We start from the raw sequence: 54,281 nt of genomic DNA on the forward strand, positions 1-54,281 counted from the left end.
GCGGAGAGATCGAGCACACGCAGGATGCGATCCCCCTGACGGAACTCATCGCCAAGTTCATGTTCGGAAGCACGGGAAGCAAGTGATGGCCGCTCAGACCCCGAAGGAGCCGCCGGTCTGGCGGCAGCCCGACGGCAAGCCGGTGTCATGCCTCGAAAAGATCAAAGTCCTGAACCAGAACATCCAGGAGATCGAATCGCTCTGCGCCGATGCGCTGGAGGACGGAGTTCTGATGGGATGCGACGCCACTCAGATAAAGCAGGCGCTTCACGAACTGATCGACGGGTTGACGACGCCCCACGCCAAGGGTTGACTATGCGTGGCTTGATGGTGCTCGCCGTATTGGCGGCCGGTATCGGCGCCGCGTCGGCGCAAACGCCGCCGCAACAGCAGCAACAGCCGCCACAGCGTCCCGGAAATGCCAATCTTCGTCCGGTGCCCGACGGGCCGGGTGTCCGGTCGGCCGAGCTGCAGGGGCTGGACAAGGTGACGGCCCGCACGCAGCGCTTCTACGCCCCGGTCGGAAAGTCGACCCGCTTCGGTACGCTGGAGATCACGGTGGGCGATTGCCTCGTGAACGTGCCGGATGCGCCGCCCGAATCGGTCGCCTATCTCACCATCATCGACCACAAGCCGGGGCAGGCGGAAGAAAAGCTTTTCGCCGGCTGGATGTTCGCCTCGACGCCCTCGCTGTCGGCGCTCGACCACGGCGTCTACGATCTGCGGGTGCTTTCCTGCACGATGGCGCAGGGATCGTCGCCGCCAAGTTCGCGCTGAAAGGTCGCCGGGCGGTCGATCGCCGGGGCCAGCAACGCCTTAAAATCGTCTCTCGCGATCTCGACTGCGCCGAAGCTGCGCAGATGCTCGGTCATGAACTGGCAGTCGAGCAGGGTGAATCCCCCTCTGATCAGGCGCGCCACCAGATGCACCAGGGCCACCTTCGACGCATCGCGCTCGCGGCTGAACATGCTTTCGCCAAAGAAGGCGGCACCGACGGAGACGCCGTACAAGCCGCCGACCAGCCTTCCCTCGAGGCGGCATTCGACGCTGTGGGCGTGGCCGCGCGCATGGAGCTCCGTATAGAGGCCGACGATCGGTTCGTTGATCCAGCTCTCGGGATGGCCGGGCCGCGGCTCGGCGCAGGCGCGCACCGTCTCGGCGAAAGCGGTGTCGGCGGTGACCTCGAAGCGGCCGCTGCGAACCGTGCGTGCCAGACGATGCGACAGGTGGAAGGCATCGAGCGGCAGTACCGCGCGCATGCGCGGATCGAGCCAGTAGAGTTTGGGATCGTCGCGGCTTTCCCCCATGGGAAAGACGCCGATGCGATAGGCCTGGAGCAGGAGGTCGGGGGTGATCTCCAGCATGCCCGGCCTATTTCTTGAGGCCGACCAGCTTCTCCAGCCAGTGGATGTCATAATCGCCGTCGATGAATTCCTGCTCGCCGATGATGCGGCGGTGCAGCGGGACCGTCGTGTCGATGCCGCCGATCACGAATTCCTCGAGCGAGCGGCGCAGGCGCATCAGGCATTCGTTGCGGCTGCTGCCGTTGACGATGAGCTTGGCCACCATCGAGTCGTAGAAGGGCGGGATCGAATAGCCGGCATAGAGGCCGGAATCGACACGCACGCCCAGGCCGCCGGGGGCGTGATAGTCGGTGACCAGGCCGGGGCAGGGCACGAAGGTCTCGGGGTTCTCCGCATTGATCCGGCACTCGATCGCGTGGCCCTGGATCACGATGTCCTTCTGGGTGAGCGTGAGGGGAGACCCCGCCGCAATGCGGATCTGCTCGCGCACCAGGTCGATGCCGGTCACCGCCTCGGTGATCGGATGCTCGACCTGCAGGCGCGTGTTCATCTCGATGAAATAGAATTCCCCATCCTGGAACAGGAACTCCATCGTGCCGGCGCCGCGATACTTGAGCTTGCGGACGGCGTCGGCCGCCAGTTCGCCGATCCTGTTGCGTTGCTCCGCATTCAGCGCGGGCGAGGGCGCTTCCTCGAGCACCTTCTGGTGGCGGCGCTGCAGTGAGCAGTCGCGCTCGCCGAGATGGATGCCGGCACCCAGCCCGTCGCCCAGAACCTGAATTTCGATGTGGCGCGGCCGGGGGAGATATTTCTCCAGATAGACCGCGTCGTTGCTGAACGCCGCCTTGGCCTCCGCGCGCGCCAGCGAGAAGGCCTCGGGCGCTGCCTCGGCGTCGACGACGACCTTCATGCCGCGCCCGCCACCGCCCGCCACCGCCTTGATGAGGACGGGCCAGCCGATCTTCGATCCCAGTTCCACGACCTCGTCGATCGATTCCACGGGACCGGGCGAGCCCGGCACCAGGGGCAGACCGAGTTCCTTGGCCGTCTGCTTGGCGACGATCTTGTCGCCCATCATGGAAATGTGCTGTGGCGTCGGTCCGATGAACGTGAAGCCATGCGCCTCGACCGCTTCCGCGAACCGGGCATTCTCGGAGAGGAAACCGTAGCCGGGGTGGATGGCATCGGCACCGGCGATCGTCGCGGCCGACAGGATGGCGGGGATGTTGAGGTAGCTGTCGCGAGCGGCTGGCGGACCGATGCACACCGATTCGTCGGCGAGCCGGACATGCATCGCGTCACTGTCGGCGGTCGAATGGACCGCGACGGTCTGGATGCCCATCTCGCGGCAGGCACGATGAATGCGGAGCGCGATCTCGCCGCGGTTGGCGATCAGGACCTTGTCGAACATCGGCGAGGCCGCCCTCACTCGACGATCATCAGCGGTTCGCCGAACTCCACCGGCACGGCATTCTCGATCAGGATCTGCGTGACCGTGCCGCCCTTGGGCGCCTTGATCGGATTGAAGGTCTTCATCGCCTCGATGATCAGCAGGGTTTGCCCGGCGGTGACCTTGTCGCCGACGGAGACGAAGTTGGGCTTGCCGGGCTCGGGCGCCAGGTACGCCGTGCCGACCATCGGCGACTTCACGACGCCCGGATGCTTGGAGAGGTCTCCGGCAGGGGCTGCAGCCGCGGGAGCGGAGGCGGTGGCAGGCGCCGCGGCCATCATGACCGGCGCCGCCTGGACGACGGCTGCGGCCGGACGGACGACACGGATGCGTCGCTCGCCGTCAGCCAGCTCGATCTCGCCGAGTTTGGTTTCCTCGAGGATCGCCGCCAGTTTGCGCACGAACTCGGTATCCAGCTCGAACTTTGCCATGGAGAATCGCTCCCGATGTTGGTCAGCGTGCCAGCAGGCGCGCCAGCGCCTGGAGGGCAAGGAGGTAGCCTTGAGTGCCGAGACCCGCGATCACGCCGACCGCGGCCGGGCTGATGTACGAATGATGGCGGAAGCGCTCACGCTTGTAGATGTTGGACAGATGAACCTCGACGGTCGGCAGCTCGGCCGCGTTCAACGCGTCGAGCAGGGCCACCGACGTATGGGTATAGGCGCCGGCATTGATGACGATCCCGGAATTGCCCTCGCGGGCAGCCTGGATGCGGTCGACCAGCACCCCTTCATGATTGCTCTGGGCGAATTCGACGCCGAGCCCGAGGCGCACGGCCTCGGCGCGGCACGCCGCCTCGACGTCCGCCAGCGTCTCATGGCCGTAGATTTCCGGCTGACGCTTGCCCAGCATGTTGAGATTCGGCCCGTTTAGAACCAGCACCGGTTTGGAGACCGGCGGGCGTTGGGCGGCCTTAGCGGCCAATCCTGCCTCCCAGAGTAATAAGAGGCCGGCGTTATACCATGGCGACTACACGCCACAAGGCGGGCTCAGGGGCGGTTTCTCAACAGCTTGGCGTGGGAGAAGAGGCGGTCACACAAGCCGTTGAGGGTCCGGCGCTCTTCGGCGGACAGGGCGGCATAGAGTTCGGCCTCGTACTCCAGGGCGAGGGGGACGATTTCAGCGTGCATCGTGCGCCCTTTGGCCGTGAGCCTGAGAGGTTCCCGCCGGCGGTCCTCCCGGTCGGTCGCGCGCTCGACCAGACCGCGCCTCATCAGGCCGGCGACGGCCCGGCTGACCGCCACCTTGTCCATGACGATGCGCGCTCCCACGTCGGTTGCAGTCAGGGGAGCAAACCGCCCCAGCGCCGCCATCACTCGCCACTGGGTGACGCTGAGGCCAAACGGCTCGGCATAGAGATCGTGCAACGATTCGCTCACGAGCTGGGCGAGGACTGAAAGCCGGTAAGGGAGAAAATTCTCCAGTTCGAGGGCTTGCGCTTCGGTCGACATGATAGTTACATTTGAAACTAATTAAGCCGGGAGGTCAAACATGGCGAGTGTCAGCGAAGCCAATATCCTGGAGATCGACGAAGTGAACCCGATGGGCACCGATGGGTTCGAATTCGTCGAGTACACGGCCCCCGATCCCGCGGCGCTCGGCGTCCTGTTCGAGAGCATGGGCTTCACCAAGGTGGCGAAGCACCGGTCCAAGGACGTCTCGCTCTATCGTCAGGGCGACGTGAACTTCATCGTCAACGCCGAGAAGGAGAGCTTCGCCCAAGGGTTCGCGCGGGTACACGGGCCGAGCGTCTGCGCCATCGCGCTGCGGGTGAAGAATGCCGGCGGCGCCTACAAGCGCGCCCTGTCGCTGGGCGCCTGGGGCGTCGAGGGCAAGGTTGGCCCGATGGAACTGAACATCCCGGCCATCAAGGGCATCGGCGATTCGCTGCTCTATCTCGTAGACCGCTATGGCGATCGCGGTTCGATCTACGACGTCGACTTCGAGTATCTGCCGGGCGTCGACCGCAATCCCAGGGGCGTCGGCCTGACCTATATCGACCACCTGACCCACAACGTGCATCGCGGCCGCATGGCCGAATGGGCCGACTTCTACGAGCGGCTCTTCAATTTCCGCGAGATACGCTACTTCGACATCGAGGGCAAGCTCACCGGCCTCAAGTCCAAGGCGATGACCAGCCCGTGCGGCAAGATCCGCATCCCGATCAACGAGAGCACCGACGACAAGTCGCAGATCCAGGAATACCTGTCGGCCTATCACGGTGAGGGCATCCAGCACATCGCGCTCGGCACCGGCGACATCTACGAGACGGTCGAAACGCTGAAGGGGCAGGGAGTGCCGTTCCAGACCGTGCCTGACACCTACTATGAGCAGGTCGACGAACGTCTGCCGGGCCATGGCGAGGATCTGGCTCGACTGGCGGCCGATCGCATCCTGATCGACGGCGCGCCGACCAAGGGCGGCGGTCTGCTGCTGCAGATCTTCACCCAGACGGTGATCGGCCCGATCTTCTTCGAGATCATCCAGCGCCGTGGCAACGAAGGCTTCGGTGAGGGCAACTTCCGGGCGCTGTTCGAATCGATCGAACTCGACCAGATCCGCCGCGGTGTGTTGAAGGCTTAGAAAAACGAAACGAACGAAATAACGAAACACGACGGAGGAAACCATGGCCAAGAACTGGATTCCGTTGCGCCAGGTCGAGGGCACTGCCTCGCGCCAGGCCCATGTGCGCCTGCCCGAGGGCACCTATGAGCGCGAGATCAGCAAGGAAGGGTTCTTCGGCCCCTCCGCGCAGTTCCACCACAAGCACAAGCCGACGGACTGGGTCGAATTCAACGGTCCGATCCGGCCGCGTGCGCTCGATCTCAACAAGCTGGCGACGGCCCGCACCAATCCGTGGGAAGCCGAGCTCGTCATGGAAAACAGCCACATGCAGATGCGCATCTGGCGCCTCGACGAGCCGATGCGGGAACTGGTGCGCAACAGCGACGGCGACCAGCTGCTGTTCGTCCACGAGGGCAACGGCGCGCTTTTCTGCGACTACGGGCATCTCGACTATGCCGAAGGCGACTATCTGGTCATCCCGCGCGGGACGATGTGGCGCCTGGAGCCGGCGAAGCCCACCGTCTCGCTGATGATCGAGGCGACCAACGATCACTTCGTCCTGCCGGAGAAGGGGCTGGTCGGCCGTCACGCCATCTTCGATCCGGCGATGCTCGACACGCCGCGCATCGACGAGGCCTTCCGCGCCCAGCAGGACGAGCGCACCTGGACGGTCTCGGTGAAGCGGCGCAATTCGCTGTCGACCGTGACCTACCCGTTCAATCCGCTCGATGCGGTGGGCTGGCATGGCGATCTCAGCGTGGTGCGCATCAACTGGCGCGACCTGCGCCCGCTGATGAGCCATCGCGCACACCTACCGCCGTCGGCGCACACGACCTGGGCGACCGGCCGGTTCGTGGTCTGCACCTTCGTGCCGCGGCCGTTCGAAAGCGATCCCGAGGCGCTGCGCCTGCCGTTCTTCCACAACAACGACGATTTCGAGGAAGTGATCTTTTATCACAAGGGCAGCTTCTTCAGCCGCGACAACATCCATCCCGGCATGATGACGGTCCATCCGAGCGGCTTCACACACGGGCCGCATCCCAAGGCGTTCAATGCCGCCACCAAGGGCGGCAGGACGGAGACCGACGAGGTCGCGGTGATGATCGACACGCGCGATGCTGTCGATGTGGCTGCAATGCCGGCCGGCGTCGAGTTCGAAGGGTACGTGAAGTCCTGGCGGCCGCCGGACATGAAGCAGGCTGCGGAATAGGGAAGACGCCACAATGAAACTGGGATCGCTCAAGGAAGGCGGCCGCGACGGCACGCTGATTGTGGTGAACCGCGCCCTGACACGCGGCGTTCGGGCCACGAGCGTGGCTCCGACGATGCAGAAGGCGCTCGACGACTGGGCCACCAACGGGCCGAAGCTGCGGGCTCTGGCCGAGCAGCTCGAAGACGACAAGGCGGTCGGTTCATTCGAGCTCGACACGACCGCGCTGGCGGCGCCGCTGCCGCGTGCCTACCAGTGGGCCGACGGCTCGGCTTACGTCGTGCATGTCGAACTGGTGCGCAAGGCGCGTGGCGTGGAGATGCCGCCGTCCTTCTGGACCGATCCGCTGATGTACCAGGGCGGCTCGGATTCCTTCATCGGTCCCAACGATGAGATCGAGATGGCCGACGAGGCCTGGGGCATCGATTTCGAGGGAGAGATCGGCGTGATGGTCGACGACGTGCCGATGGGCATCTCGCCGGAGGCAGCGGCTAAGCACATCAAGCTGGTGACGATCCTGAACGATGTCTCGCTGCGCAACGTCATCGTCGGCGAACTCGCTAAGGGCTTCGGCTTCTTCCACGGCAAGCCCGCGACTGCTTTCGCGCCAGTGGCGGTGACGCCGGACGAGCTGGGTGACGACTGGAACGGCGCGCGGCTCGACCGCCCCCTGATCTCGACGCTGAACGGCACGGAATTCGGCCATCCGAATGCCGCTACCGATCTCACCTTCGACTTCGGTCAGCTGATTGCGCATGCGGCACGCACACGTCATCTGGAGGCAGGTACGATCGTCGGTTCGGGTACGGTTGCGAACCGCGATCCGGCGGTCGGATGTTCTTGCATTGCCGAACGGCGCGTCCGCGAGACGATCGACGGCGGCAAGCCGGTGACGCCGTTCATGAGCTTCGGCGACCATATCCGCATCGAAATGTTCGATCGTGCGGGCAAGTCGATCTTCGGGGCGATTGATCAGAAAGTCGTGCGCTACACGCCGCCCGCCTGAGCCGTGCTACAGTGGCCGCGGAGGCGGTCATGAAGCTCATCGGCTATTTTCGTTCGTCGGCGGCGTATCGCGTGCGCATTGCCCTGAACTTCAAGGGCATCGCGGTCGAGCATGCATCGAGGCATCTGCGCAAGGGCGAGCAGTTTTCTGCGGACTACGCCGCGCTCAACCCGCAGAAGCTGGTCCCGTCGCTCGTCCTCGACGACGGGGCGGTGTTGACCCAGTCGCTGGCGATCATCGAGTATCTCGAGGAAGCCCATCCCGAACCGCCGCTGCTTCCCCGCGATCCGGTCGGCCGCGCCCATGTGCGGGCGCTGTCGCTGATCGTGAGTGCGGACATTCATCCGATCCAGAATTTGCGTGTCATGGCCTACCTGCGCCAGAAGTTCGGCCAGACGGAGGAGAGCGCCTTTACCTGGTCGCGGCACTGGATCGAGACCGGCTTCGACGCCTATGAGTCGATGCTGAGCCACAGCACGGAGAAGGGGACGTTCAGTCACGGCAACTCGCCGACGATGGCCGACATGTGCCTGGTGCCGCAGGTCTTCAACGCCACCCGGTTCAAGGTCGACATGAAACGCTACCCGGCGATCCAGCGCATCTATGATGCCTGCTTGAAGCTTCCCGCCTTCGACGCGGCCCAGCCCTCGAAGCAGCCGGACGCCGAACCGTGAGGAAATCCTTCGTCGCTCTCGCTGTCGTTCTTGGCCTGGTCGGCATCGGTGCCGCTTCCATCCCGTTTGCCGAGGAGTTCGCCGCCACGCGCCTCAAGGCCGGCCTCGCAGAGCAGGGGGTGCAGGTCGAAACCGTGCAGGTGGGTCTGCTCGACCGCAGCGTCAGTCTCGGCAACGTCGTGGGCGGACCGAACGGCGAGTTGAAGGTCGACACGTGGGAGGCTTCAGGCCTTGCCTGGCCATTGGACGAGCTGCTGAAAGGGCGCCTGCCGTTTCGCGGGCTCGACTGGGGCGACCCGCTGCATGTGGCGCGCCTGCATCTGCGCAATTTCCGCTTGGCCACGCCGGACGCGGCCAACACCTGGACGATCGGCGAGCTGACCGGCACCGACATCGACCTGCCGCGCTACGACGCGGCCTACGAAGGACCGTTCCGCAATCAGGTGATGGTGGCGCGTCTGCTGGGGGCCCTGACCGTCGGGCGCCTGGAACAGCGCGATTTCACCTACGTCTCACTCGAGCAGATGAGCCAGGGCGCGGCGAGCGTCTCGCTCTCGGGCTACCGTCAGGGCCTGATCGATGCGCTGGAAATGAAGGATTTCCAGGTGAAACCGGCGGACGCGCGGATGGCCGGTCTCACGGTTGGGGACGTCACGGCCCGTGGCGTCGACCTCCGCCGGCCGATCGCCGTCGCTTCGTCGATCGACTGGGAGCCGGGCACGCCGATCGGTCGCGTTCCGGTGGCCGAAGGCCGCCTGTCGGGTTTCGGTGGCGAGCTCATGACCCGCTACGGCCTGTCGCTGGGCAGCGTGTCCACCGAGACGGTGCGCGAGGGCGACTTCAACCGCTCCCGCTTTCGCGTCGAGGACTTCGTGCTCGCGCCCTCCCTGCGCAGCGTCGAGGCGCTGGGGATGCTTCTCGTGCTGCAGTCGATGAACCTCAAGGAAGTGAGGTTGGGCTTCGATTGCAGCACGCTCGAGGACCGGGTCCACCACGTGCTGAAGGTCGAGGACTGCAAGTTGAGCGGTCGGGAACTCGCCGAGATTTCACTCACCGCTCAGGTGATCGACACCGACGACGAGTTCTGGCGCGCGATCGACGAGGCGGATCTGTTCGGCGTGCTGGGCACGAAGGCCGCGCTTTCCTCGGCACGGCTCGTGATCACCGACAAGAGTCTCCTGCAGCGCAGCCTGCAGGCCAAGGCGCGGCTAAGCGGCCAGACCGCGGCGGCGGAGCGTGCGGCGCTCGCGGCCGAGATCCGGCGCTTCCAGCCGCCCGGTGTGCTGATCACCCAGGACATGTCGAAGGTGTTCGACGCGGTCGCCCGCTTCGTCGAGCAGGGCAGCACGCTCACGCTCGAGGCGATGCCGCAGCCCGCTCTGGGCCTAGAGAAGATCGACTATCTCCTCAAGCCGGGCGCCGATCTGGTGAACGCGCTCGGCCTGACCGCAACGGTGTCGCGCTAGCTCTTGCGGGCGTCGGCGATCAGCGCCTTCAGCGACTCGGCATCGACCGCGCCCGGCACGAACTGCTTGCCGATGACGAAGGCCGGCGTACCGCGCACGCCGAGTGCGGCAGCCAGCGCCATGTTGCGGTCGATGATCTGCTTCAGCTTGGGATCTTCCATGTCCTTCTCGAGCTGGGCGACGTCGATGCCGACGGAGGCCGCCGTCTCGAGGATCTTGGCCCGGTCGAGCTTGCCGTTGAATTCCATCAGCGCGTTGTGCAGGGCCTGATGCTTGCCCTGCTTCATCGAGGCGAGGGCGGCCAGCGCGGCGATGCGCGACGGCTCACCGAGGATGGGAAGGTCCTTGTAGACGATCTTCACCTTGCCGTCGGCGCCGGTCACCGACTTCACCGCCTGGTAGGCGCGCTTGCAGTAGGGACACTGGTAATCGTTGAACTCGACGATAGTGACATCTCCCGCGGGATTGCCGGCCACCGGGCTGTCGGCATCGCGAAAGAGCTCGGCCTCGTTCTGGCCGATCGCCTTCAGCGCCATGGCGTCGCGCTGCGTATCCTGCTTGCGCTCGAGTTCCTGCATCGCATCGACCAGGACTTCGGGATTGGCCATGAGATAGGCCCTGATGCTCTTCCCCAGATCGGCCGGTACGGAGGCCGCCGCGACAGGGGCCGGGGCGGCCGACGCCGTTGCGTTGGTGCTCGTGGGCACGCTGGTACGGGTCGCTGCGACGGCGCCGACGACGATCAGTCCGGCCACTGCGGCCATCAGAAGGGAACGCATGGGTATGTCTCCAGAGCCGGCTTTATTTGCGGGGCCGGCTGTTGATGTAGGCCTTCAAGTCCTGCGCGCGCTGCCACGCCGGCGTCCCGGCCGGAAGCTGGCGCGACGCCGCCTCCGCATGGGACTGGGCTTCGGCACGCTGGCCCCGCAGGGTCGCCATCTCGGCACGGGCGAGGGAGGTCATACCCTGATTGCCGAGCTTGGAGTAGCCTGTCGCCATCAGGCGCCAGAGCTCGAAGCTGCCGGCCTCCTGCTGCATGGCGAGGTCGAGATTGCGCATCGCCTCGCGATCGTTGTCGGGCGAGTTGACGTCGAGCAGGGCGCGGGCGAAGTCGATCTTCAGGATTGCCGCCGAGGGGGCGAGCTGTACGGCGCGGCGATAGGAAGGGATGGACTCCGCGGCACGACCGTTTTCATAGAGCATCTGTGCCCGTACTTCGTGGAAGTACGGATCGGTGGGGTATTCCTTCAACAGGCCGTCGATCGTCAACAGGGCCGAGCCCAGCGTGCCCTTTCGGTATAGCGCGATCGCCCGGGCATAGCGTGCCGGCACCGACCGGTCGGCCTCGGCGTAGCGCTGCAGAGCCATGTCCGGCGCCACGAAGCCATAGAGCTTCGCCACCATGCGCTGGTGGAGCATGAGGAATTGCGGCGTGTCGGACGTGTTGGCGTAGGGAGAGTTCGCGGCGGCCTGCTCGAAGGCCGCGATCCGCTCGGGAGTCAGCGGATGGGTCGTCAGATAGGGGTCGCGGCGGTTGATCGCGAGCTTCTCCTCGCGTTGCAGGTAGCGGAGAAATTCAATCGTGCCTTTGGGCGACTGGCCGGTGCGCTGCAGATAGGTGATCGCCGCCTGGTCCGCGGCACTCTCCTGGGTCTGGGTGTATTTGAGGAACGACATCAGCGAGCCCGGCGCCATCGGGCGGCCGGTTCCGCCGCCGTGGCCGCCACCGGTACCGCCTGCACCGGCGCCGGCTGCTGCTCCCCCCGCCATTGCACCGCCGGCCAGGATGGTTTCGAGGATCTGCAAGGTGGAGAGGTTGCGCAGTTCCTCCTGCATGCGGGCGAGATGCCCGCCGGCAATGTGGCCGCTTTCATGGGCCATCACACCGATCAGCTGGTTTGGCCGCTCGGTCCGCATGATCAGGCCGGTATTGATGAAGATGCGCTGGCCGCCGGCAACGAAGGCGTTGAGCGAGCCATCCTGGACGAGCATGATCTCGACGCCATTGGGGTCGAGACCGGCCGCCTTCCAGATCGGGATCGTGAAAGTTCGGATCGTGCTCTCGATCTCGGCGTCACGGATCAGATTGAGTCGTTGACCTTGCTGAGCCGTCGCGGCACGAAACGGTGCCAACGCGAAGAGCGTCAGACATAAGAGGGTGGTGATGCGTTTGAACAAGGTCGGCACGGGGCTCGGACAGGCTAGAAACGGTCGGCGGCCGCGTCAATTGTACAACGCAGCCCTTGTGAGCGTTCTCTTGCTGTCCGGTTGTGGCTTTAGTGAGACAGACCGCGCGCGGGATCGCGCTGAGAATGCCGAAAACCCCGCCGGTCTGACGCAGAACAAGCGCACCTTCTCGCCGACCACCAAGGGCAGCAGCTTTGCGGCGACCACGGCCGAGGAAAGCCGGGCGGCCGAGGTCGGACGCGAGATCCTCGAAGCCGGTGGAAATGCCACCGACGCCGCCGTCGCCATGTATTTTGCACTCTCCGTGACCCTGCCGTCGGCGGCGTCGCTGGGTGCGTCCGGTGCGTGCATCGTCCACAACGACAAGACGAAGAAGGCCGAAGCCTTCGTATTTCCCCCCATCGCGGCGCCCGGCGCGGTCAAGGGCACGCCCTTCTCGGTGCCGGCAGGCGTGCGCGCCGTTACCCTGATGCATGTCCGTCACGGCAACTTGCGTTGGGAACAGACCGTGTCGCCGGCCGAGCGCCTGGCTCGGTTCGGCTTCCCGGTATCGCGTGCGCTGGCGCGCGATCTGCAGGCCGGTGGGGCCCTGCTCGGGGCGGATGCCGAGGCCCGTCGGATCTTCGGCAACGCCTCGGAGGGGTCGCTGCTCACCCAGCCTGACCTCGCATCGGTGCTTGGCAGCATCCGCCAGCGTGGCGGAGCGGAGTTCTTCCAAGGCGCCTTGGCGCGCACCTTTTCAGAGCAGGTTTCTCAGGCCGGTGGCAGCCTTCCGGTTGATGCATTGCGCGCGGCCGTGCCGATCGCGTCGGAGCCGATGTCGGTCAGCCACTATCGCAGCCGCGTCTACGTCGCGCCGGCACCGGCGGCTGGCTCATTGGCCCTCGCCGGTTGGAATGGACAGCAGCCGGCCGGCGGTACGCCGGTGGATTCCGGCGGCTTTGCGGGCTTCGCCGCCGTCGACAGCAAGGGCGGTGCGGCGGCCTGCGCGGTCTCGATGGGCCAACTCTTCGGTGCGCGTGTCGTCGCTCCCGGCAGTGGCATCATGCTCGGCTCGCCCAATCCGGAGGCGGCTTCGGTCAGCCCGGTGATCATCGCCAATCCCGGCAATGGCGAGTTCACATTTGCGGGAGCGGGTGGTGGCGGACCGACCGCGGCCCAAGCCGTTGGCTATGTGGCGCGTGAGGTCATCGACAACGATCGCAACCTGGCGACGGTCCTCGCAAACCGGCGGGCACAGGGCGGCTTCGTGAATGCCATCGCCTGCCCCTCGGGTCTGCGCGGCAAGCCCGAGGCCTGCCGAACGGGTGCCGACCCGGCCGGTGCCGGCCTCTCGACGATCGCTCGATAGACGGCAACATGTCGGGCAAGCTTTCGCGGCGCTCGGGCGGCGTCGATCCCTTCATCGTCATGGACGTGATGGCCGCCGCCGCCGAGAAGGAAGCGGCGGGCGAGACGGTCATCCACCTCGAGGTCGGACAGCCGAGCACGCCCGCCCCGAAGGGGGCGCTCGCCGCAGCGCATGCCGCCCTCGACGCGGACAGGATTGGCTACGTCGCCGCGCTGGGCATGCCGGCGCTGCGCGAGCGCATCGCGCGGCACTATCGCGAGACCTATGGCGCCGAGGTCGCGCCGGAGCGGGTCATCGTCACGACGGGCTCCTCAGGGGGCTTTCCGCTGGCCTTCCTCGCGAGCTTCGATGCCGGCGACCGGGTGGCGCTCGCGGCGCCGGGTTATCCGGCCTACCGCAACATCCTGGCGGCGCTCAATCTCGAGGCAGTCGACCTGCCGACCTCCGCGGAAGACCGGTTCCAGCCGACGGTGGCTGCACTCGAGAAGGCGGGACCTCTCGACGGGCTGATCGTGGCCAGTCCCTCCAATCCCACTGGCACGATGGTGACGCGCGGGGAACTGAAGGCGCTGGCCGACTGGTGCAACGCCCACGGCGTGCGCCTGATCTCGGATGAAATCTACCACGACATCGTCTACGAGGGCGAAACCCACTCGGCTGTCGAGGTATCCGACACCGCGATCGTGGTGAACAGCTTCTCCAAATATTTCTCCATGACGGGATGGAGAGTGGGCTGGCTGGTCGTGCCGCCCGACATGGTGCGAACGATCGAGCGGCTCACGCAGAATTTCTTCATCTCGGTGCCGACGCTCAGCCAGCACGCGGCGCTTGCCGCCTTCGAGTGTCGCGAGGAACTCGATGGCCATGTGAAGCGCTATCGCACCAATCGCGACCTGCTGATGGCCGGCCTGCCAGCCGCCGGCCTCGACCGCCTCACACCGGCGCAGGGGGCTTTCTATATCTACGCCGACGTATCGCACCTCACCAACGACAGCCGAGACTTCTGCAGCCGTATGCTGCGTGAAGCCGGCGTCGCGACGACGCCGGGCGTAGACTTCGACCGCGCACGGGGGGCCGGCACCCTGCGCATCTCCTTCGCGGGCGCGACCACGGAGATGGAAGAGGCGGTCCGCCGGTTGAAACAATGGAGGCGAGTGTGAGGGCCTTCGCGGTCGCGGCTTTGTTTGCTGTCGCTCCGGTCGCGGCCTTCGCGCAGAGCGGCCCCAGCTTCGATTGTGCCAAGGCATCGAACGGAGCGGAGCGGGCGATCTGCAAGGACGCCGCCCTGGCAAAAACGGACCGCGAGCTGGCGGGCCTCTACGCGGCTCTGCTCGCGAAGCTGAGCGGACCGGCCAAGGAGAGCCTGGAGAAGAGCCAGGTCCGCTGGATCGTCGGGCGCAACCGTGCCTGCGTGCCGAACGACGATCCGGACGTTATCCAGCGCTGCCTCAAGGCACGCTATGCCGATCGCATCGCCGACCTCAAGGCGTCGGGCGCGGGGCCGTATCCCTTCATCGAGGACCAGTCCATCGAGCGGAGCGGGAAGGTGGGCAAGGTGACCTACACGATCGATCTTCGTTACCCGCGCTTCGCCGGCACGACCGCCGACTTCACGGCGATCAATCGCTCCTTTGCCGAGGCCGCCGCGAAGGCCGCGCGCGAAACGACGCCGACGGCCGATGCCGGCCTGGATCGCGAACAGGAATGGCAGGCCGAGCAGGGCTATGCGCTTTTCCGCCCCGATTCCAACGTCATCACCGTGGCCCTGACCTTCTGGGCCTTCACTGGCGGCGCCCATGGCTACGGCAGCACGAGTTGCACCTCGGTCGATCTGCGCAGCGGCAAGACCGTTTCACCCGCAGGCGTTTTCGCATCCGGCACGCCATGGCTCCAGGAAGTCGTCGCCATCGTGGGCGCCGATCTCAAGAAGCAGTTCGTCGAGAACCCCGGCTTCGAGGACGCATTGCAGCCCAACAAGCTTACCAAGACGGTCAACAGCAGCGACCGTTTCTGCTGGCAGGCCGATAAGCTTCAGATCTACTTCAACCAGTACGAGGTCGGCCCTTACTCGGCCGGGCCCTATACGGTCGACATTCCCTACAGCCGGCTGAAGCCGCTGCTGCGCGCGGGCGGGCCGATCGCCCGCTAGTGCAGCTTGCGCCGGTCTCGCGCCGGCGTTGGGGAAGCGGTGGGCGCCGTGCGCTCGGTCGCGAGCGGCGGCACGGGGCCGGAATGGTGGCTCGCCATGTGCCAGCCGTCGGCCAGGCGCACATAGAGGTTGCTCGCCATGAGCTGGCCGTTGGGAAGCACCTCGCGGCAGATGACGAGCGCGAGGCCCGGGCGGCCGACGACCCATTCCTCGGTGCAGCGCACGCGCGGCGCCTCGGGGTGCTTCATGATGGCTCGCCAGCTCGCCATGATCTCCGCACGCTCGTGAAGGGCCGCCTGGCCGGGGTGCAGGCAGATCACCGAGCCCATGGGCGCCCAGATCTGGTCCATGGCAGCCGCGTCGCGATCGTTGAAGGCTCTGTAGAAGGCACGATTGGCGGCCAGGACGGCGTCGCGTTCGTCATCGTCGAATTCCGCCAAGAGCGGCGGCAGGCGTGGTGGACGGCGGGGCATTCGACCCTCGAAACTCACGGGTTGCGCGGCACAGGATTAGCCGACAGAGATGAGGCATCCAACTGTCGAGATGATGATGTCCATTCCCAAGCTCGAATTCCCGCCGTTCCATTTGCCCGCCGAGGCCGAAGCCTTGCGGGGCGAGGTCCGCGCGTTCCTCAAGGAAACGCTGCCCAAGGTCAAATCCGAGGATCGCTTCGCGAGCTGGAACACGCCGTCTCCTGAGTTCAGCAAGGCGCTGGGCGCGAAGGGCTGGCTCGGCATTACCTGGCCGAAGCAGTATGGCGGCGCGGAACGTACCTTTCTCGACCGCCTGGTCGTGACCGAGGAGCTTCTCGGCAACAGCGCGCCGGCGGGTTCGCATTGGGTCGCCGATCGCCAGTCGGGACCGCTGCTGCTGAAGTTCGGCACGGAACAGCAGCGCCAGGCGATCCTACCGCGCATCGCGCGCGGCGAGTGCTATTTCAGCATCGGCATGAGCGAGCCCGATTCGGGCTCCGACCTCGCCTCGGTGCGCACGCGCGCCGAGCCGGTGCCGGGCGGCTTCCGCGTCAACGGCACCAAGGTCTGGACCTCCGGCGCCCATCGCAACCATTACTGCATCACGCTGGTGCGCACCTCCGGTCAGCATGGCGATCGTCACAAGGGGCTGAGCCAGCTTCTGGTCGATCTCAAGACCCCGGGCGTCACCATCCGGCCGATCATCAATCTTGCCGGACGCCATGACTGGAACGAGGTGACCTTCTCCGACGCCTTCATCCCCGAGGATTGCCTGATCGGCAACGAGGGCGACGGCTGGCTGCAGGTCACCAGCGAGCTGGCCTTCGAGCGCTCGGGTCCCGAACGCTTCATGCAGAACGTCTACGTGCTGCGCGAACTGGTACGGGTGCTCGGCCGCCAGCCGGCCAAGCGCGCGAACGCCATCCTGGGCCGACTGATCGCTCGGCTGTGGACCCTGCGCCAGATGTCCACCGCCGTCGCCGGCATGATGCAGGGGGGCAAGTCGCCCGCCATCGAGGCGTCGCTGGTGAAGGATCTGGGCACGATCTACCAGCAGGACCTGCCGGAGATCGCGCGCACGCTGGCGGAATCCGATGCTACGACCGAGGACGATCTCGCCGACTTCCTCGACGTCGCGCAATACGCTTCGATGATGGCGCCGAGCTACACGATCCAGGGCGGCACCACCCAGGTCCTGCGCGGCATCGTCGCCCGCGGCCTCGGTCTGCGCTGAAGGAGAAAGATCATGGACCGCGATACCCGTGACATGCTGCTGGAGACCGCCGGCCGCTTCTTCGCCGAGCGCGCCGGCAAGGACATCGTGAACGGCGTCGAGAAGGGCGTGTGGCCCGCCGACCTCTGGAAAGAAGTCGAGGAGATGGGGCTGCCGCTGATTGCCGTTCCCGAAGAACTGGACGGCGTGGGCGGCACCCTGGCTGACCTGATGGCAATGCTGCGCGTGGCCGGCGAGCATGCCGTTCCCGTGCCGGTCGCCGAAACCGCGCTGGCCAACCTGCTGGTCGCGGCCGCTGGCGGCAAGCCGGCCAGCGGCCCGTCGACGGTGGCGCTGGGCGAGCTGTCACTCCAGGGCAATCGCGTCTCCGGCAAGGTCGCGCGCGTGCCGTTCGCGGGCGTCGCCGAGCGCTTCGTCGCGATCGTGACGGCGGGCGGCAAGTCGACGCTCGTCGTCGTGCCGCGGGATGCGGTCGCGGTCGAGGAGGCGCCCAGCCATGCCGGCGAGCCCTACGGAACCGTGACCTTCGACGGCGCCACGCCGGAATTCTCCGGCGCCTCGCCGATCAGCGCCGAGCGTGCGCTCGAACTCGCGGCGCTGGCCCGGGCCATGCAGATGGCGGGCGCTGCCGACAAGGTGCTCGTGACGGCAACGGAATACTGCAAGCAGCGCGTCCAGTTCGGCCGCCCCATCTCCACCTTCCAGGCGATCCAGCACATGCTGGCCGAGCTCGCGAGCTGCGTCGCCGCGACCATCGCCTCGGCGGAAGCCGCGTCGCGCGACGCCGATGAGGGCGGGCTGGAGAAGGGGGGCAGCTTCTCGATCGCCGCCGCCAAGACTCAGTGCTCCGACTTCGCGCACCGCATCGCCGCCATCTCGCACCAGTCGATGGGCGCGATGGGCTTCACCCATGAACATATCCTGCACCACTACACGCGCAGGCTCTGGGTGTGGCGCCGAGACTTCGGCAGCGAGAGCTTCTGGGGTGAGAAGATCGGTGCGTCCTTCGCCAAGGCCGGCAAGGAAGAGCTGTGGCCGGCGCTCACGGAAAGCCGCTACGCCGCCTGAAAAGGCCGTCTTCATCGGGCTCATGGCCGAACGGCGCCCCACGAGGGCGCCGTTCGCATTAGGAATCTGGTCTGGCCGATACAACGACGGTACGGCCGCTATCGGTCCGTTCGAGGGCGATCGGCACGCCGTAGATTTCCGACAGCATCGCGGCCGTCAGCGTCTCGTCAGGAGGGCCATAGGCGGCGAGGCGGCCATCTGCGATGACCGCGACCCGGGTTGCCAGTTCGCGCGCCTGATCGGGGTCGTGCGTCGAGAAGATCACCCCGAAGCCGCGCTCGCGCAGCGCCTGCACGCGAGCCAGCACGAGGAAGCGGTTGCCGAGATCGAGGCTGGCGGTGGGCTCGTCCATCACCATCATCGGCGCGTCCTGCGCCAGGGCACGCGCGATCAGGCAGAGCTGGCGCTGGCCGCCGGAAATGCGATTGGCCTCGCGGTCTGCGAGATCCAGAATGCCGAGCTGGTCGAGAGCCGAGCGTGCGCGGTCGCGGTCGACGGCGCCTGGTGCCGCGAACGGGCCAAGATGGGCCGTGCGGCCCATCAGTACCAGGTCGAGGACGGTGTAGGCGAACTCCATCACCTGCGCCTGGGGCACATAGGCGACAGCGCGGGCGAGGGCAGCGCGCGACAGCTCGCCGACCGGTGTGCCGCCGATGGCGACGGTGCCCCGAAGTGCGGGAATGAGACCAAGCAGCGTTTTGAAAAGCGTCGTCTTGCCGGCGCCATTGGGACCCAGCAGGCAGAGGATTTCGCCGGGGGCGACCGAGAGATCGATTCTCGTGGCGACTTCCGTCTTGCCATAGCCGATGGCGAGTTCACGCGCCTCGATCATTGTCAGCTCCAGACATGGCGGCCACGGGCCAGCAGCCAGACGAAGATCGGTGCGCCGATCAATGCGGTGAGCAGGCCGAGCGGGATCTCTATGCGCGCCGCAGAGCGGGCCAGCGTATCGACCAGCACGAGGAAGGCGGCGCCCATGAGTACCGAGGCCGGCAGCACGCGATCGTAGCGCGGGCCGACCAGCGGGCGGACCATGTGCGGGATCATGAGGCCGATCCAGCCGACCACGCCCGACACCGAGACGGCCGCCGCCGTCACGAGCGTTGCCGCGGCGACGACGACACCGCGCACGAAGGCGACGTTGACGCCCAGCGCGCGGGCTTCGTCGTCGCCGAGCGACAGGACGCCGATGCGCCAGCGCAGCAATACGAGCGGGACGAGGCCTACGATCACCAAAGGCGCCATACCCCAGACATCGGAGACCTTGACCCCCGACAGGCTACCCAGCAGCCAGAAGGTGATGGCGGGGAGCTGGTTGTAGGGATCGGCCAGGATCTTCACCAGCGAGATGCCGGCGCCGGCCAGCGCGCCGACCACGATGCCCGACAGCACCAATACGAGCACCTCGTTCTGGCTGCGCAGGGCGCGCGCCAGCGCATAGACCATGACGACGGTGATCAGGCCGCTGACGAAGCCCAGCCCCTGGATGGCGATGACCGGCAGCGACAGCAGGATGCCGAGCACGGCGCCGAAACCTGCGCCGGCCGAGACGCCCAATATGTCGGGCGAGACGAGGGGATTGCGGAACAGCGTCTGGTAACTGGCGCCTGCCGCCGCCAGCGCTCCGCCGACGAGCGCAGCAGCGAGCACGCGCGGCAGGCGGATCTGGAACAGGATCGTGTCGATGGGGGCTGCAGCCGGCACGCCGGTGATCGGCGCGGCCAAGGCCTTCAGCACTTCGCCAGGGGGGATCTGGTAGGGGCCGATGATGCTGCCGGCCAGCATCGAAGCGAGCAGGCACAAGCCAAGGAGAGCGAGTATGAGGCCGGCGCGCATGACGCCATCAGTTTGCCTTGCCACCCAGCAGCCGCGCCAGTTGATCGTCGGTCACGTTCACGCCGTAGAAGAGCTCGTAGAACTTCTTCGTTTCGGCCTTGAGGTCGAGATTGGCCTCGGCGGGATAGAAGGTCGACAGCAGCCAGCGCAGGCCGATCAGGCGGTTGAGCGACGGTGGCGCATCGATCCAGCCCCAGGGCAGGCTGGGCGCGAGGTAGACGCGCTTGTTGGCGACGGCGCGCACCTGATCCCAGCCGGGCTTGCTGCCCACGTTGTCGAAGAAGCCACGGTCCAGCGTGACCACGATGTCGGGCTGCCAGGCGATGATCTGTTCCAGCGAAGCGTTGGCGATGTTGCTGCTGCCGCCAAGGCCCTCGGCCACGTTGGTGGCGCCGGCCCGCTCGATGATCTCGGTGTTGATCGAGCCGCGGCTGCCGGTCTCCAAGCCTTCGGAGCCACGCGCGAGATAGACGCGGGGCCGCTTGTCGGCTGGCACGCGTGTCAGCGCGTTGTCGACCTGGGCGAAGGCCGCCTCGGCATAGGCCGCCAGCGCGGCGCCGCGTTCGACACGGCCCAGCATCTCGGCGGCGAGCTTTAACGAGGGGCTGGTCGAGGCGAATCGGCCATCGATCAGGGCATACGGGATGCCGGTCTGTGCCTGCACGCGATTGGCCAGCGACACGAACGTGTCAGAGGTCGAGCCGAAATCGAGGATCATGTCGGGCTTCGCCGCGACCAGGCGCTCGAGACTCACCGTGTCGCCGCGTCCGGTCAGGCGGCCGATCTCGGGCAGGTCTCGCGCGGGAGCGGCCAGATATTGCTTCTCGGCGGGCGAAGGGGTGCGCACCCAGCCCACCATGGCATCGCGTGCCAGCGCATAGGTCAGTACCGAGGCGGGCGGTCCCGCCACGAAGACGCGTTCGATGCGCGCTGGCAGCGTGACCTTGCGGCCGGCCGAATCGACCAGCGTGCGCGTGGCCTGCGCGAAGCTGGGCCGAGCCAGCAGGACGGTGCCGAGTAGAGCAAGTGCGCTGCGGCGCTTCACTTGTCGCCAATCTGGAAGTCGCCGGGCTGCGCCGGCGCCAGCGGCTCGAACAGGGTGCGGTCGGGCTTCACGTCGAGCAGGGGCGTGCCGTCGAGGCAATCCATGCCACGCACGAACAGGACCGGCCCCTCGATCTTCACAAGGCGGACGATCGATGTGCCGATCGGATTGGGGCGTACCGGCGTGCGCAGGGAAAACACGCCGCGCGCCTCACTGTCGTTGCGCGGACTCTGGTGGACGAGATCGCGCCGGGATTCGTGCAGCCAGTACAGGACCTCCAGCCGCTCGAACTCGGCAATTCCGTGCAGTCCGTCCACCCAGCGGTCGTCGAACTCGAGATGGCACGTCGGACCGTCGAGCCTTCCCTGTCGCGGCGTCTCGAGCCGCGACGTCCACGGCCTGCGGATACGCCCGATGAAATAGAGCGAGGCGTCGAAACGGCCCGGCAGGTCGACCGCTCGCTCACCCCGGCGGATCTCGTTCAGCCGGACCATGGGGACTAGCTGTCGAGGCCGACCATGACGTCGGACGCCTTGACGATGGCATAGGCTTCCTGCCCGGCTTTGAGGCCCAACTCGTCGACCGCCTCGTTGGTGATGGCCGCCGTGACGATGATGCCCTTCACGTCGATCCGGACATGGGCGGTCGTCTGACCCTTGGTGACCTCGACGATGGTGCCCTTCAATCGGTTCCTGGCGCTGATCCGCATGAGTCCTCCCGGGAGTTGACGGCCGAAGCATAGGTCGTCAGTCACTTTATATCCATTCGGCCATAGCGCACCCATTCGATGCATATAAACTGCGAATCCGGTGGATAAACGATATGTTCAGTGAGATATATCGATCTGTCGCAAATGGAGGGTTTCATGCTGGGTACTCGTCGGGCGTTCACGTCGGCACTGGCCGTCGCTGCCTTTGTCCTTGCGGCGGGCGGGGGGGCTCACCAGGCCGCGGCACAGGGCAAGGACGTCATCATCCTCGCGGCCGCCAGCCTCAAGAACGCGCTGGACGAGGCGTCGGCCGCCTGGTCCAAGCAGACCGGCAAGACGACCAAGATCTCCTATGCCGCGAGTTCGGCGCTGGCCAAGCAGGTCGAGGGCGGCATTCCCGCCGACATCTTCATCTCGGCCGACGTGCCGTGGATGGACTATGTCGCCGAGCGCAAGCTCATCAAGCCGGCGAGCCGCTCGAACTTCCTCGGCAACCAGATCGTCCTGATCGCCGGCAAGGACTCGAAGATCGATCTCAAGATCGACAAGGGGTTCAACCTGCGCGGCGCGCTCGGCAATGACGGCCGCCTCGCGATGGGCAATGTCGATGCCGTGCCGGCCGGCAAGTACGGCAAAGCGGCGCTCGAATTTCTCGGGGTCTGGCCGTCGGTGTCCAGCCGCGTGGCCCAGGCCGAGAACGTCCGCATGGCATTGACCCTGGTTTCGCGCGGCGAGGCCCCGCTCGGCATCGTCTACAAGACCGATGCAGCCTCCGATCCGGCGGTGCGCATCGTGGGCGCCTTCCCGGCAGATTCGCACCCGGCCATCATCTATCCGATGGCTCTGCTGTCCTCGTCGACAAACCCCGATGCGCAGGCTTTCGTCGACTATCTGAAGACGCCGGCGGCCAAGCCGTTCTTCGAGAAGCAGGGCTTCACTGTATTGAAGTAGGTTCCGTCGCGTCGCTGCCGGCGAGGAGCAGGGACCTTCCCAGCTTCTCGGCGGCCGATGCGGGCATGGAGAAGCCGACCATCGCGGCACCGACTGCCACGGCGAGCAGCGTTTCGCCGCCGGGCAGACCGCCGACGCTCAACGAATCGGTGGGTATCAGAGAAAGCTTGGCGACATCGGCGGGCTCGTTGTGCGGCAGGGCGCGCCCCAGCAGAAGCAGGAGAGAGACCAGCCGCTGCAGATCCGCGGCCGGAATGGTCAGAGTGGAGCGCCGGCCGGTGTGACCGACCAGGGTGATCAGGACGGCGTTCTCTCGCGTCAGCAGTTCTCCGGTGACCTCGGCGGCTTCGCTGAAATCGATCCGCTGGTCGTCATCCGGCATCAATTGAACGGGACGTGCTGCTGGGTCCCGTCGATGCCGACCAGCGAAGTCGCGAGACCGCCGGCATCCTCGGGCGTCAGTGCGAAGGAGACCTTGAAGCCGTCGGGTGTTTTCAGCGTCAGGATGGTGCTGGAGCTGCCGGCCGCAGCCTCGAGCGCGAAGCCACCCATCGGGTAGACGATCTTCAGCGTATCGTCCTGGTAGCGGGCCTTCAGGGCCTTCTCGATCACCTGGGGCAAGGTCATGAGCAGCGACCGCAGGCAGTCGACCGGCAGGATCACAGAGGCCGGCTGGCCGTCGATGCTTTCGAGGCCGAGGCGGAACGAAACGCCTGTCGGGTCCACCTGACAGTCCGTCAAACCCTTGCTGACGATCTCCATGACCGGCACCTCTTTGCGGTGAAGCAACGCTATATCCAGTAAGATATAACGTGAGGCGGTGCAAGCGGCCCGGCGCAGCCTGCGGACTGAGTCCTAGTGGAGTTTGGCGTCGGGCGGGGTGAGCAGGCGGGCCAGCGAGCGGATTTCCGGCGATGAGGCGCCGTAGGCCCTCCGCTCCATCTCGCGGTAGAGGCGGACGATGTCGTTGCCGGTTTCCGTGACCGAGGTGCCGCCGCCGCCGCCGCCGCCGGTCTGGGCGGTCACCACGGGCTCACGGAACATCTGGTTCATCTCGTCGACCAGCAGCCAGGCGTGGCGATAGGACATGGCCAGCGCACGACCCGCGGCGGAGATCGATCCGGTCTCGTTGATCAGCTCGAGCAGACGGACCTTGCCGGGGCCGATCGAGCGTTCGCCGCCGAAATCGATCCGGAGGTGCAAGGAAGTCTTGTCGGCCGGCTTGGCCGGGGCTTTGGCTGGTCGGCGTCCCATCCGTGAATTATGCGGCGGGACCGACGGCAAGACCAGACGGCTCGCTCAATTGTGCGACGAGCTGGTCGGCGACCGCGGCGGCCTGGATGCGGATGTCAGGGATCGCCACGATCTCGGTGTAGCGCCCGCGCGTCGGTGGTCCCAGGACGAAGATGTGTTTCGAGGGGGTGCCTTCCTTCGAAATCAGCGCTTCGTCCTCGGCAATGTCGAGGCCCTGGTTGAGGGGATCGGGCCGCAGCAGACCGTCCTTCACCAGCTGCGCATGCAGGGGTACGCGGACGTCGACCTCGTTGCGTGGCCCTCGGCAGTCGACGACCCGGTCGAAGCTGCGCCGTTCCCGCTCGGTCGAGCCGCGACGGATGATGGTGACTTCGACCTCGTCGTCCGTCGTGCGGCCGATTTCGATCCGCCCCGAGACGATCGAGAGCTGCCCGCTCGCCCTGGCGGCATCTATCTGTTCGCCAATGTGCGGCGCGACGCGATGGCGGTGGATGTCCCACCACGGACGCAGATGGCGCAGGAAGCGCCGCCGCTGGTCCAGGTCGAGCCCGTGCCAGAGTTCGTTGTTGTGCGGCCGCAGGAGCTGCATGAGGCCCGGCCAGCCCAAGCCGGCCCGCAGCTTGGCGCGGAACCGGGCGGTGCGTTGCGACAGGCTGCCGGTGAAGAGGTCGTGCGTGTCGGCGTCGGGCGTGGGGATCGGCGCCGGCGGATGATGATGCGGCACCAGCCCGCGGCGGGAGAGCGCGACGATCGGGCCTTTATGCCCGTGTTCGAGGAGCGAGATCAGCACGTCGATCATGGTCAGGCTGGTGCCGATCAGCAGGATCGAGGCATCGGGCACGAGGCCCGCGATGGCGTCCTCGCGCCAGGGATTGCCGTGATAGGCGCCGGAATCCGCCGAGGGCGGCCGATGCCCGGTCGCCAGGACGGTCCTGCGGGCGAACAAAGGGGCGCCGCGGCCGGAAATGTCGAGCGAGACCCCGTCGGGTCTCTCGCGGACGGCGGTGACGTCGCCGGCGACGATCTGCAGCCGGCCCTGCGCGCGTTCCAGCGACTCGTTCAGCAGGTCCTGCAGGTAACGCCCATAGTCGGCGCGGGGGACGAAGTCGGTGGGGCCGAGGCCGCCACCGTTGCGGGCAAGCCACTTCACGAAATGATCGGGTTCGTCGTCCAGCGCCGTCATGTCGCTGGCGCGCACGTTGAGAAGGTGACCCCGACACCGGGTCGAATAGGCCACCCCGAGGCCGGGATGGTCGCTGCGCTCCACGAGGGCGACGCTGAGGGTGCTCTTGCGCACGAGCTGGGCGGCCAGCAGCACGCCGCTGGCGCCGCCGCCGACGATTGCGATGTCGACGAGAGAGGAAGACGGGGCGGAGTGCTGCATTGCCGATGTATGGCAGATGGTCAGCTGCGAATGCCAGCAACCGAGGTGCGACCCCTCGGCGCTGGCCTGACGGCCGGGCGAGGGCACTCGCGCCGGCCGCCTGCTTGACCTTGAAGCGTCAGGCGGCCTTGTAGCCGATGACCGCCTTGGTCTCGAGGAACTCCTCGAGGCCCCACTTGCCGTATTCGCGGCCGTTGCCCGACTGCTTGTAGCCGCCGAACGGGGCGGCGGTGTCGCCCATCGGATAGTTCACGTGGACGTTGCCGGCGCGCATCTGCGCGGCGACCTTGCGGGCGTGCTCGAGATCGCTGCCCTGCACGTAGGCCGCGAGGCCGTAGATCGTGTCGTTGGCCAGACGGATGACCTCTTCCTCGTCCTTGTAGGGGAGGATGCAGATGACCGGCCCGAAGATCTCCTCGCGCGCAATCGTCATGTCGTTGGTCACGCCCGCGAACACGGTCGGCCGCACATAGTAGCCGCGGTTCAGGTTCTCCGGACGGCCCGGGCCGCCGGTCACCAGTTCAGCGCCTTCCTCGATGCCCTTCTGGATCAGGCCCTGGATCTTGTTGAACTGGGACTCGTTCACGACAGGGCCAAGCCGGGTGGCGGGGTCCTGCGGATTGCCGACCACGAACTTCTCGGCCGCGGCCTTGGCGATCTGCTTCACCTCGTCGTGGCGATCCTGCGGCACGAACATGCGGCTGGGCGCTGTGCAGGACTGGCCCGAGTTCACCATCATGCTGTTGATGCCCTTGGTGACGGCCATCTGGAAGTCGACGTCGGGCAGCAGGATGTTGGCCGACTTGCCGCCGAGTTCCTGCGCTACGCGCTTGACCGTGACGGCAGCGGCCTGGGCCACGCGGATGCCGGCGCGGGTCGAGCCGGTGAACGACATCATGTCGATGTCGGGATGGCTCGACATCGCCTCGCCGACGACGGAGCCGGCGCCCTGGACCAGATTGTAGACGCCCTTCGGTGTGCCGGCGGCATGCATGATCTCGGTCCAGATGAGGGCATCGATCGGCGCCTCTTCCGACGGCTTCAGCACCATCGTGCAACCGGCGGCCAGCGCCGGCAGGACCTTGCAGGCGATCTGGTTGGTCGGCCAGTTCCACGGCGTGATGAGGCCGCACACGCCGACCGGCTCGCGCGCGATCAGCGTGGTGCCTTCGACCGATTCGAAGGGATAGGTCTCGAGCACCGAGATCATGCGCTCGAGATGCGCCGTGCCGCGGCCGGCCTGAATGGTGCGGGCGAATTCGAGCGGCGCACCCATCTCGCGCGAAATGGCGTCGCCCACGTCGTTCCGGCGCTTGTTGTACTCGGCCAGGATGGCGCGCAGCAGATCGAGGCGCTCCTTGCGGCTGGTGCGGGCAAAGCTGGGAAAGGCGGCCTTGGCGGCGGCGACGGCACGATCGACGTCGGCGGGGCTGCCGACGGAGATCTGGACGTAGGCCTCCTCGGTCGAGGGATCGATGACATCGAGCAGGGCAGGCTTGATCGCGTCGACCCACTCGCCGTCGATATAGAAGTGCTTCGCGTGCTGCATGGTTCGACCCTCTGGACTGTCGTTGGGAAAGTGCTCGCCGGCCGGCGGCTAGCGATATATAGAAATAAATATAACGAGAGGAAAGGACCGGTGGTCGAGATATTTCCGTTCCGCGAACGCGGCAGCAACGGAGTCCGGCGCGTATCCTACGTCACGGGGGACGTGACGCCGGATGGGCGGGAATTGCTGCTGAATGTCGAGACCGAACGGGACGGCCGCATCGAACTGGCGTTTCCGACGGTCGACCTCCAGCATCTCCTGACACTGCTGCTGATCCTGGGGGGCAAGGCTGCCGTGAACGGTCGATTCAAGGCCTTCAGCGAAACGTACGATGCTCGGGCTTTGCCTCTGCATGGCGTCTCGCTGGGGATGGAGTCGGACGAACGAGGGGTGCTGACGATCGAGGTCGGCGCCGCGGTCCTGTCCTTTTCGATGCCGCGCGCGAGCATGGTCGAGATCGGCCGTACGATTCTTGAAATGACGGGAACCCCGGCGGGCTAACAGGTGGCCCCGCGTTGCGGTACACGGCGGCACTCCCGGGCCAGGTAGCTGAACAGACCGTCCATCGCGTCATGATTGGGCCGGCAGACCAGCCGGGTCGCCGTCCGCGTCTGGGTGACGAGGCCGGCGAGAACCAGCATCTTCAGGTGATGAGAAAGGGTCGAGGCACGTATTCCCAGCAGGTCCTGAACGCTGCCGACCGTCATGCCTTCGTCGCCTGCCTGCGAGAGGATCTCGTAGATCCTGAGCCGGGCCGGATTGGCGAGGGCCTGGAGGCGACCTGCGGCGGTGGCGATGTCCATCGAGGGTGAGGTCATGTCGTTGTATGTTTTCGAATACAACGATGCGGAGGCCTGGGCAAGCCCGCCGGCCGCTATCTCATTCCGGCTCGATGCCGGCGACCTTCATCATCTCTCTATAGAGTTCGATTTCGGCTAGCATGATTTGGCGCATCTCATCGGCCGAGCAGGGCGCGATCTCGGAGCCGCCCTGGGCCTGGCGCTCGACATAGGCGGGATCGGTGATGGCCTTGAGCATGGCTTCGCGGAGCTTCGCCATGACCGGCTGGGGCACGCCACGCGGCATCAGGATGCCGGTCCAGGTCATCAGCTCGAAGTCGGGAATGCCCTGCTCGATCAAGGTGGGGATGTCCGGGGTGAGCTTGTAGCGGCCGCGGCTGCCGACGCCGAGGCAGCGCACGGTGCCCGCCTTCACCTGGGGTAGGCTGGTCACCGGATCGGCGAAACACATCTGGACGTGGCCGGCCATCGTGTCCTGCAGGGCCGCCGGCGTGCTCTTGTAGGGCACGTGAACCATCTCTATGCCGGCCTTGGCCTTGAGCAACTCGCCCGATATGCGGGTCGACGCGCTGCCCGAGCCGAAATTTATCTTCCCCGGCTGGCGCTTGCACAGGGCGACGAATTCACCGGCCGTCTTCGCCTGGATACTGGGGTTCACGATCATGAAAACCGGCGCGCGGCCGATGATCGTGACCGGATCGAAATCCTTGAGCGGGTCGTAGGGCAGGGACTTCATCAGCGCGACGTTGGATGCCGCCGCAGTGTTGGAGCAGACGAAGATGGTCTGACCATCCGGCTTGGCCTTGGCCGCGACGTCGGCTGCGATCGCGCCGTTGGCGCCGGGTTTGTTCTCGACGACGGCCGGGACGCCGAAGGCCTTGTTGAGGCCGTCGGCGATGTTGCGTGCGCTCTGGTCTGTGGCAGATCCCGGCCCGAACGGCACGATGATGCGAAACGGGCCGTTCGGAAACGTGTCTGCCTTCGCCGCCCCGGAGATCGACAGCGCGGCTGCGCCGGCGATCAGGGTACGGCGACGCATGGTTTGCGTCCCGCCTAGCGGCGCCACCAGCCGCGCTTGGGCTTCTCGGGTGGCGCGTCGATCACGGGAACCGGCGGCGGTGCCGGTGCGGGGGCTGGTTCCGGTTCGGGAATGGCGATCGGCTGCGGGGCCGAGGCGACCACGGGCTCGGGGGTCATTTCCGGTGCCGGCGGAGGCGGCGCCGCCGCTTCCACGTTGACCGGCGGGCCGGGATCGTAGGGTGCACGCTCGACCGGCATGTGCTCGACCGGCATGGCTTCCATCGGCACCGGCGGAGAAGCGGGCGGCTCACGGTCGCCATCCTGCTCGGCCGTGTCGTGGCCGTTCGAGGCCGGTGCCTCGTCCTGCCCGTCGGCTTCCCCGGCTGATGCCTGGCCTTCGGCCTGCGTCGGCTCACCGTCATCGTTCTCTCGGCGCCGGCGGCGTCCGCCGCGGCGACCCCGACGGCGGCGGCTGCCGTTGCGGTCGTCGCCATTGGCCTCGCCTTCCGGCCTCTCGCCGTCGGCATTGTCGGCGCCTTCGTCATCGGCACGGGCGACATCCTGCTCTGCGCCCTGGGTATTGTCTTCGGCCGCACCGTTGAGGCGCACTTCGTCGGACCCGGGCTCGTCGCCGTCAGGGTTCTCCCCGGCGGTCTCCCGGTGACGATCGGATCCTTCGCCTTCTTCGCGGGAGCCACCACGACGCCGGCGGCGGCGGCGGCGGCGGTTGCGGCCTTCGCCTTCCTCGCCGGCGCTGCGCTCTTCGTCGCGCTCTCCACGCTCCTCGCCCTCGGGGGCTTCGCCATCAGCTTCGTCGCCCGACGCCTCGTCGCCGGACGTCTCGTCGTAGCTGGCACGCGCCAGCTCGGGGGCAGGACGGTCGCTGCCGCGATGATCCTCGCGGCGCGTGCGCACGCGCTCGATCTCGCAATCGGCGGCATGAAGTTCGTCGTCGGCCTCGATGATCACGGTGAAGCCGTAGCGCTGCTCGATCTCCGACAGCGAATAGCGCTTCTGGTTGAGCAGGTAGAGCGCAACGTTCGGCGGGACGCTGACGGCGATCTCGCTGGACCGGCGGCGCACGCCTTCTTCCTCGATCGCGCGCAGCGCATGGAGTGCGGCGGACTCGAGCGAACGAATGCGGCCGCTGCCGGCGCAGTGCGGGCACACCTCGGTCGAATGTTCCAGCAGGCTGGGACGCAGCCTCTGGCGCGACATTTCGAGCAGGCCGAATGCGGAGATGCGTCCGATCTGGATGCGCGCGCGGTCCGAGCGCATCGAGTCCTTCACCTTGTGCTCGACCTGGCGCTGGTGGCGCGTCTCCTCCATGTCGATGAAGTCGATCACGATCAGGCCAGCGAGGTCGCGCAGGCGGACCTGGCGGGCGATTTCCTCGGCCGCTTCCAGGTTGGTACGGAGCGCCGTCTCCTCGATGTTCCGTTCCTTGGTCGAACGGCCCGAGTTCACGTCGATGGCGACCAGCGCCTCGGTCGGATTGATGACGATGTAGCCGCCGGAGCGCAGCTGCACCGTCGGCGAATGCATGGCGTCGAACTGGTTCTCCACCTGGTAGCGGTGGAAGAGGGGAATGGGCTCCCGGTAGAGCTCGACCTTGTTGGCCTGGTGCGGCACCAGCTGGCGCATGAACTCCGCGGCCGCCTGGAAACCCTCCTCACCCTCGACCAGGACCTGTGCGATGTCGGTATCGTAGATGTCGCGCAGCGACCTCTTGATCAGGTCGCCTTCCTCGTAGATCAGCGCCGGCGCGGTCGAGCGCATCGTGATCTCGCGGATCGAATCCCAGAGGCGCGACAGGTATTCATAGTCGCGCTTTATGTCGATGTTGGAGCGCTCGAGGCCGGCGGTGCGCAGGATCACGCCCATGCCCTGCGGCACTTCGAGGTCGGCCAGGATCTCCTTCATCCGCTTGCGATCGGACGGGTTGGAGATCTTGCGCGAGATACCGCCGCCACGACCGGCGTTCGGCATCAGCACGCAGTAGCGGCCGGCCAGCGACAGGTAGGTGGTGAGGGCGGCGCCCTTGTTGCCGCGCTCTTCCTTGACGACCTGCACCAGCAGGATCTGCCGGCGCTTGATGACTTCCTGGATCTTGTACTGGCGGATCGGGTTGCGGCGGCGACGCTCGCGCGTCTCGCGCTCCTCGACCACCTCGTCGCCGCCCAGCGTCTCGACCGTGACGTCGGGCTGCGGCGCCTCGGACGGATCGGTCGACTCGGACGGCGAGTCCTCGCCGTTGAGTTCGGCCGCCTGTTCAGGCGCTTGCTCGGATGCTTCGGCGGCGGCGGTCGAGTCGCCTTCGGGCGCGGCTGCCGTCTCGGACACCGGCGCTTCGGCCGTCTCGACGTGAACGGGACCGTCGATACGCTCGACCGGGATTTCCGCGGCCTGAGTCTGCGGTTCGGGTTCGCTCACCGGCGCGGCTTCGGCGACGATGGGAGCCGCAGGAGGAGCAGTTTCGACAGAGGGGGGCTCGTCAGCCGGCGCTTCGACGGCCGGGGCCTCCGGCGCCGGTGCTTCCGCGGCAACGATCTCGCTGGCCGCAGCTTCCGCGACGGGCTCCCGCTCCGGGGTGTCGCCCGCGACCTCGGATGCAGCGGCTTCTTCAGGGATCGCCGCCGTTATGATGTCGTCCGCCGCGGCTTCGATGATATCGGCGCGGGCTTCCTCGATGTCGGTGCGATCGATCCGGTTTCTGCGGCGCGGTTCGTCTTCTTCGGCTTCGGCGTGCAGACGATGCTGCTCGGCGATCAGCCGCTCGCGATCGGCGACCGGGATCTGGTAGTAGTCGGGGTGGATTTCCGAGAAGGCCAGAAAGCCGTGCCGGTTGCCGCCATACTCGACGAACGCCGCCTGTAGCGACGGTTCGATGCGAATGACCTTCGCGAGGTAGATGTTGCCCTTGAGGGGCTTGCGGCTTGCAGTTTCGAAGTCGAATTCTTCAAGTCTCGTTCCATCGACCACAACGACCCGAGTCTCTTCCGGGTGACTTGCGTCGATGAGCATACGCCTTGCCATGGGCTCGCTCCGAGGCGTCCGATCCCAACCGGTGCGAGCGACCGGCGGCCATGCCGCCTCCGTCGTGCGAGGGGAGCGCCGCGTCATCGACCCGTCGAACGACCAACTCCGGCCAAGACGGGGAAGCTTCGCGCCGCCGGACCACGACTGGGTCCTGCCAACCTCGAGTTTCCTGATAGCCACCGCCTGCCTGACAGTCTCTCCGCAGACTGGCCGCGCCCCCAATTGTCTTGCAAGGGCGCGAGCCCAGCCCGGCTCGGAAACTGCCGTCGGAGCGCGACCCTAAGGCGCGCTACGAACGACGGCGACTGCTCGCGCACGCAACATACGGGGTTGGAAAGGGGCGGACAATCAAAAGATTGTGTCCTCTGAAATGAGCCGATTAAACTATTGAAATAGATTGATATTACTTATCTTCCTCTGGTATCGCTTTAACAATATTCGAATCATTTTCATCTCTTTCTCATTGGCGTTTGCCATGTCTGACTTCCGTCGTCGCCATCTGCTCGCCGTTCTGGCCGGCGTGAGCGTCCTGGGAATGGGCGCTCGCGGCGCCTTGGCCGCGCCGTCCAAGCGGCGGCCCAAGTCGGTCGCGAAGCCGACCCCGGTCCTTCCGATGGACAAGCCGAAGCTGGTCTTTCTCGATCCAGGCCATGGCGGGCGCGATCCGGGTGCGTTGGGCGTTCGCGGCACGCAGGAAAAGAGCGTCGTCCTCGCCATCGCCCGTGACCTGCAGCGCGAGCTGCTGGCCGGCAATCGCTATCGGGTCCTTCTGTCCCGCAATACCGACGCCTATGTCCCGCTGCGCGAGCGCGTTGCCCGTGCGCAGGCGGCGAGGGCTGATCTGTTCCTGTCGCTGCATGCCGACGCGCACGGCGACCGCGATGTGCGAGGCGCGTCGGTCTATACGCTGTCGGAAGAGGCGACCGACCGTGAAGCGGCAGCATTGGCTGCGCGCGAGAACCGGGCTGGCGCCGCGCTCTCCGGCCTGAGGCTTTCGGATCAGCCGGACAATGTCGCCCAGACCCTCGTGGCGATGAGCCAGCGCGGGACCGTGAACGATTCCCGGCGGCTCGCCGACACGGTCGTGGCGACCTTCGCGCGCAATGGCGTCCGGCTGCTGCCGCGTACCCACCGGCAGGCCGGCTTCGCCGTGCTGACGTCACCCGACATCCCGGCGGCGCTGGTCGAGATGGGCTACCTCTCCAATCCGCAGGACGAAAAACTGCTGACCGTCCGCCAGCACCAGATCGCGCTGGCGCGGGCGCTGCGGGCCTCGGTGGACGCTTATTTTGGGGTAGGCGCCACAAGAAAGGCATAAGTCTGGGCCACCGTGCAAGATTGAAGGCCCTCCAGGCGCCGCGTAGAAAGTGACCGTGCTCAACTTCATCAAGATCTGTCTGGCTTTCGCCACCGCCGCCCTCATCGTGGGCACAGGCACCGTCGCAGGCATATTCTGGCATTTCAGCCACGGGCTGCCGGACCACAAGCAGCTCGCTGATTATCAGCCGGCGACGCTGACCCGGCTCTATGCTGCCGACGGCAAGCTCATGGCCGAGTATGCGCGCGAGAAGCGCGTGTTCGTGCCGGTCGACGCCATGCCCAAGCGCGTCCTCGAAGCCTTCGTCGCGGCCGAGGACCAGCGGTTCTTCACCCATCCCGGTATCGATTTCATCGGCGTCATCCGCGCCATGGTGGCCAACGTCGCCAATCCCGGCAAACGGCCGGAGGGCGCCTCGGGCCTTACCCAGCAGGTCGCCAAGAACTTCCTGCTCACCAATCAGGCCACTCTCTCGCGCAAGATCCGGGAGGCCATCCTCGCGTTCCGAATCGAGGAGACCTATTCGAAGGAGCGCATCCTCGAACTCTACCTGAACGAGATTTATCTCGGGTCGGGCAATTACGGCGTGGCCCAGGCCGCGCTCAACTACTTCGACCGGTCGCTCGGCGAGCTGTCTCTGTCCGAGATCGCCTATCTCGCGGCCCTGCCGAAAGCGCCGAACCGCTACAACATCGTGCGCAACGAGAAGGAAGCCTACGCCCGGCGCGATTACGTCCTGCACCGCATGGCGGAGGACGGCTACATCACCGCCGCCGAGGAACAGGTCGCCAGGGCCGAGAAGCTGCAGTATCGTCGCCGCAGCGCCACCGAAGTGGCCCAGGCCGACTTCTTCGCCGAGGAAGTGCGCCGCAACCTGATGGCGGCCTATGGCGAGAAGGGTCTCTACGAAGGCGGCCTGACCGTCAGCACGACACTCGATCCCGCCATCCAGGCCGTCGCCGACAATGCGCTGCGCGACGGGCTGATCGGCTATGACCGCCGTCACGGCTGGCGCGGACCCTACGCCAAGGTTCCCGACATGAGTGTCTGGGAAGAAGAATTCGGTCGCATCGTCCAGCGGCGGCCCCTCGCGGGGCCGGCCGCGTGGCAGCTCGCGGTCGTCAGCAAGGTCGAGGCGCAGTCCGTCCAGCTGGTCGGACTGCCGGATGGCGGCGAAGGCACCGTGCCGTTTGCCGAGATGACCTGGGCAAGGCCGACCCTGCAGAACCAGACGGTCGGCGCCGCGCCGCGCAGCCCGCGCGACGTCGTGTCGGTGGGCGACGTGATCGTCGTCGAGAAGGTCGAGAAGCCGGCCGGCGCCAACGCCAAGCCCTATCCGCCCAAGACCTATGCGCTGCGCCAGGTGCCCAATGTCGAGGGCGGCGTTGTCGTGATGGACACGCAGGCCGGCCGCGTGCTGGCCATGTCGGGCGGCTGGTCCTACGGGCGCAGCCAGTTCAACCGTGCCGTCCAGGCCGCGCGCCAGCCGGGTTCGTCCTTCAAGCCGTTCGTCTACCTCGCGGCGATGGATGCCGGCTTCACGCCGGCCTCGATCGTGCTCGACGCGCCCTTCGTCTATGACCCGGGCTACGGCCAGCCGCTGTGGACGCCGAAGAACTATGGCGGCGACATGCTGGGACCGACGACCGTCCGTCGCGGCCTCGAACTGTCGCGCAACCTGATGACGGTGCGCATGGCCCAGCAGGTCGGCATGAAGCGCGTCGTCGACGTCGCCAAGGAGTTCGGCGTCACCGACCATATGGGCGCCTACCTGCCGATGGCGCTGGGCGCCGGCGAGACGACGCTGCTGCGCATGACCATGGCCTACGCGATGCTGGCGAACGGCGCCCTCGAGATCACGCCGTCGCTGGTCGATCGCGTGCAGGACCGTAACGGCAAGACCGTCTATCGCCACGAGCCGCGCACCTGCCGCGGTTGCGGCGAGGCGGCGGCCGGCAGCGCCACGCCCGCGGCGCCGGAGCTGGTCGATCCGCGTAAGCCCTTCCACGACCCGGCGTCGGTTTACCAGGTCGTCAGCATGATGCAGGGCGTCACGACCCGCGGCACCGCCGGCCGTCTCGCCGCGCTCGGCCGTCCGATCGCCGGCAAGACCGGCACGACGAACGACGCACACGACAACTGGTTCCTGGGCTCGACGCCCGACATCACCATCGGCGTCTATATCGGCTTCGACGAGCCGCGGACGCTGGGGGCGCAGGAGACCGGTGGCGGCAATGCCGCGCCGATCTACGAAGCGATCGCCAAGGAGATCTTCAAGGGCAAGCCGCCGACGCCGTTCCGCGTGCCGCCTGGCCTGCGCATGGTCCGCTTCACCTACGAGGGCGGCACGATCGACGAGGTCTTCAAGCCAGGCACCGAGCCGGGGTCCGAAGGCTATATGGTCACACCGCTTGACGGATCGGCCCCTTATTCAGCTATAGACCCCACGCAGGGCCCGCAGCAGGCGGGCAGCCCCCGGCGTCCGGGTCTCTCGGGCACCGGCGAGACCTACTAGCCAGTTCGAAACGGATCCGTGATGCGCGCCGAAGCCCAAGCGATGGTGAACGAGATCGAGGAGTCGCTCGAACTCCTCAGGAGGCGTCTTTGACTACGATCGTGCGGTCGTACGTCTCGATGAGCTGAACGCGCGCGCCGAGGATCCGGCGCTGTGGAACGATCCAAAGGAAGCCGAGAAGGTGATGCGCGAGCGCACCAAGCTCGAAACGTCGATCGGTGCGATCAAGCGCCTGCGCGCGGCGGTCGACGACAATGTCGGTCTGATCGAGATGGCAGAGGCCGAGAAGGACGAGGCCACCATAGCCGAGTGCGAGAAGTCGCTGCGCGAGGCCACGAGTGAGGCCAAGGCGGCGCGCCTCGAGACGCTTCTCTCCGGTGAGGCCGACGCCAACAACGCCTATATCGAGATCAATGCCGGAGCCGGCGGCACCGAGGCCCAGGACTGGGCCGAAATGCTGGCCCGCATGTACACGCGCTGGGCCGAGCGCCGCGGTTTCAAGGTGAGCTGGCTCGAGGAGAGCGCCGGCGAAGAGGCCGGGATCAAGTCGTGCGCCTACAAGGTCGAGGGTCCCAACGCCTATGGCTGGCTGAAGACCGAGAGCGGCGTGCACCGGCTGGTGCGCATCTCGCCGTTCGACGGCAATGCGCGGCGGCAGACCTCGTTCGCCTCGGTCTGGGTCTATCCCGAGGTCGACGACAACATCGAGATCGAACTGGTCGACAAGGATCTCCGGGTCGACACCTATCGTGCGTCCGGCGCGGGCGGCCAGCACGTCAACAAGACTGATTCCGCGGTGCGCATCACCCATCTGCCGACCGGCATTGCCGTCGCCGTCCAGCAGGAGCGCTCGCAGCACCAGAACCGGGCCAAGGCGATCCAGATGCTGAAGGCTCGCCTCTACGAGGTCGAGCTGCAGAAGCGTGAGGCCGAGCGTCTCGAAGCTGAAGCAAGCAAGACCGATATTGGCTGGGGTCACCAGATTCGCTCCTACGTTCTGCAGCCCTACCAGATGGTGAAGGACCTGCGCACCAACGTGGAGCGGTCCGACCCGCAGAAGGTGCTCGACGGAGACCTCGACGAGTTCATGGCAGCCTCGCTCGCCGCCCGCGTGGGCGAGGGCAAGGACAAGGAAGCCGCGTAAGGACTGGAGCCGACGATGCCGGGTATGTGGTTCGTGTTCGAAGCCGAGTATGAGATCGAGGACCGACGCGCCAACTGGAACAAGCCGGTGCCCGAGACGATGGCCTGGCACGGTCCCTACGCGACCGAGAAGGAAGCCGACGACGTGGCTCTCGCCCGCATGTGGTCCAAGATCGACCTCTACGCCCACAAGGCGCGCACCGTCGACATGACGGTCAAGGTCTGACGCCTTAGCTGGTCCGTCGATTGCATCTCCGTTCGAAGCAACGGCGGAGAAGGGCACCTTGGCGGCACGACAATTCCATCTCGGCTGGTTTCTCGGCAACAGTTTCGGCGTGCACGGCTGGAACCAGCCCTGGTCGGGTATCGATGCGCGCGATTGGGCGCAGCCCGATCTTCACATCGAACTGGCGAAGGCGCTGGAGCGCGCCTGCTTCGACTGCCTGCTGCTCGAGGACTCGGTCTTCGTCCCGGACAACTACGGCAGCTCGATGGATTTCTATCTCAGGCGGGCCCTGCGCGCGCCGAAGAACGATCCGCTGCCGCTGGTGCCGCTGATCGCCCAGGCGACGAGGCATCTCGGCATCGTGCCGACCATCTCGACCAGCTTCTATCCGCCATTCCTGCTGGCGCGCCTGATCGCGACGCTCGACCTGATGTCCAACGGGCGCGTCGGCTGCAACTTCGTGACCTCGACCGCGGAGCGCGCGGCGCAGAATTTCGGTCTGGACGCGCATCTCGAACATGACCTGCGCTACGAAATGGCCGACGAGTTCGTCGAGCTGGCGACGCAGCTCTGGTCGTCGTGGGAGGCCGATGCCGTCGTCATGGACGAGGCGTCCGGCACCTTCGTCGATCCCGCCAAGGTGCGGGCCATCGATTTCAAGGGACGGTTCTTCTCCTCGCGCGGGCCGCTCAACACGGCGCGACCGCCGCAGGGCCGGCCGGTGTTGGTGCAGGCCGGCGGCTCACCGCAGGGCAAGGCCTTCGCCGCGCGGCACATGGACATCGTGATTGCGGCCCTCGGCACGGTCGCGGAGATGAAGGCGTTCCGCGACGACATGCGCAACCGCCTGGCGGCGGAAGGCCGCGATCCGGACAGCTGCAAGGTGCTGTTCGTGGTTGCACCGACCCTGGGCGAAACCGACGCCGAGGCGCAGGATCGCGTGCGTCGCCGGCAGGCGCAGCGCGAGGCCGCGCCGGAAGTGACGCTCGCCATGATGGGCAGCCTGACCGACATCGACTTCTCGACTTTCGATCTCGATGCGCCGCTGGCCGAGCTCACGACGAACGGACAGCAGGGCACCCTGAAGCGCTTCCTGGCCCAGGGGCGCACCCTGCGCGAAGTCGCGAGCAACTACAGCTTCGGCTTCGAGCACCCCGTGGTCGGAACGACCCGGCACGTCGCCGATGTGATGGAAGAGGCGATGGCGCAGGTCGGCGGCGACGGCTTCATGTTCAGCGGCCCCCTCGGCCGCCGTTACATCGCGGAGATTGCCGACGGGCTCGTACCGGAGCTGCAGCGGCGCGGCCTGGTTCGCACTGCGTACGCGCACGCGCATTTCCGTGACAATCTGTTTGATTTCTGAAGGCGGGCAGTCGTTCTGCCGCTTCCGTTCCGTGACACCCTATCGCCGAGGCGAGGCCATGTCGGCAGCGTCAGAGGCCGGACCGTGTTTCCGCTTGGCATGCGGGATGGACCCTTGCCATCATGCCGACCTCGTCGGGGGGCGGGTTGGGGAGTTTTCAAGTGAACGTCATCGTGAAGATGGCACTTGCGCTGGGCATGGCGCCGCTGTTTGCCGGCTCGGCGTCGGCGCAGATGGATTGCTCACGACTGCATCTGTCCGGGACGGCCTGCGCGCAGGCCACGGACCAGTATGACGTCCTCGCGTCCTTCCAGGCTCTTCCGAACACGCAGGCTGGGCTGAATGTGTTGCAAGCCGACCTTTCGACGGTCGCCGGCATCTACCTGAACGCGACGCCCGGGCAGAGAAATCAGGCTGCGACGAATTCCTACCTGAGCGGTACGGCCGGCCAGCAACCTTATGCACCCCAGGTCGATATCTGGAGTCAGATTGCGCCTGGCAGCCCGATCCTGCCGACCCTCCAGCTCTATCCGCAGATCGGGATGTCCGGGGCGCTGGCGACGGCTCTGGCGAACCAGATTTCGGGCCAGGCCGGCGTCTATGACTGGATCACGACCGGCCTAGGCGGAAACGGAGCCACCCAAGGCATCTATGAGGTCCTGCAGGTGGGGCCGCTCAAGGACTCGTTCACCGCCTACGCGCTGGGTTATCCCGGTCAGTCCACGATCTACGCCTATCCATCGGGTCAGAACGACCCGCGGCCTTATCAGCTCAGCCAGACGATTGCCGGATCGCCGTGGACGACAGGGCAGGCCAGCGCGTCTTCCATCGCGAACCAGCAGGAAGAGTGGGGGGCGCCCGGCAGCGGCGGCGGTTACCAGACGTCGGGCGGCTACCCGAGCGGTCATTCAACCTACGGCGAGACGACCGCGCTCTTCTACGCGATGCTGGTGCCCCAAGCCTATCAGAGCATGATGGTCTCGGGGCAGCAGTTCGGCCTGAGCCGCAATATCCTTGGTGTCCATCACACGCTCGACGTCATCGGCGCGCGGATCCTCACCTACTACACGATGACCCAGGTCCTTGCCGGCAATCCGCTGTACGAGTTGGCGGGCATCCCGGACTTCAAGAGCTATGTGCATGACCTTTCTTCCCAACTCGCCGATACTCTCGGGCCCTCCCTGGTGGCGGTTCCCTATTCCTCCTGTGTCGCCAACATTGCGGCGTGCCTGGCCAATGGGGTGATCCCGACGACCAGCCAATTCGCGGCGGCCAATCAGGCCTACGCCTCGCAGGCGACCTATGGCTTGCCGGCGATGAGTGCCACGGATGTGCCCGCCATCGTTCCGGCCTCGGCTGAGTTGCTGATCGAATCGCGTTTTCCCTATCTTAACGACGCTCAGCGTCGCGAAGTGCTCGCCACCACCGAGCTGCCGTCGGGCGGTCCCCTCGATGACGGCACGGGCTGGGTCCGCCTCAACCTCTTCAAGGCGGCCGGTGGATATGGCGCCTTCAATTCCGACGTGAGCGTCACTCTCGACGCTGCGAAGGGCGGCTTCCACGCAGTCGATATGTGGAGCAACGATATCTCGGGTCTCGGTGGCCTCACCAAGGGCGGAAGCGGCCTGCTCATCCTGGGCGGCAACAACAGCTATACCGGCGGCACGAGAGTGACGGAGGGAACGCTGGCTCTCTCTGGCACGATGGTGGGCGATCTTACAATCGATGCAGGCGCCCGCTTCGTCAGCGGCGGCGGGTATTCGGTTACGCGCGGCGCCACGCTCGAGAACCGCGGCACTTTTCAATCGGCAGTCACGAGCCTGCTGAACGACGGAACGTTCACTAACGATGGCACCTTGATCGGCGGCCTGGTTAACGGCGGCACGACGATCAATCGAGGCTCGATCCGGGGCAGTATCCTGAATGGCGGGACCTTCGTTCAGGCCGGCGCTGCCTTCGACAACAATGCGAGCTTCATCAACAACGGCATCTTCTCGGGCGGTTTCGACAATACCGGCGTGATGGGAGGCACCGGCACCTTCGCTGGTGCTGTGACAAACCACAGCGTTATCGCGCCGGGCAACTCGATCGGCACCCTGAACGTCGCCGGTAGCTTCGCGCAGACGGCGGGGGGCACCTTCCAGGTGGAGGTGAACGCTGCGGGGCAGGCGGACCGCGTCGCTGTCACCGGTGCCCCTGGCACGGCGACGCTTGGAGGATCGGTCGCCGTCGTCGCGGCGAACGGCGTCTTTGCACCGAGCACGACCTACACGATCCTGAGCGCGACGGGCGGTATCGTCGGCACCTACGCGGGGCTGACCAACGCGTTTCCCTTTCTGCGGGGGACGTTGACCTACGATGCCAACAACGTGTTGCTGACGCTGAGCCCTGGCGGCTTCGCGGCTGGCTCGGCGACCGGGAACCAAGCCGCGGTGGGAGCGGCGCTGGACCGCAGCGTCGCTGGCGCGACCGGTGATTTCGCTGCCGTCGTCGGCGCGATGGCGACTCTGGACCTACCGGCGGCTCAGGTAGCCATGAACTCGATGAGCGGCCAGAACTATGCCGGCTTCTCGACGGCCAACCTGGGCACTGGATTCCTGTTCATGAACGCCGTCGGCACGCAGATCAGCGCGGCGCGGACCGGCGATCTCGCGCGTGTCCCCGCCAACGGCAGTCGCGTCGCGCTGGCTGAAGCGTGCGAGATCGAGGCCTGCGCGGCGAGTCCGTGGAGCCTCTGGGGAACCGGTCTTGCGGGGTTCGGCAGCGTCGCCGGCGACGCGAACGCCGGGACCGTGACCTACAACGCGGGCGGTGCGGCCACCGGCATCGACTACCGCTTCGATCCGCGGCTGCTGGCAGGCATCGGCATCGGCTATGCCGGCGGCAGGCAGTGGGTGAACGGGTTGAGTGGGCAGGGCACCACCGATGCCTATCAGGCAACGCTCTATGCCTCGTTCGGTCAAGGCGGATTCTGGGCCGACGCGCTCGCCGGCTATGCCTACAACGACAACCGGATGACCCGGCAGATCGTGGCTCCGGGCCTGCCAGCGCGAACGGCGAGTGGCTCGACAGGGGCCAACCAGTTCCTGGGTCAGGTCGAAGCGGGCTATCGTTTCGGGCTCTATCCATCGGCGGCCGCCTCGATCGCTCCTTTTGCGCGGCTCCAGGGGACGACCATCACGCAGAACGGCTTCTCGGAGACCGGCGCGGGCGCACTCAGCCTCAACGTGGCGCAGCAGACGACGAACTCCCTGCGTAGCACGCTCGGTGTAGAACTGACGGGTGCCGTGCCTGCGGGCTCCGGAAACCCACTCGACCTGTTGCTCCGGCTGGGATGGGCACACGAATACGCCGACACGGCGCGGCCTGTTTCGGCCTCCTTCACCGGCGCACCCGGCAGCAACTTCACCGTGCTGGGGGCGCAGCCAGCCCGTGATGCAGGCGTCCTGTCGCTCGCCGCCAACAGCGCCGTTGGCGAGGCGACGTCCGTCTATGTCCGCTACGACGGGGAAGTGGGCGGCGGTAGCGACGCCCATGCGATCACCGCAGGTTTCCGCATGGTCTGGTGAGCATCCCGGGGCGAGGGCCGTGCGTTGTAGGTCCATGCCCTCGACCGTCATCCGCTCCTATCACTACGATCGCCGGCGGCGCGCGCTCGACATCGTCTTCCAGTCGCGGCGTCGCTACACCTATCTCGGAGTCCCGCAAAAGACCTACGAGGCGATGAACGCGGCCTTTTCCAAGGGCGCGTTCTTCAACCGTCACATCCGCGACCACTTCACCTTCGAGCGCAATGGCGAGGAGCCGACGTCTGACCTTCGCTGACATCTCGCGCCGCCTCCTGTCAGTCACGCCGTCCGGTGCCTATACTGGAGCCGGTTGAAGAGGAGAGGCCATGCACGAGCCGGGTGTAAAGCAGTATGACCGCGCTGCCGAGGACGTCGGCAACATCGTGGCGCTGGAGCACGTGAATCTCGGGATCGCCGATCAGGGACTGGCGACCGTCTTCTACATGAGCGGCCTCGGCCTGACGCGCGATCCCTACATGATGACCGGCATCGACAATATGTGGGTCAATGTCGGCCGCAGTCAGTTCCACCTGCCGACGATGGCCCGGGGGCAGCGCCTGCGCGGGCGTATCGGGTTGGTGATCCCCGACCGCGAGTCGTTGCTGCGGCGGCTCGAGCGGGTGAAGGGCATGCTCGGCGACACGCGCTTCGCCTTCGCCGAGCGCGAGGATCATGTCGAGGCGACCTGTCCCTGGGGCAACCGCATCCTCTGCCACGATCCGTCGTCGCGCTTCGACGGCATGGCGCTGGGCATGGCCTATGTCGAGTTCGACGTGCCGCATGGGGCGGCCGAGGGGATCGCCCGTTTTTATCGCGATGTCTTCTCGACCGGCGCGCGCGTGGAGAAGGCCGGCGGGACATCGGCCGCCCATGTGTCGGCCGGCATCGGCCAGGAGCTGATTTTCCGCGAGAGCGATGCCGCGCCCGAGGCCTATGACGGGCATCACATCCAGGTCTATGTCGCGAATTTCTCCGGCCCCTATCGCGGTCTGGTCGAACGCGGCCTGCTGACCGAGGAGAGCAACCAGCACCAGTACCGCTTCCAGCACATCGCCGATCCGGTCACCGGCAGGGCGCTGTTCGAGATCGAGCACGAGGTCCGCAGCCTGCGCCATCCGATGCATGCGCGGCCCCTGGTCAACCGCAACCCGCTGCAGACCAATCGAGCCTACGTGCCCGGCCGCGACGGCTGGGTGCCCGAGCCGACGGCCGCCGACATGGACGATCCGAGGGTCGAGATGCGCCGCAAGCGCTTCGAGGAAACCACGCAGAGGGTGGCCGGCTGATGGCCGGACTCATCGGACGGATGCTGGGGTTCGGCCTGCTCGGATTGGTCGTGACGCCCATCGTGGTGACGCTGGCGGTCCTGACCCTGGCGCACACGTTCGATCCCTCCTGCGGCCGGCCGGGGGATTCGGGCGGCTGCGAGATGGGCGCGGTGTCGATCGGCGTGTTGTCGGCACTGCCCGGCCTGGCCATCGGAGTAGCCTTCGCGCTCTACCGGCATTTCCGCAGGAAGCGCCTGACGCCAGCGGTGCGGCCGTGACGACGGCGGACGCTTCGGCCCTGGACAAGCTCCGGGCACGCATCCAGGCGCTGCGCGCCAAGACGATCGACAATGGCTGTACCGAGGGCGAGGCGATGTCGGCGGCGGCCAAGGTGGCCGAGCTGCTCGACCGCTACGAGCTGTCGCTCACCGATATCGAGATCCAGGAGACGCCGTGCGAGGAGCGCGTCTACGAGACAAACCTGAAGAAGCGCATCCCGATCGACGAATGTATCGGCGCCATCGCCGCGTTCTGCGATTGCCGGGTGTGGCGCGAGAAGAACGCGGCCGGCGAGGCGCGCTACGTCTTCTTCGGCCTGCCGGCTGACGTCGAGGTGGCGCATTACCTCACCGGACTGATCGACGGCGCGGTCCGCAACGAACTGGGCCGCTACAAGGTCTCGTCCGACTACAAGCGCTTCCGCCACCAGGAGCGGCATCTCGCGAACGCGTCCTTCACCCTGGGCATGTGCGCCTCGATCGCAGATCGGCTGGTGGCGATGAAGGCCGAGCGGGACGGGGTGATCCGTAGCAACGGGCGCGGGCTGGTCGTGCTGAAGGCGGCCGTGGTCGATAGCGAACTGGAGAAGCTCGGCCTGAAACTGCGCACCGTCGAGGCCGGGCCCGGGCGTTTCATCTCGCCCGATGCCTACGATGCTGGCGGCGTCGCGGGCGGCGCCGTGCCCCTCAATCCCGCGATCCGCCGGAAGTAGCGGCGCCGCGTCAGCCGAGATAGGCCTTCACCAGCCGCTCGTCGGTGAGGAAGGACTGCCATTCGCCCGGGCCGATCTCGTGGACGATGCTGCCGACCGACATGACGTAGGCGCGGTCGGTGATCTCCGAGGCGATGCCGACATTCTGCTCGATCAGCAAGAGGCCCATGCCGCGCTCGCGCAGCGCCTTGATGACCAGCAGGATGTCCTTCACCACTTTGGGAGCGAGGCCGGTCGATGGCTCGTCCATGATCAGCAGGTCGGGCTGCAGCAGCAACGCACGGGCGATCGCCACCATCTGCTGCTGGCCGCCGCTCAACAGCTCTACGGGCGAGGCCATGCGTTCCTTCACGACGGGGAAGAGGTCGGTCACCTCGTCCCACGAGAAGCGCAGGTCGGCACCGCGCACCTTCCGGCCGACCGTCTCGGCCAGGATCAGGTTCTCGCGCACCGACAGTTCGCCGAACAAGCGGCGGTTCTCCAGCACGACGGCCAGTCCATGCTTGGCCAGGTCATGCGCCGGCGTCGCGGTGATGTCGGTGCCGTTCTTGACGATGCGGCCGCCACGGGCGCGCAGCAGGCCGCAGACGGTGCGGACGAGGGTGGTCTTGCCTGCGCCATTCGCGCCGACCAGGGCCACGGCCTCACCGTCGCCCACGGTGAGCGAGACGTCGCGCAGGACGGTGAGGGCGCCGTAGCCGGCGGAGACGGAGGTCACTTCCAGCACGGCTCAGACCCCGAGATAGACTTCGCGGACCCGCGAGTCGCGCTGGATGGCGGCCATGTCGCCGCTGGCGATGATTTCGCCGAAATAGAGCGTGTGCACGGTGCGGGCGACGGTCATCAGGCCCATGTCGTGCGACACCAGCAGGATGGTGATGCCTTCCTCGTTCAGCCGCACGATCCAGTCGCGCAGGTCGTCGATCTCCTGGACGTTGAGGCCGGAGGAGGGCTCGTCGAGGAGCAGGAGGCGCGGCTCGCCGGCGACGGCGCGGGCGATCTCGAGGATGCGGCGCTGGCCGGCGGTCAGGCTGGCGGCCGGCAGGTCGCGCAACGCCGTCAGGTTGAACCGTTCGCAGGCGGTCTCCGCCCGCTCGCGGATCTCGCGCATCTGGCCGCGGGCGGCCGGGGTACGGAGCAGGTCCTGCAGCATGGTGGTGCGCGTCAGCTTGGTGCAGCCGACCATGACGTTCTCCAGCACGGTCATCTGTTCGAAGACCTGCGGTGTCTGGAAAGTGCGCACGAGGCCCTGCATTCCACGCTGCTGGATCGTGTCGCGCCCCAGCACGGCGCCGCGATAGGTGATCGTGCCGGCCAGCGGCCGGATGTAGCCGGTCACGATGTTGAACAAGGTGGTCTTGCCCGAGCCGTTGGGCCCGATGAGACCGATGATGCCGCCTTCGGGCACGTCGAAGGTGACGGAACGCAGCACGGAGAGGCCGCCGAACGAATGGCCGACCTCCCGAAGGGCGAGGAGGGGGTCAGCCATTGCTGCTTCCCTTTCGGGCGAGCCGGGTCCGCAGCTTGCCGAACGCACCGACCAGCCCCTCGGGCATCAGCACGACCACGGCGACCAGCGCCAGGCCGAACAGGATCTGGTGGATGTCGCCCAGCTTGCTCAGCAGTTCGGGAAGGAATGTGACGAACAGCGCGCCGACGACGATGCCGGGGATCGAGGTCGCGCCGCCAATCACCGGGATCAGCAGGAAGCTGATCGAGCGGTCGACGGTGAAGCTCTGCGTGCTGACGAACGAGGCATGGTGGGCGAACAGGCTGCCGGCCAGGCTGCCGAACAGCGCGCAGACCACGAAGACCTTGGTGCGCAGCGACTGGAGATCGATCGAGAGGGCGGCTGCCGCGGTGCTGGAATCGCGCATCGATCGCAGCATCAGGCCGGTGCGGCTGTCGACCAGGTTGTGCGCCACCGCCATGCAGGCGAAGGCCACGATCCAGACGAAGAAGTAGTAGCGCGAGGGCCGATCGAGCAGGAAGCCGAAGAGGTCGAGTTTGGGGATGCCGCCGATGCCCAGCGTGCCGCCGGTCAGCCAGTCCCACTCGAAGAACAGCGCGCTGGCGATGGCGCTGAGGGCCAGCGTGCCCAGCGCGAGAAAGTAGCCGGTGAGACGCAGGATCGGGCGGCCGATGACGTAGGCCAGGGCCATGCTGATCGCGGCGCCGGCCACGAAGCCGACGACGCTGGGCAGGCCCATCATCACCGTGCAGTAGGCGCTGGCATAGGCGCCGAGCCCGTAGAAGGTCGCCTGCGCCAGGTTGACGATACCGCAATGGCCGAGCAGCAGGCCGATGCCGAGGCCCGCCACCGTGTAGATTCCGGTAAAGACCAGAAGATCGGCCATGTATCGCGGCACGATGAAGGGCAGCACGGCCCAGACGACGAGGCCGACGGCCAGCCAGAGGAGGGTGCGCGGAGTCATGGGCTCAGCCTCCCCGCCGGCCGGCGCGGCCGAGGATGCCCTGCGGCATCAGGATCATGATGATGATGAGCACGGAGAAGGCGACGACGTCCTTGTAGCTCGACGAGATGCCGATGATGGCGAGCGATTCGACCAGGCCTAGCGTGAGGCCGCCCACGGCCGCGCCCAGCGGATTGGTGAGCCCGCCCAGCACGGCGGCGGCAAAGCCCTTCAAGGTAAGGTTGAGGCCGAGCTGGTAGTCGACGCCGATCAGCGGCGTCACCAGGATGCCGCCCAGCGCGCCCAGCAGGCCGCCCAGCACGAAGGTGAAAGTGCGCATGCGGCCGACGTTGATGCCCGTGGTGGCCGCGCCGTCTGCGTCGATCGAGGCCGCCATCATCGACAGGCCGATCGTGGTGCGGTGGTAGAAGGCGCGCAGCGCCAGGGTGGCGCCGATGCCGATGGCGATGAGCCACAGCGCATGGAATTGGATGACCGCGTCGAGGATGATCAGAACGCCCTCGCCGCCGAGCGGGGGGAGCAGGTGGCCGTCGCGGCCGATGAAGAACAGCACGCTGGCCGACAGGGTGAGGGCGAGGCCGATGGTGAGCAGCAGGAAACTGTCCTCGCTCGCATTCTTCTTGGCCATGTAGCGTACGAATGCGACCTCGATGAAGGCACCGACCAGGGCGCCCGCAACGGCGCCGCCGGCGATGGCGGCGGCATAGGGCCAGCCTGTCCTGGTCAGCAGCAGCACGGTGGTCATCGCGCCGATCACGGCGAATTCGCCCTGCATGGCATTGATGACGCGGCTGCCCTTGAAGATGGCGGAGAGGCCCATGCCGACGAGCGCATAGACGATACCGTTCGTCACGCCCGCGAAGAGCGCCTGAAGGACCAGGCTGAGTGTCATGAAGGAATGCTTCCGCGGACAAGAAGGCGCGGCGCAGGGCTCGCGAGGAGACCTGCGCCGCCGGGATCGCTACTGGGCGACGCGGAAGGGCGTGCGCGTGTACTTGCCGCCGACCAGCTTCGAGAAGATGAAGCTCGAGATCGGAATGCCCGTCATGTCGTCGGCCGAGAAGTTATAGTTGGCCAGCACGCCGGTATAGGGCGCCTTCATGGCCTCGCAGAGCTTCTCGCCGGTAGCGTCGGCGCCGGCCTTGTTCAGCGCGGCGGCAATGATGTGGGCGGCATCCCAGGCCGCCGCCTCGTAGTTCTTGGGAGTCGAGTTGTAGGCCTTCTTGTAGAGCTCGACGAAGTCCTTCTGGTGCGGCAGCGGATCCTCGCCGACCACGAACTCGGGGATCACGATGTTGTCGGCGGCCGGTCCCATTGCGTTCACGTATTCGTAGGACGAGGAGCCGATCGCGGCGATCACCGGCTGGGCGATCTGGATCTGCTTGACGTTGCGGAAGGGCGTGGCCGAGGTGGCGATGATGAACACCGCATCGGGCTGCGCCGCCTTGACCTTGGCCGCCTGGGTGGTGGTGTCGGTGGCGCCGATCTCGAACTTCTCGACCGCGACCAGCTTCACGCCGTACTTGTCGGCGAGCGGCTTCAGCTCGGCCATCACGACGTTGCCGTAACCCGCGTCATGCAGCACGCCGACCTTCGCGGCCTTGATGCTCTTGGCATATTCCAGCAGCGCCATCGCGTTGAGCCGCTGCGGCGGCAGGACGTGCGCCACGCACTTGCGTTCGCGCTCGACCGCCGGGCCGATGCCGGTGAAGGCGATCTGCGGGATCTTGTTGGCGTGGGTCACGCCGCCGACCGCGACGGTGCTGGCGGTGAGGGAGGGCCCGAGCAGCGCCTGGACCTTCTGGCCGAAGATGAGGTCGTTGGCCTTGCTGAGCGCGGTGTCGGGATTGGACGCGTCGTCCTCGATGATCAGCTTGATCGGACGGCCCTTGATGCCGCCCTTGGCGTTGATGTCCTTCTCGGCCAGTAGCAGGCCGTTGCGCTCGGGCACACCGAGACCGGCACCAGCGCCGGTGGCGGAAACGATCGCGCCGATCTTGATGGGTTCGCCCGAGGTCTGCGCCTGGACGCCGATTGCCGACAGCCCGACCAGCGCCGTGGCGCCGACCAGTCCTGCGATGAACGATGACTTTGACATTCTTGTTTCCTCCCAGTCGTTGATCTTCTTTATGGCCGCCGCTGCATCAGAGCAGCGGCGGTGGCCCGGCCATGCCGAGTGCGTGTTGTCCGAACAATGCACCCTGAGCGTCGGTCGAGAACATGATATGTGCATTGGCAGCGTGCGCATCGCGGAACAGGCGCTGCACCGGGCCGGCGAGTTGGAGGCCGCCCGATCCGGCGATGCCCATCAGGATGTCGACCGCCTCGAGGCACAGCCGGGCCGAGAAGAAGGCGTCGCGCCGATAGCGCAGCTTGTCATCGTGGGCGGCGTCGGCGCCGGAGCGGGCCACCGTCATTGCGTGCTCGCAGGCGCGGCGCATCAGCATCTCGGCCGTGTCGATGCGGACGCTCGCCTCGGCGACCTTGATCTGTACGGGCTGGCTGGCGCCCACCGGCTGGCCGGTCGTGGTCGCGTTGCGTTTGCGGGCGGTTCCGACCACCGTTTCATAGGCCCCGCGCGCGCAGCCCAGCATCACGCCCGACAGGACATACGGGCCGAGAGCGAGCATGGGCAGGCGGAACAGGGGCGAGGGATTGACCGTCGAGCCGGCGTGCGGCTTGCCGTTCATCGACCAGGCCGAGATCGTGCGCACGTCAGGTACGAAGAGGTTGCGGATCTCGACGTCGTTCGAGCCGGTGCCGGACAGGCCGACGGCGTGCCAGGTGTCGATGATCTTGTACTGCGAGCGGTGAACCAGGGCGAAGCGCTGGTCGACGGGCGGACCGTCGTCGCGCTCGCGCACCATGAAGCCCAGCATGTTCCAGTCGGAATTGTCGACGCCGGAGGAGAGCGGCCAGCGGCCCGAGACCTCGTAGCCGCCCTCGACCTTGCGGCCGCGTCCGGCCGGGAAGACGAGGGAGGTCGCGATCAGCACGTCGGGCGAGGCGTCCCAGATCTCGTCCTGCGCCTCCGGATGGAAGTAGCCCAGCATCCAGTGATGGCTGGAGAGGTTGCCGAGGTTCCAGGCGGTCGAGGGACACACACGCGCGATCTCCGCGCAGGTATCGACCAGGATGCCGACATCGAGATCGGCGCCGCCGACGCGCGCCGGTTGGACCATGCGAAAGAGGCCGGTGCGGTGCAGGTCGCGCTCGGTCTCGTCGGGCAGGCGCCGCAGCTTCTCGCATTCCTCGGCGCGAGCGGCGATCGCCGGCACCAGCGCGCGGGCGCGGTCGAGCATCTCTTCGTAGGTGACGCCAGTGAACGAGACCGGCGTGCTGGGCAACGTCGCCGACCGTGTCCAGTCGGCGGCCCGCTTGGTCCGCATATCGAATTCCTCCCGGCGCCGCGGCGCTTGTTCTTGTCGCAACGATGCTTGCGTCGCGCGTTCAGGTCAAGCGACCTAATTTGTTGGTCGATTGACCATGTCATGCGCGATCACGATACTTCGCGCCAATCAGACAGCGCTCGGGAGGAGCAGAGATGGCGATCAAGGTGCTCGAACTTCATCATCAGGGCGTGCGGATCGACGCCGACGACAAGACGATCGAAGACCTCAAGAGTTTCTACACCGGCGTGCTCGGCCTCGAGCACGACACGGGCCGGCCGGAGATTCCGGGCATCCCCGGCATGTGGATCAACATCGGCGAGGTGGGGCAGATCCATCTGATCGGCGGCGACCTGCCGTCACGCTTCGCCCAGGGGCCGGGCAAGGACCCGACCGTGCCGCACGTGGCCCTGGCCGTCGAGAACATCGTCGAAACCAAGGCCGAACTCGACCGGCTGGGTGCGGATTACTGGTCGCTCAAGGGCGCAACCGGGCCGGATGCCGAGCAGCTCTTCCTCAACGATCCGTGTGGCAACATGGTGGAACTCCACCAGTACGACAAATGCCGCTGCCGCCTGAGGAGCCGCGTGAAGCCGGCCTAGCGCCCGACCGGCGCGGCGAGGCCGGCGCAGACGAAGGGTACGATCTCGCGGATGGCGGCTTCCATGTCCGCGGGATCGCAGCGCCCCTGGGAAATCGCTTCCAGGCGTCCGGGCTGCAGCAGGGTCCAGACGTAGGCGCCCATCATGAAATAGTAGCGCCAGTAGAGCGTCTTCGCCGGGATCTTCGGCAAAGCACGCCGGATGGCGTCGACATAGAGCGCGTTGGTCTCGTCGTAGATGCCGGCGCGCACGAGGCTGGCGGTATCGTCGGGATCGGTGAACAGGCGGGCGTGCATCTGCATCGACGCCCGGCGCCCGCCGGCCCGCGGCTCGGCCAGCAGTAGCGGGCGGACCAGCGCATCGACCAGTACGTCGAGCGGGACGATACCGCGCGGGTAGCGGGCCTGCGCTTGCAGCAGGAGTTGGCGCCGCCGCTCGGTCACCTCCTTGCCGTGCCGAGCCACCACCGCCTCGAAGATCGCGCGCTTGGACTCGAAGTAGTAGTGGAGCTGCCCGACATTCACGCGCGCCCGGCTGGCGATGGCCCGTGTGGTCGCGCCGCCGTAGCCGCCCCTTCCGAACAGTTCCTCGGCGACGTCGAGAATACGTTCCGGCAGGTTGGGACGGCTGGCCTTCTTGCGCCGCGGCGTCGCGGGTTTCCGCTTCTTCACGATTGTCTTTCTCGCCACGACACATCCTGCTCGAAATCGTAGGCCTCTCATAAGGGCAAGCGGGATGGTTTTCCATGGCGGCTGCAGAACCGTGTCGCCGCATGCTAGAAGGCGGGCATGAAAACCAAGCTCCTTGGCCGCACCGGCATCCACGTCTCGCAACTCTGCTTCGGCACCATGTCCTTCGGCGGCGACGCCGACGAGGCCACGTCCGCGTCGATGTACAAGGCGGTGCGCGACGCCGGCATCAACTTCTTCGACACGGCCAACGAGTACAACAAGGGCAAGTCCGAGGAGATCTTGGGCCGGTTGGCGAAGGATCATCGCAACGACCTGGTGATCACCACCAAGTGCTTCAACAAGACCGGCCCCGACGTGAACGCGGGCGGCGCTAACCGGCGTCATGTCGTGCAGGCGGTCGAAGCGAGCCTGCGCCGTCTGCAGACCGACCGGATCGACGTGCTGTTCCTCCATCGCTTCGACCCGGTGACGCCGATCGACGAGATGATGCGGGGCCTCGAGGATCTCGTGCGCTCGGGCAAGGTGATCTATCCTGCGGTCAGTAACTGGTCGGCCTGGCAGACCCAGCGTGCCGTCGACATCCAGGAGCGCAACAACTGGGCGCGCCTGCAGGTCATCCAGCCGATGTACAACCTGGTGAAGCGCCAGGCCGAGGTCGAGCTGTTGCCGATGGCGGCGGCCAACGGCATCGGCGTCATTCCCTACAGTCCGGCCGCTGCCGGTCTCCTGTCGGGCAAGTATTTCGGCCAGGCGTCCGGTCGGCTCAAGACCAACAAGATGTACGAGGCGCGCTACGGCGAGGAATGGGCGTTCGAGACGGCGGAGAAGTACGTGGCGCTCTGCCAGCAGAAGGGCCTTCATCCGGTCAGCGCCGCCATTGCCTGGGTGGGGGCGCATCCCGCCATCACCGCGCCCATCATCGGCGCGCGTAATCTCGACCAGCTCAAGGACTCGCTTGCGTCGGTGAACGTCGACATGACGCCGGAGCTGCACGCCGAAATTGCCGATCTGTCGCGCACGCCGCCGCCGGCCACCGACCGGCTGGAAGAGCAGAAGATCGCAAAGGCCTGAGAGGGCTCAGCTCGCCTCGAGGCCTTTTGCACGGAAGAGGGCCTTCGCTTCGGGCGTGCGCAGGCTTTCGATCAGCGCGCGCGCCAAAGCGGGCTGGGCGCTGTCGGTCGGGACGCCGGCCACGAATACCGTGACCATGTGGAGGTCGCCGGGGAGGGGCCCGACGATCTCGATGCCAGGAACATGCAGCAGTTCCGGCACCTGCTGGACCGCGAGGTCTGCTTCGCCGCTGGCCAGGAACATGGCCGAGTAACCCGAGGGCGGTGGGAACTTCGTCTTGGCGTTGATCTCCTGGGCGATGCCCATCCGCTCCAGCAGCCTCGCGAAGTAGATGCCGCTCGCGCCGCCAGCCGCGGGATCGGTATAGGAGATCGACCGGGCCTCCAGCAGCGTCCGCTCCAGCGCCTCGGGCGTGGAAATGTCGGGCTTCGTCGTGCCCGCCTTGACGGCAATCGCCGTGGCCGAGCTGGCAATCACGACATCCGACCCGGCGACGATCCCGCCCGCGGCGAGCAGCGTGTCGGTGACCGCGCGGTTGAGGATCAGCGCGTCGGCCGTCTCGCCGGCCTGCAGCCGCTTCAGCAGCAGGGGCGCCGTGGCCCAGGTGACGTCGAGCCGGCAGCCGTGCGCCTGCTCGAAGGCGGAGATCAGCGGCTCGACGACGCCCTGAACCGCGATGGTGCTGAAGAGCTTCATGCCGCCTCCGGCCGGTCGCAGACGTCGATCCATTCGGCCTTGACGAGGGCCGCCATACGCTCCGGTGCGATGCGTACGGCCGAGTTGGTCGAGCCGGCGGCAGGTACGACTTCGTCGAAGGCTTTCAGCGAGACGTCGCAATAGACCGGGAGCGGCGTCGCGAGCCCAAAGGGGCACACGCCACCCACCGGATGGCCGGTCAGGGCCACGACTTCGTCGGCGCCGAGCATGCGCGGCTTGCCACCCAGCACGTCCTTGATCTTGCGATTGTTCAGCCGCGCGTCGCCGCAGGTGACGATCAGCAGGGCGCGATCCTTGATGCGCAGCGACAGAGTCTTGGCGATCTGCGCCGGCGCGACGCCATGGCCCCGGGCGGCCATCTCGACGGTGGCCGTGCTGGCGTCGAGTTCGAGGACCTCGAGATCGGGTGCGTGGGCCGACAGGAAGGCGCGAACCGCTTCGACGGTCATGCCCGCTGCGCGGCGCGGCCGTCGCGGATGCTGTCGCGCTGGGCCTCGAAGCGAGCGGCCAGATCGGCCTCGGCAACATCTTCGAGCCGGCTCTGGATGACCCAGCCGTGCCCGAACGGATCGATGATGCGCACGACCTTGTCGCCCCAGTAGGTTTCTTCGGGACCCTGTCCCCGGGCAAGAGACGTCGCGCCAGCGGCCTGGGCGCGGGCGAACACATCGTCCACGTCGTCGACATAGACGATCAGGAATCCCGAGGAGGCGCCGGCCGAGAGGGGCGAGCGCGGCCAATCGCGGCGAGGCGCTTCGCGCCAGCGCGGATTCTCCTTCGCCACATAGAGGCGAGCACCCGCAAGGACCAGTTCGGCGCCGAGGGGCTCCGGGCCCGGTGGTTCGCCAGGGTTGTGCGAGAAGCTGCGCCGAATTTCTTCGGCGCCGATAACATCGCGATAGAAGTCGGCCGCCGCCGCAACATCGTGGACGATGAGGGTGATGCCGATCTGTCCGATCGACTGCTTGCCTTTGATGGCCATTGCAACGTCCTCCGAGGGAAAGAGGGTTGAGCGAGCCGCCGATTCGTACGGGAGCCCAGCGCTCTCCGCCATGTGGAACTTGTACCGCATGGTGGGTGGCGACCCAGAATTCCCATGACAAATGCACGAGTGACGCTACCGTCCGCCAACTCACCACGGGAGAAACGCATGCCGACGATCGACGCCCAGGTTCACTGCTACGAGCGCAATCACCCGGGCCGCCCGTGGACGGCAGTGCTTGCAGGCCCGCCCGAGGTCACCGCCGAGGACATGATC

Annotated in this window: 59 protein-coding genes (2 of these 59 cut by a window edge); 28 read left to right on the top strand and 31 right to left on the bottom strand. The window is 66.6% G+C overall.

The annotated features are described in order from the left end of the window. The 3 genes in view from mlaD to ACT6UX_RS07815 are tightly spaced (at most 2 nt apart) and all read left to right on the top strand, a layout consistent with a single transcriptional unit that may run on beyond the window. Positions 1 to 86 carry the end of an outer membrane lipid asymmetry maintenance protein MlaD gene (gene mlaD / locus ACT6UX_RS07805; RefSeq protein ID WP_444774577.1) on the top strand. It extends 364 nt beyond the left edge of the window, so 86 of the gene's 450 nt are visible here — the last part of the coding sequence; its start codon lies off the left edge, out of view; its stop codon occupies positions 84 to 86. Further along, a complete protein-coding gene (locus ACT6UX_RS07810) occupies positions 86 to 313 on the top strand; it encodes a hypothetical protein (protein ID WP_444774578.1) in 228 nt (75 codons plus the stop codon). Before mlaD ends, ACT6UX_RS07810 begins: the two co-directional genes overlap by 1 nt. Positions 314 to 315: 2 nt before the next feature. Then, the gene (locus tag ACT6UX_RS07815; protein WP_444774579.1) at positions 316 to 777 is read left to right on the top strand and encodes a DUF2155 domain-containing protein; all 462 of its coding nucleotides are present in this window, start codon (positions 316 to 318) and stop codon (positions 775 to 777) included. Here the strand turns inward: ACT6UX_RS07815 and aat are convergent. The 5 genes from aat to ACT6UX_RS07840 form a co-directional block, all read right to left on the bottom strand. Then, positions 714 to 1,364 (bottom strand): leucyl/phenylalanyl-tRNA--protein transferase, encoded by a 651-nt coding sequence (gene aat, locus ACT6UX_RS07820; protein ID WP_444774580.1) that lies wholly within the window; start codon positions 1,362 to 1,364, stop codon positions 714 to 716. The genes ACT6UX_RS07815 and aat overlap by 64 nt on opposite strands. 7 nt (positions 1,365 to 1,371) lie before the next feature. Next, the gene (accC, locus tag ACT6UX_RS07825; protein ID WP_444774581.1) at positions 1,372 to 2,715 is read right to left on the bottom strand and encodes an acetyl-CoA carboxylase biotin carboxylase subunit; all 1,344 of its coding nucleotides are present in this window, start codon (positions 2,713 to 2,715) and stop codon (positions 1,372 to 1,374) included. Between the two features lie 14 nt (positions 2,716 to 2,729). Next, on the bottom strand, positions 2,730 to 3,185 hold the full coding sequence (gene accB / locus ACT6UX_RS07830) for an acetyl-CoA carboxylase biotin carboxyl carrier protein (protein ID WP_444774582.1): 456 nt from the start codon (positions 3,183 to 3,185) through the stop codon (positions 2,730 to 2,732). Between the two features lie 22 nt (positions 3,186 to 3,207). Further along, complete coding sequence (gene aroQ, locus ACT6UX_RS07835) at positions 3,208 to 3,678, bottom strand: type II 3-dehydroquinate dehydratase (RefSeq protein WP_444774583.1); 471 nt, start codon at positions 3,676 to 3,678, stop codon at positions 3,208 to 3,210. A gap of 65 nt (positions 3,679 to 3,743) precedes the next feature. Beyond that, positions 3,744 to 4,205, bottom strand: coding sequence for a MarR family winged helix-turn-helix transcriptional regulator (locus ACT6UX_RS07840; protein ID WP_444774584.1), 462 nt, complete (start codon positions 4,203 to 4,205; stop codon positions 3,744 to 3,746). 40 nt (positions 4,206 to 4,245) lie between these two features. Between ACT6UX_RS07840 and hppD the strand changes: the two genes are divergently transcribed. From hppD to ACT6UX_RS07865, 5 genes are read left to right on the top strand one after another with little or no spacing between them, the layout of a single operon-like run. After that, on the top strand, positions 4,246 to 5,337 hold the full coding sequence (hppD, locus tag ACT6UX_RS07845; protein ID WP_444774585.1) for a 4-hydroxyphenylpyruvate dioxygenase: 1,092 nt from the start codon (positions 4,246 to 4,248) through the stop codon (positions 5,335 to 5,337). Between the two features lie 43 nt (positions 5,338 to 5,380). Continuing rightward, positions 5,381 to 6,529, top strand: a complete 1,149-nt coding sequence (locus ACT6UX_RS07850; protein WP_444774586.1) for a homogentisate 1,2-dioxygenase — start codon at positions 5,381 to 5,383, stop codon at positions 6,527 to 6,529. Positions 6,530 to 6,542: 13 nt separating this feature from the next. After that, positions 6,543 to 7,535, top strand: a complete 993-nt coding sequence (locus ACT6UX_RS07855; protein ID WP_444774587.1) for a fumarylacetoacetate hydrolase family protein — start codon at positions 6,543 to 6,545, stop codon at positions 7,533 to 7,535. Positions 7,536 to 7,564: 29 nt separating this feature from the next. Further along, complete coding sequence (gene maiA, locus ACT6UX_RS07860; protein WP_444774588.1) at positions 7,565 to 8,209, top strand: maleylacetoacetate isomerase; 645 nt, start codon at positions 7,565 to 7,567, stop codon at positions 8,207 to 8,209. Continuing rightward, positions 8,206 to 9,675: a hypothetical protein gene (locus tag ACT6UX_RS07865; protein ID WP_444774589.1), complete on the top strand. Its 1,470-nt coding sequence runs from the start codon at positions 8,206 to 8,208 to the stop codon at positions 9,673 to 9,675. The genes maiA and ACT6UX_RS07865 overlap by 4 nt, the downstream gene beginning before the upstream one ends. Here ACT6UX_RS07865 and ACT6UX_RS07870 read toward each other — a convergent pair. Further along, a complete protein-coding gene (locus ACT6UX_RS07870; protein WP_444774590.1) occupies positions 9,672 to 10,454 on the bottom strand; it encodes a DsbA family protein in 783 nt (260 codons plus the stop codon). The two genes, ACT6UX_RS07865 and ACT6UX_RS07870, sit on opposite strands and share 4 nt — an antisense overlap. Positions 10,455 to 10,476: 22 nt before the next feature. Then, entirely contained in the window at positions 10,477 to 11,808 is a 1,332-nt protein-coding gene (locus tag ACT6UX_RS07875) for a M48 family metalloprotease (protein ID WP_444774591.1), read from the bottom strand. Positions 11,809 to 11,920: 112 nt separating this feature from the next. On the opposite strand from ACT6UX_RS07875, the gene ACT6UX_RS07880 reads away from it, so the two are divergent. Genes ACT6UX_RS07880 through ACT6UX_RS07890 form a run of 3 tightly spaced genes read left to right on the top strand, consistent with a single transcriptional unit; the run spans position 11,921 to position 15,362 of the window. Further along, positions 11,921 to 13,213, top strand: coding sequence for a gamma-glutamyltransferase (locus ACT6UX_RS07880; RefSeq protein WP_444774592.1), 1,293 nt, complete (start codon positions 11,921 to 11,923; stop codon positions 13,211 to 13,213). 8 nt (positions 13,214 to 13,221) lie between these two features. Then, positions 13,222 to 14,373: a pyridoxal phosphate-dependent aminotransferase gene (locus ACT6UX_RS07885; protein WP_444774593.1), complete on the top strand. Its 1,152-nt coding sequence runs from the start codon at positions 13,222 to 13,224 to the stop codon at positions 14,371 to 14,373. After that, positions 14,370 to 15,362: a DUF3298 domain-containing protein gene (locus ACT6UX_RS07890; protein ID WP_444774594.1), complete on the top strand. Its 993-nt coding sequence runs from the start codon at positions 14,370 to 14,372 to the stop codon at positions 15,360 to 15,362. The genes ACT6UX_RS07885 and ACT6UX_RS07890 overlap by 4 nt, the downstream gene beginning before the upstream one ends. Here ACT6UX_RS07890 and ACT6UX_RS07895 read toward each other — a convergent pair. After that, positions 15,359 to 15,835, bottom strand: coding sequence for a YybH family protein (locus tag ACT6UX_RS07895; RefSeq protein ID WP_444774595.1), 477 nt, complete (start codon positions 15,833 to 15,835; stop codon positions 15,359 to 15,361). The genes ACT6UX_RS07890 and ACT6UX_RS07895 overlap by 4 nt on opposite strands. 49 nt (positions 15,836 to 15,884) lie before the next feature. Here ACT6UX_RS07895 and ACT6UX_RS07900 point away from each other — a divergent pair, with 49 nt between their 5' ends. Together ACT6UX_RS07900 and ACT6UX_RS07905 are read left to right on the top strand one after the other, a co-directional pair. Further along, the gene (locus ACT6UX_RS07900; RefSeq protein ID WP_444774596.1) at positions 15,885 to 17,069 is read left to right on the top strand and encodes an acyl-CoA dehydrogenase family protein; all 1,185 of its coding nucleotides are present in this window, start codon (positions 15,885 to 15,887) and stop codon (positions 17,067 to 17,069) included. 12 nt (positions 17,070 to 17,081) lie between these two features. Further along, positions 17,082 to 18,137: an acyl-CoA dehydrogenase family protein gene (locus ACT6UX_RS07905; protein WP_444774597.1), complete on the top strand. Its 1,056-nt coding sequence runs from the start codon at positions 17,082 to 17,084 to the stop codon at positions 18,135 to 18,137. 58 nt (positions 18,138 to 18,195) lie between these two features. On the opposite strand, the gene ACT6UX_RS07910 is transcribed toward ACT6UX_RS07905, so the two are convergent. Genes ACT6UX_RS07910 through ACT6UX_RS07930 form a run of 5 tightly spaced genes read right to left on the bottom strand, consistent with a single transcriptional unit; the run spans position 18,196 to position 21,727 of the window. Further along, complete coding sequence (locus ACT6UX_RS07910) at positions 18,196 to 18,969, bottom strand: ABC transporter ATP-binding protein (protein WP_444774598.1); 774 nt, start codon at positions 18,967 to 18,969, stop codon at positions 18,196 to 18,198. Between the two features lie 2 nt (positions 18,970 to 18,971). Further along, entirely contained in the window at positions 18,972 to 19,973 is a 1,002-nt protein-coding gene (locus ACT6UX_RS07915; RefSeq protein WP_444774599.1) for a FecCD family ABC transporter permease, read from the bottom strand. A 7-nt stretch (positions 19,974 to 19,980) separates the two neighbouring features. After that, positions 19,981 to 21,018, bottom strand: a complete 1,038-nt coding sequence (locus tag ACT6UX_RS07920) for an iron ABC transporter substrate-binding protein (protein ID WP_444774600.1) — start codon at positions 21,016 to 21,018, stop codon at positions 19,981 to 19,983. After that, positions 21,015 to 21,512: a tRNA (N6-threonylcarbamoyladenosine(37)-N6)-methyltransferase TrmO gene (tsaA, locus tag ACT6UX_RS07925; protein WP_444774601.1), complete on the bottom strand. Its 498-nt coding sequence runs from the start codon at positions 21,510 to 21,512 to the stop codon at positions 21,015 to 21,017. Before tsaA ends, ACT6UX_RS07920 begins: the two co-directional genes overlap by 4 nt. A 5-nt stretch (positions 21,513 to 21,517) precedes the next feature. Then, entirely contained in the window at positions 21,518 to 21,727 is a 210-nt protein-coding gene (locus ACT6UX_RS07930; protein WP_444774602.1) for a TOBE domain-containing protein, read from the bottom strand. Positions 21,728 to 21,883: 156 nt separating this feature from the next. On the opposite strand from ACT6UX_RS07930, the gene modA reads away from it, so the two are divergent. After that, positions 21,884 to 22,678, top strand: coding sequence for a molybdate ABC transporter substrate-binding protein (gene modA / locus ACT6UX_RS07935; protein ID WP_444774603.1), 795 nt, complete (start codon positions 21,884 to 21,886; stop codon positions 22,676 to 22,678). Here the strand turns inward: modA and ACT6UX_RS07940 are convergent. The 5 genes from ACT6UX_RS07940 to ACT6UX_RS07960 all read right to left on the bottom strand — a co-directional run bounded on the left by ACT6UX_RS07940 (position 22,662) and on the right by ACT6UX_RS07960 (position 26,865). Beyond that, a complete protein-coding gene (locus ACT6UX_RS07940) occupies positions 22,662 to 23,060 on the bottom strand; it encodes a hypothetical protein (protein WP_444774604.1) in 399 nt (132 codons plus the stop codon). The genes modA and ACT6UX_RS07940 overlap by 17 nt on opposite strands. Further along, positions 23,060 to 23,467 (bottom strand): hypothetical protein, encoded by a 408-nt coding sequence (locus ACT6UX_RS07945; RefSeq protein ID WP_444774605.1) that lies wholly within the window; start codon positions 23,465 to 23,467, stop codon positions 23,060 to 23,062. Before ACT6UX_RS07945 ends, ACT6UX_RS07940 begins: the two co-directional genes overlap by 1 nt. Positions 23,468 to 23,533: 66 nt before the next feature. After that, a complete protein-coding gene (locus ACT6UX_RS07950; RefSeq protein WP_444774606.1) occupies positions 23,534 to 23,932 on the bottom strand; it encodes a winged helix-turn-helix domain-containing protein in 399 nt (132 codons plus the stop codon). 7 nt (positions 23,933 to 23,939) lie between these two features. Beyond that, a complete protein-coding gene (locus tag ACT6UX_RS07955; protein ID WP_444774607.1) occupies positions 23,940 to 25,316 on the bottom strand; it encodes an FAD/NAD(P)-binding protein in 1,377 nt (458 codons plus the stop codon). A 118-nt stretch (positions 25,317 to 25,434) separates the two neighbouring features. Further along, on the bottom strand, positions 25,435 to 26,865 hold the full coding sequence (locus ACT6UX_RS07960) for an aldehyde dehydrogenase family protein (RefSeq protein WP_444774608.1): 1,431 nt from the start codon (positions 26,863 to 26,865) through the stop codon (positions 25,435 to 25,437). A gap of 90 nt (positions 26,866 to 26,955) precedes the next feature. Between ACT6UX_RS07960 and ACT6UX_RS07965 the strand changes: the two genes are divergently transcribed. Then, positions 26,956 to 27,366 (top strand): hypothetical protein, encoded by a 411-nt coding sequence (locus ACT6UX_RS07965; protein ID WP_444774609.1) that lies wholly within the window; start codon positions 26,956 to 26,958, stop codon positions 27,364 to 27,366. On the opposite strand, the gene ACT6UX_RS07970 is transcribed toward ACT6UX_RS07965, so the two are convergent. The 3 genes from ACT6UX_RS07970 to ACT6UX_RS07980 all read right to left on the bottom strand — a co-directional run bounded on the left by ACT6UX_RS07970 (position 27,363) and on the right by ACT6UX_RS07980 (position 31,721). Next, positions 27,363 to 27,683, bottom strand: a complete 321-nt coding sequence (locus ACT6UX_RS07970) for an ArsR/SmtB family transcription factor (RefSeq protein WP_444774610.1) — start codon at positions 27,681 to 27,683, stop codon at positions 27,363 to 27,365. The two genes, ACT6UX_RS07965 and ACT6UX_RS07970, sit on opposite strands and share 4 nt — an antisense overlap. Positions 27,684 to 27,744: 61 nt before the next feature. Further along, positions 27,745 to 28,704 (bottom strand): Bug family tripartite tricarboxylate transporter substrate binding protein, encoded by a 960-nt coding sequence (locus ACT6UX_RS07975; RefSeq protein WP_444774611.1) that lies wholly within the window; start codon positions 28,702 to 28,704, stop codon positions 27,745 to 27,747. A 14-nt stretch (positions 28,705 to 28,718) separates the two neighbouring features. Further along, complete coding sequence (locus ACT6UX_RS07980; RefSeq protein WP_444774612.1) at positions 28,719 to 31,721, bottom strand: Rne/Rng family ribonuclease; 3,003 nt, start codon at positions 31,719 to 31,721, stop codon at positions 28,719 to 28,721. Between the two features lie 478 nt (positions 31,722 to 32,199). Here ACT6UX_RS07980 and ACT6UX_RS07985 point away from each other — a divergent pair, with 478 nt between their 5' ends. The 10 genes from ACT6UX_RS07985 (at position 32,200) to ACT6UX_RS08030 (ending at position 44,117) form a co-directional block, all read left to right on the top strand. Further along, on the top strand, positions 32,200 to 33,042 hold the full coding sequence (locus ACT6UX_RS07985) for an N-acetylmuramoyl-L-alanine amidase family protein (protein ID WP_444774613.1): 843 nt from the start codon (positions 32,200 to 32,202) through the stop codon (positions 33,040 to 33,042). A 49-nt stretch (positions 33,043 to 33,091) separates the two neighbouring features. Next, positions 33,092 to 35,557, top strand: a complete 2,466-nt coding sequence (locus ACT6UX_RS07990; protein WP_444774614.1) for a penicillin-binding protein 1A — start codon at positions 33,092 to 33,094, stop codon at positions 35,555 to 35,557. A 21-nt stretch (positions 35,558 to 35,578) separates the two neighbouring features. Beyond that, a protein-coding gene (gene prfB, locus ACT6UX_RS07995; protein WP_444774615.1) for a peptide chain release factor 2 occupies positions 35,579 to 36,701 on the top strand; the annotation gives its coding sequence in 2 pieces (ribosomal slippage) (positions 35,579 to 35,647 and positions 35,649 to 36,701; 1,122 coding nt in all). A 15-nt stretch (positions 36,702 to 36,716) separates the two neighbouring features. After that, complete coding sequence (locus ACT6UX_RS08000) at positions 36,717 to 36,926, top strand: hypothetical protein (protein WP_444774616.1); 210 nt, start codon at positions 36,717 to 36,719, stop codon at positions 36,924 to 36,926. Positions 36,927 to 36,984: 58 nt separating this feature from the next. After that, positions 36,985 to 38,289, top strand: coding sequence for an NtaA/DmoA family FMN-dependent monooxygenase (locus tag ACT6UX_RS08005; RefSeq protein ID WP_444774617.1), 1,305 nt, complete (start codon positions 36,985 to 36,987; stop codon positions 38,287 to 38,289). 161 nt (positions 38,290 to 38,450) lie between these two features. After that, positions 38,451 to 41,858 carry an autotransporter domain-containing protein gene (locus ACT6UX_RS08010; RefSeq protein ID WP_444774618.1) on the top strand — a complete coding sequence of 1,136 codons (3,408 nt, stop codon included), beginning with the start codon at positions 38,451 to 38,453 and terminating at the stop codon, positions 41,856 to 41,858. A 34-nt stretch (positions 41,859 to 41,892) separates the two neighbouring features. Next, the gene (locus ACT6UX_RS08015; protein WP_444774619.1) at positions 41,893 to 42,114 is read left to right on the top strand and encodes a KTSC domain-containing protein; all 222 of its coding nucleotides are present in this window, start codon (positions 41,893 to 41,895) and stop codon (positions 42,112 to 42,114) included. Between the two features lie 70 nt (positions 42,115 to 42,184). After that, positions 42,185 to 43,144 carry a hypothetical protein gene (locus ACT6UX_RS08020; RefSeq protein ID WP_444774620.1) on the top strand — a complete coding sequence of 320 codons (960 nt, stop codon included), beginning with the start codon at positions 42,185 to 42,187 and terminating at the stop codon, positions 43,142 to 43,144. Further along, positions 43,144 to 43,404: a hypothetical protein gene (locus ACT6UX_RS08025; RefSeq protein WP_444774621.1), complete on the top strand. Its 261-nt coding sequence runs from the start codon at positions 43,144 to 43,146 to the stop codon at positions 43,402 to 43,404. Before ACT6UX_RS08020 ends, ACT6UX_RS08025 begins: the two co-directional genes overlap by 1 nt. Beyond that, positions 43,401 to 44,117, top strand: a complete 717-nt coding sequence (locus ACT6UX_RS08030) for a DUF2786 domain-containing protein (RefSeq protein ID WP_444774622.1) — start codon at positions 43,401 to 43,403, stop codon at positions 44,115 to 44,117. Before ACT6UX_RS08025 ends, ACT6UX_RS08030 begins: the two co-directional genes overlap by 4 nt. Positions 44,118 to 44,127: 10 nt before the next feature. Here ACT6UX_RS08030 and ACT6UX_RS08035 read toward each other — a convergent pair whose 3' ends face one another. The 6 genes from ACT6UX_RS08035 to ACT6UX_RS08060 all read right to left on the bottom strand — a co-directional run bounded on the left by ACT6UX_RS08035 (position 44,128) and on the right by ACT6UX_RS08060 (position 49,941). Continuing rightward, the gene (locus ACT6UX_RS08035; RefSeq protein ID WP_422013276.1) at positions 44,128 to 44,844 is read right to left on the bottom strand and encodes an ABC transporter ATP-binding protein; all 717 of its coding nucleotides are present in this window, start codon (positions 44,842 to 44,844) and stop codon (positions 44,128 to 44,130) included. 3 nt (positions 44,845 to 44,847) lie between these two features. Continuing rightward, positions 44,848 to 45,606 (bottom strand): ABC transporter ATP-binding protein, encoded by a 759-nt coding sequence (locus ACT6UX_RS08040; RefSeq protein WP_444774623.1) that lies wholly within the window; start codon positions 45,604 to 45,606, stop codon positions 44,848 to 44,850. Continuing rightward, on the bottom strand, positions 45,599 to 46,552 hold the full coding sequence (locus tag ACT6UX_RS08045) for a branched-chain amino acid ABC transporter permease (RefSeq protein ID WP_444774624.1): 954 nt from the start codon (positions 46,550 to 46,552) through the stop codon (positions 45,599 to 45,601). Before ACT6UX_RS08045 ends, ACT6UX_RS08040 begins: the two co-directional genes overlap by 8 nt. Positions 46,553 to 46,556: 4 nt before the next feature. After that, on the bottom strand, positions 46,557 to 47,444 hold the full coding sequence (locus tag ACT6UX_RS08050; protein ID WP_444774625.1) for a branched-chain amino acid ABC transporter permease: 888 nt from the start codon (positions 47,442 to 47,444) through the stop codon (positions 46,557 to 46,559). Positions 47,445 to 47,513: 69 nt separating this feature from the next. Beyond that, entirely contained in the window at positions 47,514 to 48,650 is a 1,137-nt protein-coding gene (locus tag ACT6UX_RS08055; protein WP_444774626.1) for an ABC transporter substrate-binding protein, read from the bottom strand. A 46-nt stretch (positions 48,651 to 48,696) separates the two neighbouring features. Next, positions 48,697 to 49,941, bottom strand: coding sequence for an acyl-CoA dehydrogenase family protein (locus ACT6UX_RS08060; RefSeq protein WP_444774627.1), 1,245 nt, complete (start codon positions 49,939 to 49,941; stop codon positions 48,697 to 48,699). 155 nt (positions 49,942 to 50,096) lie between these two features. Here ACT6UX_RS08060 and ACT6UX_RS08065 point away from each other — a divergent pair, with 155 nt between their 5' ends. Next, complete coding sequence (locus ACT6UX_RS08065; RefSeq protein WP_444774628.1) at positions 50,097 to 50,543, top strand: VOC family protein; 447 nt, start codon at positions 50,097 to 50,099, stop codon at positions 50,541 to 50,543. Here the strand turns inward: ACT6UX_RS08065 and ACT6UX_RS08070 are convergent. After that, positions 50,540 to 51,232 carry a TetR/AcrR family transcriptional regulator gene (locus ACT6UX_RS08070; RefSeq protein WP_444774629.1) on the bottom strand — a complete coding sequence of 231 codons (693 nt, stop codon included), beginning with the start codon at positions 51,230 to 51,232 and terminating at the stop codon, positions 50,540 to 50,542. The genes ACT6UX_RS08065 and ACT6UX_RS08070 overlap by 4 nt on opposite strands. A 99-nt stretch (positions 51,233 to 51,331) precedes the next feature. On the opposite strand from ACT6UX_RS08070, the gene ACT6UX_RS08075 reads away from it, so the two are divergent. Continuing rightward, the gene (locus ACT6UX_RS08075; protein WP_444774630.1) at positions 51,332 to 52,306 is read left to right on the top strand and encodes an aldo/keto reductase; all 975 of its coding nucleotides are present in this window, start codon (positions 51,332 to 51,334) and stop codon (positions 52,304 to 52,306) included. A gap of 6 nt (positions 52,307 to 52,312) precedes the next feature. Here the strand turns inward: ACT6UX_RS08075 and ACT6UX_RS08080 are convergent, their stop codons facing one another. From ACT6UX_RS08080 to ACT6UX_RS08090, 3 genes are read right to left on the bottom strand one after another with little or no spacing between them, the layout of a single operon-like run. Further along, positions 52,313 to 53,002: a substrate-binding domain-containing protein gene (locus tag ACT6UX_RS08080; protein ID WP_444774631.1), complete on the bottom strand. Its 690-nt coding sequence runs from the start codon at positions 53,000 to 53,002 to the stop codon at positions 52,313 to 52,315. Beyond that, positions 52,999 to 53,472: a YbaK/EbsC family protein gene (locus ACT6UX_RS08085; protein ID WP_444774632.1), complete on the bottom strand. Its 474-nt coding sequence runs from the start codon at positions 53,470 to 53,472 to the stop codon at positions 52,999 to 53,001. The genes ACT6UX_RS08080 and ACT6UX_RS08085 overlap by 4 nt, the downstream gene beginning before the upstream one ends. Beyond that, positions 53,469 to 54,005: a VOC family protein gene (locus ACT6UX_RS08090; protein WP_444774633.1), complete on the bottom strand. Its 537-nt coding sequence runs from the start codon at positions 54,003 to 54,005 to the stop codon at positions 53,469 to 53,471. Before ACT6UX_RS08090 ends, ACT6UX_RS08085 begins: the two co-directional genes overlap by 4 nt. Before the next feature lie 168 nt (positions 54,006 to 54,173). Between ACT6UX_RS08090 and ACT6UX_RS08095 the strand changes: the two genes are divergently transcribed. Beyond that, positions 54,174 to 54,281 carry the 5' portion of an amidohydrolase family protein gene (locus tag ACT6UX_RS08095; protein WP_444774634.1) on the top strand. The gene runs 735 nt beyond the window's last position, so only the first 108 of its 843 coding nucleotides appear in the window; it begins with the start codon at positions 54,174 to 54,176; its stop codon lies off the right edge, out of view.

Origin of the sequence: Reyranella sp. (genome assembly GCF_052439685.1) — a bacterium.
In the GTDB taxonomy this organism is placed as follows: domain Bacteria; phylum Pseudomonadota; class Alphaproteobacteria; order Reyranellales; family Reyranellaceae; genus Reyranella.

Excerpts from the sequence above, each read along its gene's own strand:
- ACT6UX_RS07895 (WP_444774595.1), bottom strand. The coding sequence starts at position 15,835 with ATGCCCCGCCGTCCACCACGCCTGCCGCCGCTCTTGGCGGAATTCGAC.
- hppD (WP_444774585.1), top strand. The coding sequence starts at position 4,246 with ATGGCGAGTGTCAGCGAAGCCAATATCCTGGAGATCGACGAAGTGAAC.
- accC (WP_444774581.1), bottom strand. The coding sequence starts at position 2,715 with ATGTTCGACAAGGTCCTGATCGCCAACCGCGGCGAGATCGCGCTCCGC.
- ACT6UX_RS08080 (WP_444774631.1), bottom strand. The coding sequence starts at position 53,002 with ATGAAGCTCTTCAGCACCATCGCGGTTCAGGGCGTCGTCGAGCCGCTG.
- accB (WP_444774582.1), bottom strand. The coding sequence starts at position 3,185 with ATGGCAAAGTTCGAGCTGGATACCGAGTTCGTGCGCAAACTGGCGGCG.
- ACT6UX_RS07840 (WP_444774584.1), bottom strand. The coding sequence starts at position 4,205 with ATGTCGACCGAAGCGCAAGCCCTCGAACTGGAGAATTTTCTCCCTTAC.
- ACT6UX_RS07915 (WP_444774599.1), bottom strand. The coding sequence starts at position 19,973 with ATGCGCGCCGGCCTCATACTCGCTCTCCTTGGCTTGTGCCTGCTCGCT.
- ACT6UX_RS07810 (WP_444774578.1), top strand. The coding sequence starts at position 86 with ATGGCCGCTCAGACCCCGAAGGAGCCGCCGGTCTGGCGGCAGCCCGAC.
- ACT6UX_RS08085 (WP_444774632.1), bottom strand. The coding sequence starts at position 53,472 with ATGACCGTCGAAGCGGTTCGCGCCTTCCTGTCGGCCCACGCACCCGAT.
- maiA (WP_444774588.1), top strand. The coding sequence starts at position 7,565 with ATGAAGCTCATCGGCTATTTTCGTTCGTCGGCGGCGTATCGCGTGCGC.
- ACT6UX_RS07900 (WP_444774596.1), top strand. The coding sequence starts at position 15,885 with ATGAGGCATCCAACTGTCGAGATGATGATGTCCATTCCCAAGCTCGAA.
- ACT6UX_RS07980 (WP_444774612.1), bottom strand. The coding sequence starts at position 31,721 with ATGGCAAGGCGTATGCTCATCGACGCAAGTCACCCGGAAGAGACTCGG.
- ACT6UX_RS08000 (WP_444774616.1), top strand. The coding sequence starts at position 36,717 with ATGCCGGGTATGTGGTTCGTGTTCGAAGCCGAGTATGAGATCGAGGAC.
- ACT6UX_RS08075 (WP_444774630.1), top strand. The coding sequence starts at position 51,332 with ATGAAAACCAAGCTCCTTGGCCGCACCGGCATCCACGTCTCGCAACTC.
- ACT6UX_RS08090 (WP_444774633.1), bottom strand. The coding sequence starts at position 54,005 with ATGGCCATCAAAGGCAAGCAGTCGATCGGACAGATCGGCATCACCCTC.
- ACT6UX_RS07930 (WP_444774602.1), bottom strand. The coding sequence starts at position 21,727 with ATGCGGATCAGCGCCAGGAACCGATTGAAGGGCACCATCGTCGAGGTC.
- ACT6UX_RS07960 (WP_444774608.1), bottom strand. The coding sequence starts at position 26,865 with ATGCAGCACGCGAAGCACTTCTATATCGACGGCGAGTGGGTCGACGCG.
- ACT6UX_RS08020 (WP_444774620.1), top strand. The coding sequence starts at position 42,185 with ATGCACGAGCCGGGTGTAAAGCAGTATGACCGCGCTGCCGAGGACGTC.
- ACT6UX_RS07855 (WP_444774587.1), top strand. The coding sequence starts at position 6,543 with ATGAAACTGGGATCGCTCAAGGAAGGCGGCCGCGACGGCACGCTGATT.
- ACT6UX_RS07985 (WP_444774613.1), top strand. The coding sequence starts at position 32,200 with ATGTCTGACTTCCGTCGTCGCCATCTGCTCGCCGTTCTGGCCGGCGTG.
- tsaA (WP_444774601.1), bottom strand. The coding sequence starts at position 21,512 with ATGGTCCGGCTGAACGAGATCCGCCGGGGTGAGCGAGCGGTCGACCTG.
- ACT6UX_RS07885 (WP_444774593.1), top strand. The coding sequence starts at position 13,222 with ATGTCGGGCAAGCTTTCGCGGCGCTCGGGCGGCGTCGATCCCTTCATC.
- ACT6UX_RS07940 (WP_444774604.1), bottom strand. The coding sequence starts at position 23,060 with ATGCCGGATGACGACCAGCGGATCGATTTCAGCGAAGCCGCCGAGGTC.
- ACT6UX_RS07870 (WP_444774590.1), bottom strand. The coding sequence starts at position 10,454 with ATGCGTTCCCTTCTGATGGCCGCAGTGGCCGGACTGATCGTCGTCGGC.
- ACT6UX_RS07950 (WP_444774606.1), bottom strand. The coding sequence starts at position 23,932 with ATGGGACGCCGACCAGCCAAAGCCCCGGCCAAGCCGGCCGACAAGACT.
- ACT6UX_RS08015 (WP_444774619.1), top strand. The coding sequence starts at position 41,893 with ATGCCCTCGACCGTCATCCGCTCCTATCACTACGATCGCCGGCGGCGC.
- ACT6UX_RS07955 (WP_444774607.1), bottom strand. The coding sequence starts at position 25,316 with ATGCAGCACTCCGCCCCGTCTTCCTCTCTCGTCGACATCGCAATCGTC.
- ACT6UX_RS07815 (WP_444774579.1), top strand. The coding sequence starts at position 316 with ATGCGTGGCTTGATGGTGCTCGCCGTATTGGCGGCCGGTATCGGCGCC.
- ACT6UX_RS07850 (WP_444774586.1), top strand. The coding sequence starts at position 5,381 with ATGGCCAAGAACTGGATTCCGTTGCGCCAGGTCGAGGGCACTGCCTCG.
- ACT6UX_RS07910 (WP_444774598.1), bottom strand. The coding sequence starts at position 18,969 with ATGATCGAGGCGCGTGAACTCGCCATCGGCTATGGCAAGACGGAAGTC.
- ACT6UX_RS08045 (WP_444774624.1), bottom strand. The coding sequence starts at position 46,552 with ATGACTCCGCGCACCCTCCTCTGGCTGGCCGTCGGCCTCGTCGTCTGG.
- ACT6UX_RS08060 (WP_444774627.1), bottom strand. The coding sequence starts at position 49,941 with ATGCGGACCAAGCGGGCCGCCGACTGGACACGGTCGGCGACGTTGCCC.
- ACT6UX_RS07975 (WP_444774611.1), bottom strand. The coding sequence starts at position 28,704 with ATGCGTCGCCGTACCCTGATCGCCGGCGCAGCCGCGCTGTCGATCTCC.
- ACT6UX_RS08050 (WP_444774625.1), bottom strand. The coding sequence starts at position 47,444 with ATGACACTCAGCCTGGTCCTTCAGGCGCTCTTCGCGGGCGTGACGAAC.
- ACT6UX_RS08040 (WP_444774623.1), bottom strand. The coding sequence starts at position 45,606 with ATGGCTGACCCCCTCCTCGCCCTTCGGGAGGTCGGCCATTCGTTCGGC.
- ACT6UX_RS08025 (WP_444774621.1), top strand. The coding sequence starts at position 43,144 with ATGGCCGGACTCATCGGACGGATGCTGGGGTTCGGCCTGCTCGGATTG.
- ACT6UX_RS08055 (WP_444774626.1), bottom strand. The coding sequence starts at position 48,650 with ATGTCAAAGTCATCGTTCATCGCAGGACTGGTCGGCGCCACGGCGCTG.
- modA (WP_444774603.1), top strand. The coding sequence starts at position 21,884 with ATGCTGGGTACTCGTCGGGCGTTCACGTCGGCACTGGCCGTCGCTGCC.
- ACT6UX_RS08065 (WP_444774628.1), top strand. The coding sequence starts at position 50,097 with ATGGCGATCAAGGTGCTCGAACTTCATCATCAGGGCGTGCGGATCGAC.
- ACT6UX_RS07905 (WP_444774597.1), top strand. The coding sequence starts at position 17,082 with ATGGACCGCGATACCCGTGACATGCTGCTGGAGACCGCCGGCCGCTTC.
- ACT6UX_RS07970 (WP_444774610.1), bottom strand. The coding sequence starts at position 27,683 with ATGACCTCACCCTCGATGGACATCGCCACCGCCGCAGGTCGCCTCCAG.
- aat (WP_444774580.1), bottom strand. The coding sequence starts at position 1,364 with ATGCTGGAGATCACCCCCGACCTCCTGCTCCAGGCCTATCGCATCGGC.